Genomic DNA, 56,636 nt, shown 5'->3' on the forward strand with positions numbered 1-56,636 from the left:
CTGATGCTGGAGACGGGGTTATCAACATATCTGGCGTTGACTTTTGGCACGCTGTTGAGTTCTCAAGGAACGGACGCTTCCTTTGTACTCACCCTTGCGGGCTTTCCTCCGGGCGCTTCCCTTCGGTGTTTCTTTTTGTTCTTCGTTCTTGCGTTTCCGACTCTATCAGACTCTTTTGTGTCCGATTTCCTCGGTGCCTTTCCGGTTCCGGCTCCGGCCTTGCGGCTTTCGCGTTTCCCTTTCCGGCGGTTCCGACTCTATCAGATCCTTTCGGGCCTGACCCCCGGTCAGCGGGGTTTGCCTTCGCGGCTGTTGGGCCGTTCCGACGAGTGAGACTTTAGCGGAATCTCGGCTCCCGACCTAATCGGGGGCGTCCTTTCGAACGCCGATTCCTCATTTCGCAAATACGCATGAAAACAAACCGAAGGCGAGACCCAGAAGGGCGCACGACGTCGATCGTTTGAATGGTTCTTGCGGGATGGCCGCCCGGGGACCGACCAGCAAGTGGTCGACGCTCACGTCGGGCAACTCGGAGAACACTACGGAGGCACCCTCGGAGTGTCAACTCCGGACAGCGGGCCTCCGTCGGGTCTACTCTGGAGGGCGTGACTACACGTGCGTACGCCCAACTGTGGTGGGCCGCCTGAGGGCGGCCGTACATACGCATGTACTCAACGGCCGCCGCCTCGGCGGCCGTTCTTGTTTCTCCCCCCGGAGGACCTGGAGCCCGGCGGCCGGGCCGGCGGTCCTGACCAGGAGGCGGAGAGATGACAAGGATCTTCAGCGGGGTCAAGCCGACGGGACACCTGACCCTGGGCAACTACCTGGGAGCCGTTCGGCAGTGGGCCGAGGTCGACCAGTACCGGGCCGACTCCCTGTTCAGCATCGTCGACCTGCACGCATTGACGGTCGAACACGATCCGGGGCGGGTGCGCCGGCTCAGTCGGCAGGCGGCGACGCTGCTGCTCGCGTCCGGGATCGATCCCGAGCGGGCCACCGTCTTCGTCCAGAGCCATGTGGACGAGCACGCCCGCCTCTCGTATCTGCTGGAGTGCGTCGCGACGGACGGCGAGATGCGGCGGATGATCCAGTACAAGGAGAAGTCCGTGCTGGAGCGGGCCAGGGGCGGGAGCGTACGGCTCTCGCTGCTCACCTATCCCGTACTGATGGCGGCGGACATCCTCGCGTACGACGCGGACGAGGTGCCGGTCGGTGACGACCAGACCCAGCACGTCGAGCTGACGCGGGACCTGGCGGTGCGGTTCAACCAGCGGTACGGACAGACGTTCGTCGTCCCGCGGGCCACCCCGCCCAAGGTGGCGGCGCGGGTCATGGATCTGCAGGACCCCACGTCCAAGATGGGCAAGTCCCACGACGCCGGCGCCGGGATCGTCTACCTGCTCGACGAGCCGGACGTGATCCGCAAGAAGATCCTGCGGGCCGTCACGGACAGCGGGAGCGAGGTCGAGTTCGACCGCGAGTCGAAGCCGGGCGTCTCCAACCTCCTGGAGATCCTCGCGGCGTGCCAGGGCGGGACCCCCGAAGCCCTGAGCGGTGCGTACCAGTCGTACGGCGCACTGAAAAAGGACACCGCCGAGGCCGTGGTGGAACTGCTCAGGCCCGTACAAGAGCGCCACAAGGAGCTGATGGCGGACCCCTCGTACGTGGAGAAGGTATTGCGGCGGGGAGCCGAGCGGGCCAAGTCCATGGCCAAGCCCACGGTGGACGGCGCCTACCGAGCAATCGGCCTACTCCCCCCGACCAACGAGGCGCGCTAGCCAGCTAGCAGACGCCCCACAGCCCGGCACCCGCGTACGAGACGGGAGGGGACGTGGGGGTATGTGCGCACGGAGCACCGAGCACGCTGTAGCCCCGCCCTTCAAGAGGCGTGGCGAACAGTGGATAGCGAGTACGCACATACCCCCGCGGCCCCGCACCCACAAACGAACCCAAGGCGCAAACGCCCACGCCCCCGCACCGGAGGTTCAAGCGTTGTTACCGGAGGCCAGCTCGCGGCTGCGGTCGCGGGCCGCTTCCAGGGCGGCGATGAGCGCGGCCCGCACCCCGTGGTTCTCCAGTTCGCGGATCGCGTTGATCGTCGTGCCCGCGGGAGACGTGACGGCCTCGCGGAGCTTCACCGGGTGCTCGCCGCTGTCGCGGAGCATGACCGACGCGCCGATCGCCGCCTGGACGATCAGGTCGTGCGCCTTGTCGCGGGGCAGGCCAAGCAGGATGCCCGCGTCGGTCATGGCCTCGACGAGGAAGTAGAAGTAGGCGGGGCCGGACCCGGAGAGTGCCGTGCAGGCGTCCTGCTGGGTCTCGGGGACGCGGAGCGTCTTGCCGACCGCGCCGAAGATCGCCTCGGCGTGGGCGAGCGCGTCGCCCGAGGCGTGGCCGCCGGCGGAGATGACGGACATGCCCTCGTCGACGAGGACAGGGGTGTTGGGCATGACGCGGACGACGGGGGTGCGCGCGGGCAGGCGCTCCTCGATGAACGCGGTGGTGATGCCGGCGGCGGCGCTGATGACCAGGCGGTCGGGGGTGACGTGCGGGGCGAGTTCGTCGAGCAGCTTGGCCATGTCCTGCGGCTTGCAGGCGAGGATCAGGGTGTCGGCCTTCTCGGCGGCTTCCGCGTTGCTGACGGGGGTGACGCCGTAGCGGGTGCGGAGTTCGTCGGCGCGTTCCTGGCGGCGGGTGGTGACCAGGAGGTCGGCGGCCGCCCAGCCGCCGCGGATCATGCCGCTGAGCAGGGCCTCACCGATCTTTCCGGTGCCGAGGACTGCGACTTTCTGGCTCGTGCTGCTGCTCATGAACGGTGGCCTCCGGGGTTGCGTCGTCCGGGGACCATCCTCGCATTGGGGTGCCGGGGGCAGCGGTGGTGTCCGGTGGGCGGAACACGGGGTCGACACCGGGTCGCGGACGGGAGCCCAGGCGGTGGAGGGGGCCCGGAGGTGGGGTCAGGCCGTGCGGCGGCGCAACGTGGCCGCGCCGAGGGCGAGGACCAGGAGGGCACACGCGGCGACGATGACGACGTCGCGCAGGAAGTCGCCGGTGACGTCGGGGTGGCGGAGGACTTCGTTCATGCCGTCGACGGCGTACGACATGGGGAGGACGTCGGAGATGCCCTCCAGGACCGGCTGCATCTGGCCGCGCGGTGTGAAGAGACCGCAGAGCAGGAGCTGGGGGAAGATCACGGCCGGCATGAACTGGACGGCCTGGAACTCGGAGGCGGCGAAGGCCGAGACGAAGAGGCCGAGCGCGGTGCCGAGGAGGGCGTCGAGCAGGGCGATCAGGAGCAGGAGCCAGGCGGAGCCGGTGACGTCCAGGCCGAGGGCCCACAGGGCGAGCCCCGTGGCGAGGGTCGACTGGACGACGGCCACGGCGCCGAAGGCGAGGGCGTAACCGGCGATGAGGTCGCCCTTGCCGAGGGGGAGGGCGAGGAGGCGTTCGAGGGTGCCGGAGGTGCGTTCGCGGAGGGTGGCGATCGAGGTCACCAGGAACATCGTGATGAGGGGGAAGATCCCGAGGAGCGAGGCGCCGATGGAGTCGAAGGTGCGGGGGCTGCCGTCGAATACGTACCGCAGGAGCAGCAGCATCACGCAGGGGACGAGGATCATCAGCGCGATGGAGCGCACGTCGTGGCGGAGCTGGAGCAGGACGCGGGCTGCGGTGGCGAGGGTGCGGTAGCTGTTCATCGGGGGCTCCTGGACGCGGCCGGAGTGTCGGTGGGGGCGCCGGAGTCGGCGTCGGCGTCAGCCACGTGAGTGGCGTCGGCGTCGGCGTCCGTGTCCGCCGCGTCGACGAGGTGGAGGAACGCTGCCTCGACCGTGTCGGCGTGGGTGCGGGTGCGCAGGGCTTCGGGGGTGTCGTCGGCGAGGAGTTCGCCCTCGCGCATGAGGAGGAGGCGGTGGCAGCGTTCCGCCTCGTCCATGACGTGCGAGGAGACGAGGAGGGTGGCGCCGCGGTCGGCGATGGCGTGGAAGAGCTTCCAGAGGTCGCGGCGGAGGACGGGGTCGAGGCCGACGGTGGGTTCGTCGAGTACGAGGAGTTCGGGGGCGCCGAGGAGCGCGACCGCGAGGGAGACGCGGCTGCGCTGGCCGCCGGAGAGGTTGCCCGCGAGGGAGTCGGCGTGCGAGGTGAGGGCGACGTCGTCGAGGACGCGGCCGACCTGGTCGTGGCGGCGTGCGGCGGCGGCGCCGCGGCCCGGGTCGAGGACGGCGGCGAAGTAGTCGAGGTTCTGGCGGACGGTCAGGTCGTCGTATACGGACGGGTTCTGGGTGACGTAGCCGATGCGGGAGCGGAGGGCGGGGGATCCGGCGGGGTGGTCGAGGACGGTCAGGGTGCCGGTGACCTTGGCCTGCGTGCCGACGATCGCGCGCATGAGGGTGGACTTGCCGCAGCCCGACGGGCCGAGAAGACCGGTGACCTGGCCGCGGGGCACGGTGAAGTCGAGGCCGCGCAGGACGGTGCGGGGGCCTCGGGTGACGGTCAGGGCCTCGGCGCGGAGGGCGGGGTTTGCGGTGTGGGCGGCGGGGACTTCGGTTTGGGCGGTGGTCGGGCTTCGCTTGTTCATTTTATTCATCATGTGATGAATAATCCTCCCGAGGGCGGGGCGCGTCAAGCGGTCACGCGTGCGCCTCAGACGGCGGGCGGAGCGCCACCAGGAGGTCCACGACGTAGCTCTCCTCGACGACCCCGTCCGGGAAGACCTTGAGCAGTTCGGTGCGCTCGGCGGCGAGGAAGGCGGCCGCGCGTTCCTCACCGAGGACCAGGAAGGCCGAGTGGGTGCCGAGGTTGGCGAGGTGGGTGTCGACGGGGACCCGGCGGCTCCAGTGGAGGTGGTCGCGGCGGAAGTCGAGCTCGGTGGTGAGGTCGTCGGTGCGGCTGGCTCTGCGGCCGGCTGAGTGGTCGGCCGTGTGGCCAGCTGAGTGGCCGGCCTCGTCGCCCTGGCCCAGGAAGCGGGCGATGCGGGTGGACTGTTCGCCGAGCCAGGGCGTGTCGTGGTCCGTCTTGTTCCACCACAGGGCGAGCGCGCCGCCGGGGCGCAGCACGCGCAGGGCTTCCGGCACGGAGCGTTCCTGGTCGGTCCAGTGCCAGGCCTGGGCGTAGGTGATGAGGTCGGCGGAGGCGTCGGCGAGGGGGAGGGCGTTGCCGTCGCCGCGTACGAGGGGGACGTGCGGCAGGGTGCGGCGGAACTGTTCCGCCATGCCGTCGCCGGGCTCGACCGCGACGACGCGGGCGCCTCGTGCGGTCAGCAGGGCGGTGGCGATCCCGGTGCCGGCGCCGACGTCGACGACGCGGGCGCCCGCGAGGGGGCGGCCCGCCAGGCGCTCGACGGCGTCGAGGAGGGCGGGCGGATAGGAGGGGCGGTACGCGGCGTACTGGGCGGCGGCCCCGTCGAAGGAGCGGGCACGGACGCGGGCGCTGGCGCGGGCGTTGGCACTGGAGGCGGCGGACGTCATCCCGCCATGCTCGCGTGGGGCGGGACGGGTGGGCCAGAGCGGTGCGGTGGGCCCGCGGCGGTGAGGGTGGGCCTGGGCCGCGAGGGCGGGCCTGAGCCGCGAAGGTGGGGCCGAGCCACGAAGGTGGGCCTGAGCCTTGAAGGTGGGCCCGAGCTGTGAAGGTGAGCCGCCCCCGGACAGCGAGCCGGAACCGCGAGGGCGGACCGAAGCCGTGGAGGCGGGCCGGAGCCCCGTAAGGCCCCCTCAGCCCTTTCGGTTCCTCTTGCGTGAGGGGTTGCCCGTTCGCCGGGACGTGCGCTTTTCGTACTGGGCGCGTGCCTCCGCGTACTCCGCGCGGTGCAGTCGCTCGCCCGGGGCCTCCTTCAGGGAGCGGAAGAAGTACGCGAAGAGGCTGCCGATGAAGCCGATGGTCATCAGGCCGCGCGTCGAGGCCTGGGACGCCGCGTCGTGGCGACGGGAGAAGCCGTCCCAGGTGCGGCGGAAGGCGATGGCGCTGCAGATCGCGAACATCACCACGACGAGCAGGTTCACGAACTGCCCCACCGCCGCGATGACGAGGCCCTCGTAGGCGAAGCGCAGCACGAAGCAGCCGGCGGCCGCCGCGGCCAGCGAGCCGACGGCGACACCCGCGCGGCGTGCGCCGTAGCCGCCGTCGTGGTCCACCCAGGTCGTCCCGAAGAAGCGGAGGGGCTCGGGCCGCGGGCCGGGCACGGTGCCGGGGGCGGTACCGGAGGCGGTGCCTGCGGGGCCGGAGGGGCCTTGGGTGCCGGATTCTTCGCTCACCGTTTGATTATCGCCCGCCCCGGGCGGCCCGCCTCCTGCGACCCGCGCCCTGCGATGTCCAGCGCCGACACGCCGACGCGCAGGCGCGCCCTATTCGTCCCCCGCCTTGCCAGGCCGCACCGTCCGGCGGTTACTTTGGGCGGGATACGTCGTAGCCGGGGAACACGGGGGAGGTCGGTGGGCATGACGCTCCGTGGCGGTGACCCGGAGGAGATCGGCGGCTACCCGCTCGAGGCGCGCCTCGGTTCGGGCGGCATGGGCACGGTGTTCCTGGCGCGTACCGCGTCCGGGCGCCCCGTCGCGATCAAGCTGATCCACCGGCAGTTCGCGGACGACGAGGAGTTCCGGATCCGCTTCCGGCAGGAGGTGGCGGCGGCCCGCCGGGTCAGCGGCGCCTTCACCGCGGCCGTGATCGACGCCGACCCCGAGGCCGAACACCCGTGGATGGCCACGACGTTCATCGAGGGGCACACCCTCGCCCAGCACATCGCCCGGAAGGGCCCCATCGGCGGCCCCGCGCTGCGCACGCTGGCCATCGGCCTGACGGAGGCGTTGCGCGACATCCACCGCGCCGGGGTCGTGCACCGGGACCTCAAGCCGTCCAACGTGGTCCTCTCCCCCGAGGGCCCGCGGGTCATCGACTTCGGGATCTCGCGCGCCACGGACCAGCAGACGCTGACGATGACGGGCCGGGTGATCGGCACGCCGCCGTTCATGTCGCCCGAGCAGCTGCAGGCGCCGCGCGGCGTCGGACCGCGCTCCGACGTGTTCTCGCTGGGCACGCTGCTGGTGTACGCGGCGACGGGGCAGGGCCCCTTCGACGCGGACAGCCCGTACATGACGGCCTATCAAGTGGTGCACGAGCCGCCGTCGTTGGGCGCGGTGCCCGACACGCTGCGCGCGGTGGTCGAGCCGTGCCTCGACAAGGATCCCGAGGCGCGCCCCTCCGCGGACGAACTCCTCGTACGGCTGCGGGACCTGCCCGCCGACCTGGGCGGCGCGACGGGCCCCGCCGAAGGGCCGCGGCGCAGCACCCGCGAGACCGACACCCAGCACCACCTGTCGACGGACGACCACACGCCGGTGCCGGGTCCGGCCGAACCGTCCCGGAAGACCCCGTCCCCGGCCGCCGCTCCCACCCCCGACTCCGGCACCGACTCCGGCACCCTCATCGGCCGTCGGCTGCGCCGCCGCTGGCGTCCCGTGCTCGCCGCCGCCGTGGCCGTGGCCGCGATCGGCGGCGGCGTCGCGGTGGTGCGGGCCGTCGGATCGGACGGGGGCGGCGGTACGGAGGACAAGGGCACCGCCATCGCGGCGGCCGGGGCGAAGCTGCCGGGCGGGTTCCGGCCCTGGCACAAGACCGTGCCGGGCGGACGCGAGGACATCCCGGACGAGTTGCGCTGTGTCGCGCGCGGCGACGCGCTGTTCTGCGGGGGCGGCGGGGTCGTCGCGACCCGGCTGCGGATCTCCGACGGCTCCCGCGTCTGGACGCAGAAGAGCCCCGGCGTCCCGGTGCAGGGCATGCACCTGGTGGGCGTGACCGGCGACACCGTGCTCGGCTACCGCTTCGCGGCCGAGGACGAGCCGGGCGACCCGCCCACCGAGGTCGTCGCCGTCGACGCCGACAAGGGCAAGGAGCTGTGGTCGGTGCCGTCCGGCGCGCAGTCGGCGGCCGTGACCGGCGGCCGTACGAAGGACGCGGTGGTGGTCGGCTCCACGGTCGTGACGGTCGACGCGTCCAACAACCGCTTCGAGGCCCGGCGCGCGCACTCCGGCGACGTGCGCTGGAAGCAGCCGTTCCCCGCGGGCCGGGCATGTGCCCCGGTGCCCGCCGGCGGCACCCTGCTGTACGCGATGTGCGCGCCCCGCTCCGAGATCGAGGCCAGCATGGTGCGCCACCCCACCCTGCACGTCGTCGACATGGACTCGGGGAAGCTCGGCAAGGCCGTCTCCCTCCAGGGCCCCGTCCAGCCGGTCGGCACCACCGGCGACGGCCTCGTCCTGCTGCACACCCGGCGCAAGGGCTGGGAGACGTTCGGCTACGACGGGATCACGCGGGTCGACCGGAAGACGCACGAGGTCACGTACTCGCGGCTGTCGAAGGTGTACTACGGGACGCCCGGCCTCGCGAACAACACCGTCGTCGTGAGCGGGCAGACCGGCGTCGTCACCGCCTTCGACCCCGCGACCGGCTGGAAGAAGTGGGACCGGCAGACCGGCGTCGAGGGCCTGTCGGGGCCGGTGAGCGGGGACGCCGGGGGCGACGGCGCCCTGTACCTCAGCTCGGCCAGCGGCCGGGTCGTCACGCTCTCCACCCGCAAGGGCGAGGTGCTCGCGACCACGGATCCGCGCGCGGAGGGCCTGGCGGGCGAGCAGAACGCCAGCCCGCGCGCGACCGTCGCCGGCGGCGTGGTGGTCGTGGCCGCCGCCAAGAACACGGTGTTCGCGTACGACGCGTCGAAGCCGCCGCGGTCCGGCTGACGCGGGTCACTCCGCGCCGTCCGCCGGATGCCGCGGCCCCCGGCACGTCCCGACCGGCACGTCCCGTCCGGCCCGTCCCGCCCCCGCCCCGGGTCTCAGCAGCGAGGCGCCACGTACCCGCTGCTGCCCGTGCGGACGTACGTGTCCGAAACGTACCGGCCGCTGCCGATCCGGTCCCAGATCTTCGAGGTGCCGGTCGGTCCCGTGACCGTCTCGCCGGGCCGCTGGCAGGAGATGGTGACGCGGGCGCCGGCGCGGAGCCGGCCGACCGTGTCGTACGAGGTGCCGGGGCCGGAGCGGACGTTGACGTCCGCGACGACCGGGTAGCTCCGGGCGGTCAGGGCCTCGACGGTCTCCGCCACGGCGGCCACGTCGACCACGGCGGCCACATCGGCGGCACCCGTCCCGGCCGGCTCCTCGACGACTTCTGGTGTGATCACGTTCTCGCTCACGGTGCTCTCCCCCGTACATAAAGAACGGCGCGGGCGCGCCCTCGGCGTGTGTCTCACACCAAGGACGCGCCCGCGCCCCAAAAGGTTTCGAGCCGGTTCCGGGCCCGAACGACGGCTCAGCCGAGTCGCGACACGTCCCGCACCGCGCCCTTGTCGGCGCTGGTGGCCATCGCCGCGTACGCGCGCAGGGCGGCGGAGACTTTCCGCTCGCGGGACTTCGGCGCGTACACCCCGCCGAGCGCCGCGCGGCGGGCGGCCAGCTCCTCCTCGGGGACGAGGAGTTCGATGGTGCGTCCGGGGATGTCGATGCGGATCCGGTCGCCGTCCTCGACGAGCGCGATCGTGCCGCCGGAGGCCGCCTCGGGCGAGGCGTGGCCGATCGACAGGCCCGACGTGCCGCCCGAGAAGCGGCCGTCGGTGACGAGCGCGCACGCCTTGCCGAGGCCGCGGCCCTTCAGGTACGAGGTCGGGTAGAGCATCTCCTGCATGCCGGGGCCGCCCTTGGGGCCCTCGTAGCGGATGACGACGACGTCGCCCTCCTTCACCTGCTGCGTGAGGATCTTCTGGACGGCCTCCTCCTGCGACTCGCAGACGACGGCCGGGCCCTCGAAGGTCCAGATGGACTCGTCGACGCCGGCGGTCTTCACGACGCAGCCGTCCTCGGCCAGATTGCCCTTGAGGACCGCGAGGCCGCCGTCCGCGGAGTAGGCGTGGGCGACGTCGCGGATGCAGCCGTGCGCCGCGTCCGTGTCCAGGGTGTCCCAGCGCTTGGACTGCGAGAAGGCGGTGGCGGAGCGCTCGCAGCCGGGGCCCGCGTACCAGAGGTCGGTGGCCTCCTCGCTCGCGCTGCCGCTGCGCACGTCCCAGGTGTCGAGCCACTCCTTGATGGAGGGCGAGTGGACGGTGTGGACGTCCTCGTTCAGGAGGCCGCCGCGGTACAGCTCGCCGAGGATCGCGGGGATGCCGCCGGCGCGGTGCACGTCCTCCATGTAGTACGTCTTCGCGCCCGCCACGTTCGGCGCGACCTTGGCCAGGCACGGGACGCGGCGCGAGACGGCGTTGATGTGGTCGAGGTTGTAGTCGACCTCGGCCTCCTGGGCGGCGGCCAGCAGGTGCAGGATCGTGTTCGTGGAGCCGCCCATGGCGATGTCGAGCGCCATGGCGTTCTCGAAGGCGGCGTGCGTGGCGATGTTGCGCGGCAGGACCGAGGCGTCGTCCTCGCCGTAGTAGCGCTTGGTCAGCTCGACGACGGTCGAGCCCGCGCGCTCGTACAGCGCCTTGCGGGCGGTGTGGGTGGCGAGGACCGAGCCGTTGCCCGGCAGGGAGAGGCCGATGGCCTCGGTGAGGCAGTTCATCGAGTTGGCGGTGAACATGCCCGAACACGAGCCGCAGGTCGGGCAGGCGTTCTCCTCGATGCGGAGGATGTCCTCGTCGGAGATCTTGTCGTTGACGGCCTCCGACATGGCGTCGACCAGGTCGAGCGTGCGGACCGAGCCGTCGACCAGCGTGGCCCGGCCGGACTCCATCGGGCCGCCGGAGACGAACACCGTCGGGATGTTGAGGCGCAGGGCGGCCATCAGCATGCCGGGGGTGATCTTGTCGCAGTTGGAGATGCAGATCAGGGCGTCGGCGCAGTGCGCCTCCACCATGTACTCCACGGAGTCCGCGATCAGGTCGCGGGAGGGCAGCGAGTACAGCATGCCGCCGTGGCCCATCGCGATGCCGTCATCCACGGCGATCGTGTTGAACTCGCGCGGGATGCCGCCGGCCGCGCTGATCGCGTCGGAGACGATGCGGCCGACCGGCTGCAGGTGGGTGTGGCCGGGCACGAACTCCGTGAAGGAGTTGGCCACGGCGATGATCGGCTTCCGCCCGATGTCGGCCCCGGGTACACCGGAGGCGCGCATAAGGGCGCGAGCGCCCGCCATGTTGCGGCCGTGGGTGACGGTGCGGGACCTGAGCTCGGGCATTGTCGCTCGCTCCTTCGGTGGGCCCCGGGCGGGGCCTTCGCGGCAGGGTATGACTTGCTGCCGAGCGTACGCCGCCGCTCCACGATCTGGACAGGCTGTCCGGATGGCGGGACGAGTGTCTCGCTGAGCGACCACTTCGCCGGGGTGCGCCTCCGGTCGGCCGCCGGCCACGGCGCCCGGTCAGTCCCCGGTCAGATGCCCCTGCACCACCGGAGCCACCCGCGCCACGAGCTGCTCCACGTCCGCCGACGCCAGCGGCTCGACCTTGATCACGTACCGCAGCATGGCGATGCCCACCAGCTGCGCGGCCGCGAGCTCGGCGCGCAGCTCCGCGTCGGGCAGGTCGAGGCGTCCGGCGATACGGGAGAGGAGTTGGGCGGCGACCAGGCGGCGGAAGACCGCGGCGGCCGTGTCGTTGTTCATCGCGGACCGCACGATGGCGAGCAGCGGGGCGCGGGTGGCGGGGTTCTCCCAGACGCCGAGGATGAACCGGGCCAGCCGCTCGCCGACGCCGTCGAGGGGGCCGTCCTCGATCGCGGCGGGCGCCTCAAGGGCGGGCGCGAACGCGACGGTGACGGCCGCCTCGAAGACCTGTTCCTTCGTGCCGAAGTAGTGGTGCACGAGGGCCGGGTCGACCCCGGCGGCCTTGGCGATGCCGCGCACGGACGTCTTCTCGTAACCGCGTTCGGAGAACTCATCGCGGGCCGCGCCGAGGATCCGGTCGCGGGTCGCGGGCCCGGTCTCGGACTGCGTACGGGACGGGCGGCCCCGGCGGCGCGGGGCGGTGGCCTCCGACGGTTCGCCGCGGGTGAGCCCGCCGCGGGTCATGAGCGGGGCACCCGCACGGCCGACGCCAGGTGCAGCCGCGTGTAGGCGAGCGCCTCGGCGAGGTCGGCCTCACGTTCGGCGCTGGACATCGCGCGCCGGGTGTTGACCTCGATGACGACGTGCCCGTCGAAGCCGGTGGTCGCCAGGCGTTCCAGGAGCTCGGCGCACGGCTGGGTGCCGCGGCCCGGGACGAGGTGCTCGTCCTTGGCGGAGCCCTTGCCGTCGGCGAGGTGGACGTGGCCGAGCCGGTCGCCCATGCGGTCGACCATGTCCATGGCGTCCGCGCGGGCGGTCGCGGTGTGCGAGAGGTCGACGGTGAAGTGGCGGTAGTCGTCCTTGGTGACGTCCCAGTCGGGGGCGTAGGCGAGCATCTCGCGGTCGCGGTAGCGCCAGGGGTACATGTTCTCGACGGCGAACCGTACGTCCGTCTCGTCGGCCATCCGCCAGATCCCGTCGACGAAGTCGCGCGCGTACTGCCGCTGCCAGCGGAACGGCGGGTGCACGACGACGGTCGAGGCGTCCAGCTTCTCGGCGGCGGCCTTCGCGCGCTGCAGCTTGACCCACGGGTCGGTGGACCAGACGCGCTGGGTGATCAGGAGGCAGGGCGCGTGGACGGCCAGGATGGGGATCTGGTGGTAGTCGCTGAGCCGGCGCAGGGCCTCGATGTCCTGGCTGACCGGGTCGGTCCAGACCATGACCTCGACGCCGTCGTAGCCGAGGCGCGCGGCGATCTCGAAGGCCGTCGCCGTCGACTCCGGATAGACCGAGGCCGTCGACAGGGCGACCTTCGCATCCGGGATGCGCACCACTGGTTCTGCCACGAAGGACAGCGTACGGGCCGCGTCCGGGCGCCGGGGAGGTGGCCTCCTGGCGCCCTGGCCGGGGACGGTTCCGGTCCGGTCGGTGCTCCTTCCGCTCGGCTCGGGGGCGTTCCCGGTCCGGTCGGCGCTCCTTCCGCTCGGCTCGGGGGCGTTCCCGGTCCGGTCGGCGCTCCTTCCGCTCGGCTCGGGGACGGTTCCGCCGCTCCGGTCCCGCCTCACGGCGCGGGAAGGTGGTCGAGCCTGCGCAGGATCACGCCCTCGCGCAGCGCCCACGGGCAGATCTCCACCGTCTCGACCCCGAAGAGGTCCATCGCGCCCTCCGCGACGAGCGCCCCCGCGAGGAGCTGTCCCGCCCGCCCCTCGGAGACGCCGGGAAGCTCCGCGCGCTCCGCCGTGGTCATGGCGGCGAGCCGCGGCACCCAGTCCTCCAGGGACTTCCGCTTCAGCTCCCGCTGTACGTAGAGGCCTTCCGCCGAACGCGCGGCCCCGGCCAGCCGGGCGAGCTGCTTGAACGTCTTCGACGTCGCCACGATGTGGTCGGGGGCGCCGAGGCGGCTGAACTCCCCGACCGTCCGGGCGATCTGGGCCCGCACATGGCGCCGCAGCGCCTTCACGTCGGAGGGGTCCGGCGGGTCGGTGCCCAGCCAGGCGGCGGTGAGGCGGCCCGCGCCGAGCGGCAGGCTGGCCGCGGCGTCCGGCACCTCGTCCAGGCCGTACGCGATCTCCAGGGAGCCGCCGCCGATGTCGAGGACGAGCAGCTTGCCCGCGGACCAGCCGAACCAGCGCCGGGCGGCGAGGAAGGTCAGCCGGGCCTCCTCCTCGCCGGACAGGACCTGCAGGTCGACGCCGGTCTCGTCCTTGACGCGCCCGAGCACCGCGTCGGCGTTGGTCGCCTCGCGCACCGCGGAGGTGGCGAACGGCAGCACCTCCTCCACGCCCTTGTCCTCGGCGGCCTCCATCGCCTCGCGGACGACGGTCACCAGGCGGTCCACGCCGTCGGGGCCGATCGCCCCCGCGGGGTCGAGGAGTTGGGCCAGGCGCAGGTCGGCCTTGTGCGAGTGCGCGGGCAGCGGACGCGCACCGGGGTGGGCGTCGACCACGAGCAGATGCACCGTGTTCGACCCCACGTCGAGGACACCGAGTCTCATGTACGGAACGCTACGCCGCGCGGCGTGATCGTCTGGCCCCGGGCGGTCGGCCGCACGCATACCCTGGAGTTGTGCCAAAGACGAAAAAGGCGAAGACCGACAAATCGAAGTCGGGGAAGCCGTCGACCAAGCAGGCCGCGGCGGAGAAGCCGACGAAGCAGGGAAAGCCACAGAAGGCGGAGAAGCCGGGCAAGTCGGGAACACCGGCCAAGCTGCCCAAGCAGGGCAAGTCCGGCGCTCCGGAGCCGGACGAGAAGGGGCTCGACTTCGCCCGCGCCTGGGTGGAGTTCCCGGATCCGGCGGACGACGAGCAGGTCTTCCGCTGCGATCTGACATGGCTGACCTCTCGCTGGAACTGCATCTTCGGGAGCGGCTGCCAGGGCATCCAGGCGGGCCGCGCCGACGACGGCTGCTGCACCCTGGGTGCCCACTTCTCGGACGAGGACGACGAGAAGCGCGTCGCCGGGTACGTGGAGCGGCTGACGCCCGACATCTGGCAGCACCACGACGTGGGCCGGGAGACCGGCTGGGTCTCCACGGACGACGACGGCGACCGCCAGACGCGTCCGTACAAGGGCTCGTGCATCTTCCAGAACCGCCCCGGATTCGCGGGCGGCGCGGGCTGCTCGCTGCACATCCTGGCGCTCAAGGAGGGCCGCGAGCCGCTGGAGACGAAGCCGGACGTCTGCTGGCAGCTGCCGGTGCGGCGGACGTACGAGTGGATCGACCGGCCCGACGACACGCGCGTCCTGCAGGTGTCGATCGGTGAGTACGACCGGCGGGGCTGGGGCCCCGGCGGCCACGACCTGCACTGGTGGTGCACGTCGGCGACGTCGGCGCACGGCGCGGGCGATCCGGTCTACGTCTCCTACCGCCCCGAGCTGATCGAGCTGATGGGCAAGGAGGGGTACGACCGGCTGGTGGCGCTGTGCGAGGAGCGGCTCGCCGCGCAGCTCCCGATGCTGGCCCCGCATCCGGCGGACCCGTCGACGACGGGGCGTTAGCGTCCGCGCGGGCGGTGGCCATGGGTCCGGGCCGGCTGCGGTCAGCCCGGGCTCGGGCCCCCGCTGCCGGGTGGCGGGGTCGAGTCTCCGGGGCCCGGGTCCGACGGGGTGGGCGTCGGGTCGGTGGGCGTCGGGGTCGGGTCGGGATCGGAGGGCCCCGGGTCGGACGGGCCGGGGTCCGAGGGGCCCGGGTCGGACGGGTGGGGGTGCGAGGGGCCCGGGTCGGTGGGCCGGGGTGTCGGCCGCGGGCCCGGGTGGTTCGGCGGCCGCCCGTCCCCGTGCCCGTCGATCGAGATGACCGCCCCGGAGGGGGCGATCGCGACCCGCGCGTGCCAGCGCCCGGCGGGCTCGCGGGAGTGGTCCACGTACACCTGGAGGGTGATGGACTCGCCCGGTGCGAGCGTCCCCGAGGAGCGGCTCAGATAGAGCCAGTACGCGCCCTCGCTCGCCGACCAGCGCACCGGTGAACCCCCGGACGCGGTCAGCGTGATGAGGGTGGTGTCGCCGCTCGGCCGGGCCGCGACGGTGAGGCGCCCGGGGCCGGTCGAGGAGTGCGAGGGCGAGCCGCCGCTGATGACCTCCACGGAGACGTCGGGCGAGTGGCTACCCGCGGTGAAGCGCGGCTCGGGGCCCTTGCGGGCGTTGCCCGCGTTCTCGTAGTCGTCCCGCGCGTGGTCGCTGCCGCCCGGACCGTCCTCGCTCGCGGTGACCGAACGGCCGTCGTGGCCCTCGCCGGTGATCGGCGCGCCCCGGTAGGCGGACCAGAGAGCGAGCACCGGGGCGGCCACCACGGTGGCGACGACCGTGGTGGTGACGGTACGTGCGCGCAGCCGGTCGCGGCGGGCGGCGTGGTCCTTGGGGTCCATCGGGAAGCCGCGCCGGTCGTAGCGGGGACCGCCGCCCCGCGCGCGGGGGGCGTGCGCCATCGCCAGGTGCAGGGCGGTGCGGGGCGCCTCGACGACGGGGAGCGCGGCCGGGCTGACGGCGGTGCCGGGCCAGGCGCTGGAACCGGCGCGCTCGGCGGTGCGGCGGCAGTGCGGGCAGTCGTCGACGTGCCGGACGAGCTCGCGGCGCAGCGCCGTGCCGAGCAGCAGCTGGTTGTCGCCGGTGAGGCGGGCCACGATGGGGCAGCTGCCGGTCTCCACGACGGCGAGGGCGGCGCGGGTGCGCTCGACCTCGCAGGCGGCGGAGGCGAGCAGGCCGCGCGCCTTGGTGAGGTCCATGCCGAGCACGGCGGCGACCTCGGCCGGGGTGAGCTGGTGCCGCACGGCCAGTTCGAGGGCCTCGCGCTGTTCGGGGGTGGTTCCTGCGGCCTCCGGCCAGGCGAGCTGGGCGAGTTCGCGCCGCCGCTGCCGTTCCGTTTCTTCGGATGTCGGGGGGTGGGGGGTGGGGTCGTTGGCGCTTTTGGGGTCGCCGGTGCTCTTGGGGGCGCCGGTGCTCTTGGCGTCGTTGCCGGGGCCGCCCTGCGCGTGCCGGCCCTCCCGGCTGCGCTTGGCCTCGGCCAGCCGGCGCAGGCAGACCCAGCGGGCGAGGGCGTAGAGCCAGGCCTTGAGGTCCTTGGCGGCCTCGGGGCCGCGGGTGCCGCGGCGCTCGGCGAGGTGGAGCGCGTCCCCCAGGGCCGCGGTCGCCGCGTCGTGATCGCAGAGTACGGAGAGGCAGTACGTGAACAGGCCGTCCAGATACGGCTCGTAGCGCGCGGGCGGCGCGGTCCGGGGCGCCGGACGGGGCACCACGCGCTTGCGCGCGTCACGGTGCGCCCGGTGTGCGCCGGTTGCGTTCGTGGAAGTTTCCGGACTGCTGCTCATCACCCGTGCGAAGTTAGGCGGATGATGCAGCCGCGTTCCTCCCTCTTGCTCTCTTTTAATCCTTACGGGTGAACAGATCCCTCAAAAGGGGACAGGAACTCTCGATTCCGTGGCCTGTGCTCCTACGCGGGGCGAGCGCGGACCGGGTTGTCAGTGGGCTCGGTTACGGTTCGAGCATGGCTGCCCGTACGAAATCCACGAAGGACCGTCCGTCCTACCGCTGCACCGAATGCGGTTGGCAGACGGCCAAGTGGCTCGGCCGCTGCCCCGAGTGCCAGGCCTGGGGGACGGTCGAGGAGTACGGCGCGCCCGCGGTCCGCACCACCGCCCCCGGCCGGGTCACCTCGTCCGCCGTGCCGATCGGCGAGGTCGACGGCCGCCAGGCCACCGCGCGCACCACCTCCGTGCCCGAGCTCGACCGGGTGCTCGGCGGCGGGCTCGTGCCCGGCGCCGTCGTGCTCCTCGCGGGCGAGCCGGGCGTCGGCAAGTCCACGCTGCTCCTGGACGTCGCGGCCAAGGCGGCCAGCGAGACGCACCGCACGCTCTATGTGACCGGTGAGGAGTCGGCGAGCCAGGTCCGGCTGCGCGCGGACCGCATCGGTGCCATCGACGACCACCTGTATCTCGCGGCGGAGACCGATCTGTCCGCGGTCCTCGGGCACTTGGACGCGGTCAAGCCCTCCCTCCTGGTCCTCGACTCGGTCCAGACGGTCGCCTCACCCGAGATCGACGGAGCGCCCGGCGGCATGGCGCAGGTCCGCGAGGTGGCCGGCGCGCTGATCCGCGCCTCCAAGGAGCGCGGCATGGCCACCCTCCTGGTCGGTCACGTCACCAAGGACGGCGCGATCGCGGGCCCCCGCCTCCTGGAGCATCTCGTCGACGTGGTCCTCCAGTTCGAGGGCGACCGGCACGCGCGCCTGCGCCTGGTCCGCGGCGTCAAGAACCGGTACGGGACGACGGACGAGGTCGGCTGCTTCGAACTGCACGACGAGGGCATCACCGGACTCGCCGACCCCAGCGGCCTCTTCCTCACCCGCCGCGCCGAGCCCGTCCCCGGCACCTGTCTGACCGTCACCCTGGAGGGCCGTCGGCCGCTGGTCGCCGAAGTCCAGGCGCTGACCGTCGACTCGCAGATCCCGAGCCCGCGCCGCACCACCTCCGGCCTGGAGACCTCGCGCGTCTCGATGATGCTCGCCGTCCTGGAGCAGCGCGGCAGGATCACGGCGCTCGGCAAGCGCGACATCTACAGCGCGACGGTCGGCGGCGTGCGGCTGACCGAGCCCGCCGCGGACCTCGCCGTGGCCCTCGCGCTGGCCAGCGCGGCGAGCGACACCCCGCTGCCGAAGAATCTCGTGGCGATCGGCGAGGTGGGCCTGGCGGGCGAGGTCAGGCGGGTCACGGGCGTGCAGCGCAGACTGGCCGAGGCGCACCGCCTGGGCTTCACCCACGCCCTCGTACCGGCCGACCCCGGCAGGATCCCCGCCGGTATGAAGGTCATCGAAGTCGCCGACATGGGGGACGCCCTGCGTGTCCTTCCGAGGTCCCGTCGCCGAGAGGCCCCACGGGAGGCGGAAGAGCGCCGGTAGACTTTGCCCTGGTCTCGCCCATCCGTACGAAGCTCCGTACGCGGCACGGTGCGGCAGAGGCTCGGACAACCTGCGACCGAGGGAGTGCAGTGGCAGCCAACGACCGGGGAGCGGTTCCCGGCAAGCCGGGTTCCAGTTCCGGCGCCGATGTGCTGATGCGCGCCTCGCTGAGCGCCGTCGCACCCGGCCAGGCACTCCGTGACGGCCTCGAGCGCATCCTCCGCGGCAACACCGGCGGTCTGATCGTCCTCGGCTGGGACAAGACGGTCGAGTCGATGTGCACGGGCGGCTTCATCCTGGACGTGGAGTTCACGGCGACCCGCCTGCGTGAGCTGTGCAAGCTCGACGGCGGCATCGTCCTGGACAAGGACATCACCAAGATCCTGCGGGCCGGCGTGCAGCTGGTGCCGGATCCGACGATCCCCACGGAGGAGACCGGCACGCGGCACCGCACGGCGGACCGCGTGAGCAAGCAGGTCGGCTTCCCGGTCGTCTCCGTCTCCCAGTCGATGCGGCTGATCGCGTTGTACGTGGACGGGCAGCGCCGCGTCCTGGAGGACTCGGCGGCGATCCTGTCCCGCGCCAACCAGGCGCTGGCCACCCTGGAGCGGTACAAGCTGCGCCTCGACGAGGTCGCGGGCACGCTGTCCGCGCTGGAGATCGAGGACCTGGTGACGGTGCGGGACGTCACGGCGGTCGCGCAGCGCCTGGAGATGGTGCGGCGCATCGCCACGGAGATCGCCGAGTACGTGGTGGAGCTCGGCACGGACGGCCGGCTTCTCGCCCTGCAGCTGGACGAGTTGATCGCGGGCGTCGAGCCGGAGCGCGAGCTGGTCGTCAGGGACTACGTGCCCGAGCCGACGGCCAAGCGGTCGCGCACGGTCGACGAGGCGCTCGCGGAGCTGGACTCCCTCACGCACGCGGAGCTCCTCGAACTGCCCACCGTGGCGCGTGCGCTGGGCTACACGGGCTCGCCGGAGGCGCTGGACTCCGCGGTGTCCCCGCGGGGCTTCCGCCTCCTCGCCAAGGTCCCCCGGCTCCCCGGCGCGATCATCGACCGCCTGGTGGAACACTTCGGCGGCCTGCAGAAGCTGCTCGCCGCCAGCGTGGACGACCTCCAGACGGTGGACGGGGTCGGCGAGGCGCGGGCGCGGAGCGTGCGGGAGGGGCTTTCGCGGTTGGCGGAGTCTTCGATCTTGGAGCGGTACGTCTAGGCGCTGGGGCGGGGACGTTGGTGGGCCGGTGCCTTTTGGCGGTTGCCGGGGCCGCCCGGGGTTTTGCGGAGTGTGGCGGTTCCGGGCCGGCAGTAAAGGGCGCCCTTCGGGCGTCGGCTTCGCCGATTCCGCTGCGCTCCACCCTTGACTGCTGTCCCTCCACCGCGACCTGAACTTCGACCCGGACGGCCAGGGGTGGGGCCGACGGGGGCCGGGGGATGGGGCATCCCCTCGCGTGGCCGGGTGCGGCCCGTCTCAACGTACGCCGACGTCACCGTCGGGGCGGGGCGCGGCGGCTTCGCTGCTCGGGTCATCCCTATTCGCTGCCGGGTGCGGACCGGCCCAACGCGAGTGCACGCCACGGTTGAGGTGCTGTTGGGCTGGGTCCCTGGCACCTACTTTGGGAAAGTTGCGAATGGGTCCGCCGCGCGCCCCCCTCACATCACCCACGCGCCCCGTCCAAGCTCGGGAGTGGGGAGTTCTTCTGGGGGCGCTCGGGGAGTGGGAAGGGGGCGCGCGACCCCTCAATTCGCAACTTTCCCAAAGTAGGTGACGGGGAGGGGTGGGGGGGGGTGGAGAGTTACGCGTTCTGGAGCGCACCCGGCAGCGAAAGCCAGCGACCGGTAGGCGGTGGCCGCAGGCCGGTAGGCGGTGGGCGGTGGGCGGAGGCGGTGGCCGCAGGCCGGTAGGCGGTGGGCGGTGGGCGGAGGCGGTGGCCGCAGGCCGGTAGGCGGTGGGCGGTAGGCGGTGGGCGGAGGCGGGTGGCCGCAGGCCGGTAGGCGGTGGGCGGTAGGCGGTGGGCGGAGGCGGGTGGCCGCAGGCCGGTAGGCGGTAGCCGGAGGCGGGTGGCCGCAGGCCGGTAGGCGGTAGCCGGAGGCGGGTGGCGGGTGGCCACAGGCCGCAGGCGGGTGGCCACAGGCCGCAGGCCGGAAGCCGGTAGTCGAGCGGCGAGCGGCGAGCGGCGAGCGGCGAGCAACGAGCAACGAGCGGCGAGCGGCGAGCGGCGAGCGGCGAGCGGCGAGCAACGAGCGACGGGCGGCGAAGCAAGTCGATGGGCTCCGTCTCAACCGTGGGGTGCGCTCGCGTTGGGCCGGGTCGCACTCGGCAGCGAAAAGGGGATGACCCGAGGAGCGAAGCCGTCGCGCCCTGCCCCGACGGTGACGTCGGCGTACGTTGAGACGGGCCGCACCCGGCCACGCGAGGGGATGACCCGAGCAGAGGCCCCCGTCGGCCCCACCCCTGGCCGTCCGGGTCGAAGTTCAGGTCGCGGTGGAGGGGCGGGAGTCAAGGGTGGAGCGGAGCGGAATCGGCGGAGCCGACGCCCGTAGGGCGCCCTTTACTGCTGTCCCGGAACCGCCACACTCCGCAAAACCCCGGGCGGCCCCGGCAACCGCCAAAAGGCACCGGCCCACCAACGTCTCCGCCCCGTACCGCTCGGGTTCAGTCCTTCTCGAGGACGAACGACGCTCGGGCCGTCCCCAGCCCCGGCGCCTTCGCCTCGACCAAATACGTCCCCGGCTTCGCCGATCCCGCCGAAGGCGTCGCGCACTCCGGGGCGCTGGCCCGCCGGTCCCACCGCACCTCGTGCGTGATCCGGCTCTCCCCCGGCACGCGCAGCAGCAGGCTGCCGTTGCCGGACGGGCAGTCGGCCGAGGACCAGAACTTCTCGTCGCCGTCTGCCTGAGTGATCGTCAGGACCGTGCCCTTGCCGCCGAGATCGACCTTGCAGGCCTTGCCGCCGCTGTTCTCGGCGATCAGCTCGAACTTCGGCTTCTCGTCGACCGCGTACCGGTTCTCGATGCTGCGCACGGTCAACTTCACGGCGCCACTGGTGCAGTTGGGCAGCCGCGAACCGGCCGGCAGCCGGTCGGCCGAACCACCGCCGCCACCGCCCTTGCCGTCGTCGGAACCACCGGCACCACCGGATCCCGAACCCGCCGAGCCGCCGGAGCCACCGGAACCGCCCGAACCTCCGGAGCCCGAGCCACTGGAACCGCCCGAACCGGAGCCGGAGCCCTCGCTCGACTCGTCCCGCCCGCCCGGGTGTTGACTGATCGCGGGCCCGGACCCGGTGGGGCCGGGAGTGATGGACGTGGCGGGTCCGTTGCCGCCAGGACCGTCGGCGTTGTTCTTGCCGCCGCCGCCACCGGAGGTGACGACCCAGACGACAAGGAGCGCCAGCAGGCCGAATACGGACAGCAGAACGGCCCTCCGACGCCAGTAGATGGTGGAGGGAAGCGGCCCGACCGGATTGCGCAGAGATCCCACGCCCAAACCTTACGAGAGATCCGCTCCTTCTCCCGCCCCACCCGCCGCCTTGAGCAACAAAGTTTGCCGATCATCATCCCGGAATCGCGGTCCGCGCCATCCGAACCGTCCCCCACCCCTGTCCATCGTCAGGGGCTGTGACCGGACGAACGCCAGGTGTGACGATTGGGCCGCACTCCGTACCGTCCGCAATCATGGACACCATGAGCGACGACCTCTACCGCGACATCACCGACTTCGCCCACGACACACCGTCGTGGTTCCAGCACCTCGCGGAGGTGTGGACGGAGCTCGGCCTGCTGCTCTTCGGCGTGCTCTTCATCGTCGCCTGGTGGCGGGCCAGGCGCGGGGAGCCCCGCGCCCTGGCCATCGCGGTGCTCGCTCCGCTGACCACCGCGGTGGCGTACGTGTGCAGCGAGGTGGTCAAGTCCGCGATCGACGAGGAACGCCCCTGCCGGGCCGTGACCGGCGCGCTGAACCCCCTCGTCCAGTGCCCGCCGCACGGCGACTGGTCCTTCCCCAGCAACCACTCGACGATCGCGGGCGCCGCGGCCGTCGGCCTCGCGCTCGCCTGGCCGCGCATCGCGGCCCTGACGGTGCCGATGGCCGTGCTCATGGCCTTCTCACGGGTCTTCGTCGGCGTGCACTACCCGCACGACGTGGCGGTGGGTCTGGTCTTCGGAGCGCTGATCGTCTTCGTGCTCGTCCGGGTCATGACGCGTCCCGTGGCGCGGATCACTCTGGCCATGCGCGGGTCGTCGACGGGGGTCGTGAAGTGGTTCGCGGGCCCCGGTCCGCGGCGCGCCGCGGTGTCCCCCTCCGCCTCCGCTCCCTACGCGGCGCAGGGGCAGGGACACGCACAGGCGCAGGGGCAGGTTCCGCCTCGTGGTGCTGCGCCTTACGAGGCGTACGACCCGGCGGCGTACGACGCGCCGACCATGAGCTTCCGTCGCGACGACGTGCCCCGGCACTGAGGAGCCCGATCGCGGGTGGTCAGGCTCCGTCCGGGACGAGCCCCGCTTCGTACGCGACGATCGCCGCCTGGACGCGGTTCTTGACCCCCAGCCGGTCGAGGACCGCGCTCACGTACGCCTTGACCGTGCCTTCCACGAGGTGCAGCCGGGCCGCGATCTCCGGGTTGGACAGGCCCGCCCCGACCAGGCCGAGCACCTCGCGCTCGCGCGGGGTGAGGGCCTCGACGCGGGCGCGGGCGGTGGCGCCCCGGCCGAGCCGCCGGGCGCCGACGCCGTCGATGACGTGCCGGGCGACCCGGGGCGAGAGGAACGCGGCGCCGCCCGCCACCGCCCGTACGCCCGCGATGAGTTCGTGCGGGTCGCCGGACTTGAGCAGGAAGCCGGTGGCCCCGCCGCTCAGGGCCCGCGCGATGTAGGCGTCCTCGGAGAAGGTCGTCAGCATCGCGACACCGGTGCCGGGCAGCGTACGGACGATCTCCTCGCCGGCGGCGAGGCCGTCGAGGCGGGGCATACGGATGTCGAGCAGGGCGACGTCGGGCCGGTGGGCCTGCGCGAGCGCCACCGCCTCGCGACCGTCGCCGGCCTCCGCGACGACCTCGATGTCGCGGCCCGCGGAGAGGATGGCGCGCACGCCGGCGCGGATCATGGCCTCGTCGTCGGCGAGTAGGACGCGGATGGTGGATCTTCCCTGGTCGCTGTTCTCGTCATGCACCGTGCGCGCTCCTGTCTCTCTTGTTGTCTCACTTGTTGTCTCTTTTGTTCTTCTGGTTCTCGTCGGCCTCGCTCGCCGTGGGGATAACGGCCTTGTCCACGAGGCGGTCGGCTCCGGTGCCATGCTGGGTGAAGCAGAGCCTGAAGTGGGTGACCGCGGTGAACAGTTCGCCGCTCGCGCGGTAGTACGCGCAGTCGGCGCCCGTGGGTGGCGGCGTCGGCGCCCGCTCCAGTGGCGGGTCGGAGACGGTCCGCTCCGGGAGCACCCGCTCCACTTCGGCGCGGGTCTCGCCGACGCGCAGGCGCGCGTAGTCGGCGGGGTCCAGGACGGAGTGGGTGCGGGAGTACGCGTACCAGGCGAAGGTTCCGCCAATGAGCAGCGCACCCGTGGTGACCGCGGCGCCGAAGGCGAGGACCGTGCGGCGTCGGGCGTGGAGCGGGGGTGGGGTCGGGGATGGCGTGGGGGGTGGTCCGCCGGGTGGCAGGCGGGCGGTCACGCGGAAGCCGTGGTCGTGCGGGCCGGCTTCGAGGGTGCCGCCCAGGTCGGTGACGCGGGTACGCAGGGCGCGCAGGCCGGAGCCCCCGCCGGAGGGGGGCGGGGAACCGGGGTGGGCCGGGCGGCCGTTGGTGACGGTGACGGTTGTCGCGGGGGTGTCGTTTTCGGGGCTGCCGGGGTCGACGGGGTTGTTGTGTGTCAGTGCCACCGTGACGGGGGCGCCGGGCGCGTGTTTCGCCGCGTTGGTGAGGGCTTCCTGGACCACGCGGTGGGTGGTGGCGCGGGTCAACTCGGTGCGGGTGGGGCCGCCTTGTGAGGGGTGCGGGGCGCCCTCCTCGACGTACGTGATGTCCAGGCCCGATTCCGCGGCGCGGGCGACGAGTGCGGCGACGCTCTCGCCCGCGGGGGCCAGCGGGGCCTGTTCGTCGCCGTCCTCGCGGAGCAGGCCGATGATGGCGTGCAGGCGGTCCGTGGCCTGCGAGGCGGCGGCGCGGAGCTCCGCGGCGGCCTCGCGGTGCGGGTCCGGCAGGTCGGGGGCGACCTGGAGGGCGCCCGCCCGTACGGCGATCAGACTCAGTTCGTGGCCCAGGGAGTCGTGCATGTCCTGGGCGATACGGGCGCGTTCGCGCAGCCGGGCGCGGTCGGCGACGATGCGCTGTTCGCGCTCCAGCTGGTCGGCGCGGGCCCAGCCGGCGGCGGCCAGTTCACGGCCCTGCCGCCAGTAACGGCCCGCGAGCCAGGGGAAGACGGCACCGAAGAGCAGCGTCGCCATGAGGACGAGCCACTCCACGACCGGGTCGACGTCCCGTACGGCGATCTTGACGGTGCCGAGGAGGGCGATGCCCCCGAAGGCGAGGAGGGCGGGCCGTGCGTGGTCCGCGCGGCGGCCGAGGAGCAGGGCGAAGACGGCGAAGGCGGGGCCGTAGGCGAGCGTGAAGAGGGAGGGGGCGGTGGCGAGGCCGAGGGCGGCGGGGAGGAGGAAGGCGAGGAGGGGGCGGGTGCGGGAGAGGGCGGTGGCGGCGGCGAGGGCGGCCAGGCCGGCGAGTTGCCGGTCGAGGGGCCGGGGTTCGTTCAGACCGAGGCGGTTCACGGTCAGGACGGGGGTGGCGAGGGCGGCGAGGAGGAGGGCGGGGCGTGTGCGGTGGCCTTTTGTGCGGGGGGTTATGTGTCCGTCCTCGGTGCGGCGGGGTTCATCGCCTGTACGTCGTTCCACGGGGGCGACGTTACGTTTCGTGGGGTGGGGTGCGCCTCTGTCGATCGTCAGGTTCTCCGTACGGTCGACGTCTTCACCGTCTCCCCCGGCACCGTCCCGTTCCGGCCCACCGCTCCGCGGCGGTCTTCCCACCCACCCGCCCTTACGCCGACCACCCCGCCGGCGCGGCAAGCCCAGGCCGCACGAACCCACCGGGCGGGGCCCCATCCTCAGCCGCAGACGTCGACCTCCCACCGCACCCCGCCGCTCCGCGGCGGGCCCCACCTCCTCCTGCACCGTCTCGCCCCGCCCCGCCGCTCCGCGGCGGTTTCCCCACCCACCCGCCCTACTCAGCGGAATCGGCGCGGGGCAAACGGGCGGGTGGGTGGGGGAGGCCGTCGCGGAGCGACGGGGTGCGGTTCGTCACGGGCCGGGCCACCCGACGGAGGCAGGGACACACGGTGACGCCCCGCCGCGGAGCGGCGGCGTACGGCCACCCCCACCCACCCGCAGGGAACACCCCCACCCGGGGCCCGAGGCCGCCCCGGCCCACCCCCCACCCGTAAAACCGCAAAGGCCCCCGCGTGGGCGGACCCGCACCCCACCACCCCCGTGGCAGGATCGGAGATGCCATGACTGCTCCCACGAAGCCCATGCCGAACGGCCCCGCCCCCCGACACACCACCGGCGACGCCCACGCCGCCCCCGCCACTCCCGTCGCCCCCGCCGCCGGAGACGTCCCCGCATCCGTCGGCGAGGCCCTGCACACCCCCGTCATCGCGTGGTTCGAAACGCACGCCCGTGACCTGCCGTGGCGCCGCGAGGACGCCGGGCCGTGGGGCGTGATGGTCAGTGAGTTCATGCTCCAGCAGACGCCGGTGAGCCGCGTCCTGCCCGTCTACGAGCAGTGGCTCGCCCGCTGGCCCCGCCCCGCCGACCTCGCCAAGGAGGCCCCCGGGGAGGCCGTCCGCGCCTGGGGGCGGCTCGGCTATCCGCGCCGCGCCCTGCGGCTGCACGGCGCCGCCGTCGCCATAACGGAGCGGCACGGCGGTGACGTACCCACGCAGCACGCCCAGTTGCTCGCGCTGCCCGGCATCGGGGAGTACACCGCGGCGGCCGTGGCCTCGTTCGCGTACGGACAGCGGCACGCCGTCCTGGACACCAACGTCCGCCGCGTCTTCGCGCGGGCGGTGACCGGCGTGCAGTACCCGCCGAACGCGACGACCGCCGCCGAGCGCAAGCTCGCCCGCGCCCTGCTGCCCGAGGACGAGCGCACCGCGTCCCGGTGGGCGGCCGCCTCCATGGAGCTGGGCGCGCTGGTCTGCACCGCCAAGAACGAGAACTGCGCGCGGTGCCCGATCGCCGCGCAGTGCGCCTGGCAGACGGCGGGCAAGCCCGCGCACGAGGGCCCGGCCCGCCGCGGTCAGACGTACGCGGGGACGGACCGGCAGGTGCGCGGCAAGCTGCTCGCCGTGTTGCGCGAGGCCGTGACGCCGGTGCCGCAGGCCGCGCTCGACCGGGTGTGGGACGAGCCGGTGCAGCGGGCCCGCGCGCTGGACGGGCTGGTCGCGGACGGTCTCGTGGAGCCGCTGCCGGACGGCCTGTACCGCCTGCCCCTGACCTGACGCCCACGGCTGTTACACAACCTACGTACAGCCGTGCGTCCGCCGCTGGCTGCTCCGCACAACCTCGTGACAACGCCTCCGTACCTTCATATCCGTACCGCAGAGCAGGGACAGCGGTCGGCAATGGGGACGGAACGGAGGCGGTTTGGTATGGCGCACGGCGAGGTGCTCGAGTTCGAGGAGTACGTCCGCACACGGCAGGACGCTCTGCTGCGCAGTGCCCGACGCCTGGTCCCGGACCCCGTGGACGCCCAGGACCTGCTCCAGACCGCGCTCGTGCGGACGTACGGCCGCTGGGACGGCATAGCCGACAAGCGCCTCGCGGACGCCTATCTGCGCCGCGTCATGATCAATACGCGTACGGAGTGGTGGCGGGCCCGCAAGCTCGAAGAGGTGCCCACCGAGCAGCTGCCGGACGCGAGCGTGGAAGACTCCACCGAGCAGCACGCGGACCGCGCGCTGCTGATGGACATCATGAAGGTGCTCGCACCCAAGCAGCGCAGCGTGGTCGTGCTGCGACACTGGGAGCAGATGTCCACGGAGGAGACGGCCGCCGCCCTCGGCATGTCGGCCGGAACGGTCAAGAGCACGCTGCACCGGGCGCTCGCCCGGCTCCGCCAGGAGCTGGAGAGCCGCGACCTGGACGCCCGCGCGCTCGAACGTGAGGAGCGGGAGAGTTGCGCGGCCTAGGCCCCCGGGTCAGAAAGAGCGTCAAGGCGGTGACCGCGGCGATGGCCGGGGTCGCCGCCCTCGGCCTTTTGCTCTCCGCCTGTGCGACGGGCGGCTCCGGCGCGCGCGACGAGGGCCCCGCCCGCAGCGAGCCCGTGGTCTCCACGGCGCCGTCCCCGTCGTCCTCGGCCGCCGTGCCGACGAAGAAGATCGACGCGGTGCGGCTGGTGAAGAACGACCCGAAGGTCAGCCCGGTCATCAAGCGCGAGCTGAAGCCGTGCGTGGGGAAGGCCTACCCGGTCGACGTGTCGTACGGGAACCTGACCGGCGGATCGTCGTCCGATGTCGTGGTGAACGTGCTGACCTGCGGCGACGCGGTGGGCATCGGCAGCTACGTGTATCGCGCCCAGCGCGGCGAGTACGAGAATGTGTTCACGGCCGAGGAACCCGCCTCCGTCTACGCGGAGATCGACCGCGGCGACCTGGTCGTGACACAGCAGCTGTACGCGAAGGGTGACTCGGTGGCCTATCCATCCGGCGAGGAAGTGATCACGTACCGCTGGTCGTCCAACCGCTTCACCGAGCAGGGGCGCACGCGCAACGACTTCGGCAACGCGGTGGACGAACCGAGCGAACCGGCCGCGAACTGACCCCCTCCCCTCCCTGACCACGAGCCCCGCACACCGCACCGCCGCACCGCCGCACCGCCGCACCGACAAGGACTGAGAGCACCCGATGGCAGAGCAGACCCACGTCCTGTTCGTCGAGGACGACGACGTCATCCGCGAAGCGACCCAGCTGGCCCTGGAGCGCGACGGCTTCGCGGTGACCGCGATGCCCGACGGACTCTCGGGTCTGGAGGCGTTCCGCGCCGACCAGCCGGACATCGCGCTGCTCGACGTGATGGTGCCGGGCCTCGACGGCGTCTCGCTGTGCCGCCGCATCCGCGACGAGTCCACGGTCCCGGTCATCATGCTGTCGGCGCGTGCCGACTCCATCGACGTCGTGCTCGGCCTGGAGGCCGGCGCCGACGACTACGTGACCAAGCCGTTCGACGGTGCCGTCCTGGTCGCCCGGATCCGCGCCGTCCTGCGCCGCTTCGGCCACGCCAGCGGGCCGGGCTCGGCGGCGTCCGGCCAGGAGGAGGGCGACGCGGCGGACGGCGGCGTGCTGCACTTCGGCGACCTGGAGATCGACACGGTCGGCATGGAGGTGCACAAGGACGGCGCGCCGGTCGCGCTGACGCCGACCGAGATGCGCCTGCTGCTCGAGTTCTCGTCCGCGCCCGGCACGGTCCTCTCCCGCGACAAGCTCCTGGAGCGCGTGTGGGACTACGGCTGGGGCGGTGACACCCGCGTCGTCGACGTCCATGTGCAGCGGCTGCGTACGAAGGTGGGCCAGGACCGGATCGAGACGGTCCGCGGCTTCGGCTACAAGCTCAAGGCGTGAGCGGCGCGTGAGCGGGCGCGTGAGCGCAACCAACCAATTCGGCGTACTCAGGGGACGACACATATGAACGGGGGACGCAGGGCGGTCGAACGCGTCCGTGAGCGGTTCCGGGCCGGCCTGCACCTGCGTACGGGCGTGCGCTGGAAGATCGCCGCAGCCATCGCACTGGTCGGCGCGCTCGTCGCCATCGCGCTGAGCCTGGTCGTGCACAACGCCGCCCGCGTCTCGATGCTCGACAACGCCCGCGACGTGCAGGACGAGCGGATCCAGTTCGCCCTGCGGCTCTACTCCTCCGCCTCCCAGCGGCAGACCCTGCAGTTCGGCACGAAGGTCGACGACCCCGAGCTCCCGCAGGAGCTGCGGCAGAAGGTCCTCAGGGGCCGCCGCGCCACCTTCGTCGAGGAGAAGACCGACGGCGTGCCCGACATCTGGGCCGCCGTGCCGCTGGCGGACGGGCACGTCCTCTCGCTGCACTCCCGGTTCACCGACCGCAGCGCCACCGTCATGAAGGACCTCGACCAGGCGCTGGTCATCGGCTCGATCACGGTCGTCTTCGGCGGCTGCGCGCTGGGCGTGCTGATCGGCGGCCAACTGTCGCGCCGGCTGCGCAAGGCGGCGACGGCGGCGAGCGAGGTCGCCCAGGGGCAGACGGACGTGAGCGTCCGCGAGGCCATCGGCGGCGTCATGCGGGACGAGACCGACGACGTGGCCAGCGCCGTGGACGCCATGGCCGACGCCCTCAAGCAGCGCCTGGAGGCCGAGCGCCGGGTCACCGCGGACATCGCGCACGAGCTGCGCACGCCGGTGACCGGTCTGCTCACGGCGGCCGAGCTGCTGCCGCCCGGCCGTCCGACCGAGCTGGTCAGGGACCGCGCGCAGGCGATGCGCACGCTCGTCGAGGACGTACTGGAGGTGGCGCGGCTCGACTCCGCCGCCGAGCGGGCCGAGCTGCAGGACATCACCCTCGGCGAGTTCGTGTCCCGGCGGATGGCGGTCCTGACCACCGACGTGACGGTGACGGTCGTGCACGAGTCGGAGGTCACCACCGACCCGCGCCGCCTGGAACGCATCCTCGGCAACCTCGTCGCCAACGCCACCAAGCACGGCAAGCCGCCCATCGAGGTCAGCGTGGAGGGCCGGGTCGTCCGGGTCCGCGACCACGGCCCCGGTTTCCCCGAGGCGCTCCTGAACGAGGGGCCGAGCCGGTTCCGTACCGGCAGCGCCGACCGGGCGGGCCACGGGCACGGCCTCGGCCTGACGATCGCGGCGGGCCAGGCACGGGTGCTCGGCGCACGGCTCACCTTCCGCAACGTACGTCCGGCGGGGGCGTCGCCCGACGAGCCGGCCGAGGGCGCGGTGGCGGTGCTGTGGCTGCCGGAGCACGCGCCGACGAACACGGGGAGCTATCCGGTGCTGCAGCTGCCGGACAACTTCTGAGGCACTCCCCCACGATCACGACGACGGCCCCCGGCACCGAAGCGCCGGGGGCCGTCGTCCGCCGAGGCGGGGCAGGCAGGGGTCAGACGGGTTCCGCTACCGTCGTCCCGGACGGCCGCGCGGAGTCCCCACCCGCGTTCCCGGTCGTCTTGTCCGCACCGTCGGCCGTCTTGTGGGCGCCGTCGGCCGTGGCCTCGGCGCCGTCGACCATCTTCTCCGCACCGTCGAGGACCGCACCCTTGTCGAGGGCCGCACCCTTGTCGGCAGCCGCGGCGTGGTCCGAGGACGCCCCCTTGTCGGCAGCCGCGGCCTTCTCCGCCGGCCCCGACCCCCGCAGCGGCACCTCCTTCACGAAGAGCGCGGCGAGCAGCGCGGCGACGCTGATCGCGGCGCCCAGCAGGAAGGCCGAGTGCGTACCGGCCGACACCGCGTGCTGGTACGCGTCCCGCACGACCTCCGGCAGCGCCTCGAAGCGCGGTCCGGTCAGCTGCGACGTCTCCCCGGTGGCGTGGCCGCCCGCCGCACCGGCCCGCTCGGCCATCACGTCGGCGACGCGGTTGTTGAAGAGCGCGCCCATGATCGCGACACCGAAGGAGGAGCCGAGCGTACGGAAGAGGGTGGCCGAGGACGACGCCACACCCATGTCCTTCATCTCGACGCTGTTCTGCGCGACGAGCATCGTGATCTGCATCAGGAAGCCCATGCCGGCGCCGAGCACGGCCATGTAGAGGCCCGAGGTGAGGCGGGTCGTCTCGGTGTCCATCCGCGACAGCAGGAAGAAGCCGGTGATCATCAGGATGGTGCCGACGATCGGGAAGGCCCGGTACTTGCCGGTGGAGGTGGTGACCCGTCCCGCGACCATCGAGACGGCCATCATCGAGAGCAGCATGGGCAGCAGCAGCAGACCGGAGTTGGTCGCGGACGCGCCCTGCACGGTCTGCTGGTAGAGCGGCAGGAAGAGCATCGCGCCGAACATCACGAAGCCGGTGATGAAGCCGATCACGGCCATCAGCGAGAAGTTGCGGCTGGTGAAGATGTGCAGCGGCAGAATCGGTTCGGCGGCCTTCTTCTGTACGAAGAGGAAGCCGACGAGCGAGGCGACGCCGATGCCGATGAGCTCCATGATCACGGCGGAGCCCCAGGCGTACTCCGAACCGCCCCAGGTGGTGACCAGCACGAGCGCGCTGATGCCCACGGTGAGCAGGGCCGCGCCGAGGTAGTCGATGCGCCCCTGCGCCTTCTTCTTGGGCAGGTGCAGGACGGCGGTGACCATGGCGAGTGCGACGACGCCCAGCGGCAGGTTGATGTAGAAGGCCCAGCGCCAGCCGAGGTGGTCGGTGATGGAGCCGCCGACGAGCGGGCCGCCGATCATCGCGACCGCCATGACGCCGGTCATCATGCCCATGTACTTGCCGCGCTCCCGCGGCGGCACCAGGTCACCGATGATCGCCATGACGCCGACCATCAGTCCGCCCGCGCCGAGCCCCTGGATCGCGCGGAAGCCGATGAGCTGGTTCATGTCCTGCGCCATGCCGCTGAGCGCGGATCCGGCGAGGAAGATGACTATGGCGGTGAGGAACGAGCCCTTGCGCCCGTACATGTCACCGAGCTTGCCCCAGATGGGGGTGGAGGCGGCGGTCGCCAGGGTGTAGGCGGTGACCACCCACGACAGGTGCGCCATGCCGCCGAGGTCGCCGACGATGGTCGGCATCGCGGGGCTCACGATCATGTTGTCGAGCATCGCGAGCAGCATCGTGATCATCAGTGCCATCAGGACCACGCGCACGCTGCGCGGCTGTGGCTCCGCCTTCGCCACCGGCCCGGCCTCGGTTTTCTCTGCCATGTTCCCCACTCCCCGTACTCCCCGCCCTGTCCTGGAGCGATTTCCGACTGACCGGAACCCCGGCACTTACTTGCCGCCCGGCTAGTTGTCTACACTGAGGGAAGGTAGACCCCTAACTAGCCGGGCGTCAAGTAAGTTAAATCGAAGTTCAGTGGAGTCGAGGAGCACCCGGATGGGCACGCGCACAGGCACGAACAAGCAGCAGCGCCGCGGGAACACTCGCCAACGCATTCAGGACGTTGCCCTCGAACTCTTCGCCGAGCAGGGATACGAGAAGACGTCGCTCCGGGAGATCTCGGAGCGCCTCGACGTCACGAAGGCGGCGCTCTACTACCACTTCAAGACCAAGGAAGACATCCTGACCAGCATCTTCGATGACCTGACCAGGCCCATCGACGAGCTGATCGCCTGGGGCCACGAGCAGCCGCAGCCGGCCTCGCTGGAGATCAAGACCAAGGTCCTGACCCGCTACAGCGAGATCCTCATCGACGCGGCGCCGCTCTTCCGCTTCATGCAGGAGAACCAGGCCACGGTGCGCGACCTGAAGACCGGCGAAAGCTTCAAAGACCGCATGCTGGGGCTCTACGACCTCCTCAAGGACCCGGAGGCCGCCATGTCCGACCAGGTGCGCTGCTTCAGCGCGCTGTTCACCATGCACGGTGGGATGTTCGTGCTCAAGGACGTCGAAGGCGACCCCGAGGAGAAGCGCGAGGCCATCCTGGAGGTCGCCATCGATCTGGTGACGCGGGCGCACACGGGCGCGTGACCGCTTCCGCTCGGGGCTGCGGCGGTACGGGTCAGACCTTCACGTACGGGTCAGACCTTCACGCCCACCGAGTGGAGGAAGGCGACCGGGTCGACGGCCGAGCCGTAGTTCGGGTTGGTGCGGATCTCGAAGTGCAGGTGCGGACCGCTGGAGTTGCCGGTGTTGCCCGACTGGGCGATGTGCTGGCCGGTGCCGACGGTCTGGCCCACCCGGACGTCGATCCGGGAGAGGTGCGCGTACTGGGAGAACGTGCCGTTGCTGTGCTTGATCACGATGGCGTTGCCGTACGCGGGGCCGTCACCGGCGCCGACGGGGCCGGCCTTGACGACGGTGCCGCCGTGCACGGAGGCGACCGGGGTGCCGACCGGCACGGCGAAGTCCTGGCCGGAGTGCTTGTGCGACCACATGTTGCCGCCGAGGCCGAACTTCGCGGAGAGCGTGTAGTTGCTGACCGGGTCGACCCAGGCGGCGGCCTTGGCGGCGGCGGCCTTCTTGACGTCGGCGGCCTTCTTGGCCTGCGCCTCGGCCTTCTTGGCCTGGGCGTCGGCCTGCGCCTTGACCGAGTTCACGGTGACGCCGGGCAGCGCGCCGCCGCTCTTCGCGTCCCCCGCGGCGACCGAGACCCCGCCGCCGAGGACCGCCGACGCTCCGACGCCGAGGGCGAGGACGGCCACGCGGGTGCCGAGGAACGAGGGGCGGGGGGTCTGGGTGCGCTTGAGCATGAGGATGTCCTCCGGGGTGTACGACGGCGACGCCTGACGCGACGACCGAGGGGGGCATGAACGGACCCGGCGGGCGGAGGGGGCGGGTGAGTCACCCACGGCCCCGTGGACCGCGCTTCACCGGGTCGGCCATCCCTTGGTAACCCCCGTCCCCACGGATGCTCAAACACCCCTTCTACTACCCGGAGCCGTAGCGGCCCGGCAGCATTTAGTCCCCTTGAGCCCCCGAAATCCGGACAATTCCCCCTTGGGTGGAAAGGGGGTTGTTCGGCGGCGACGCAGGTTTACCCGCACGTCGGGCGCCCCCTCGACTCCCCACCCCACCGGGCGCGGACCGGCCGCACGGGGAGGCGACGGAGGTCCCGGAGGTTGCGGGCCGAAGGTCCCGGGCACGCGTCTCCCGGGGTCGACTATTCCGTGTAGTACGTGACGTAGGTCCTGTGCGCCATGTCACCGGGCCGCGGGTTTCCTCCCGCCTGCAGTGTGACGCCCGCTACTCTCGCGACCATGGACCCTGCGGTCATAGGCCCACGTCTGGCATCGAGTGTCGTCGCTCCCCTCATAAGAAAGCTGTTCGTGCACGAGGGGCCAGGCGCAGGCCTGGTGGACAAGCCCGTGCGGCTCTCCGGGCTCATCTCTTTCAGCGGCGAGAAGCGCACCTTGTCCCAGCAGGACCTGCACAAGCTCGTACGGCAGCTCGTCGAGCGGACCGCACGCGAGGCCCATGAGCGACCGGTCGACGGGATCGAGATCGGCGCCTTGACGGACGCGCTGAAGCGGACGCTTCACGCGTTGGCGGAGGTGGATCTCGACGACATCGAGGCTGTGCGTCTCGGCCACGGACGGCTCGCCGCCCGGCTGCACGAGCAGGCGGACGGATCTCGCCTCGTACGCCACCTCAACCAGGACACAGCGACCCTGTACTCGCGGCTCCTGGAGTGCGCCTGTCTGCACATCCTGCACTTCCTCACGCAGCGCTCGACGTTCGTCGCCCGCGCACTGGTCGAACAGAGTCGACAGCTCGACGAGCTGATCGTGCGAACGGACGCCCTCATCCGGCGGCTCGCCTCGCAGTCCGCGGAGGACGCGGGCTTCGAGACGCGTTACGAGGCATACGTCGCGAAGAAGTACAGCCGTCTCACGATCTACGGTGTCGATCTCAACGAGTCTCGCGACTGGCCCCTCGACACCGCCTACCTGAGCCTGCGAGCGTCCCGGGCTCCGAGCCACCCCACCGGATCCGACGGTGCCTTCTCCCCGGAAGGCCGCATCGGCCTGGACCCACCCGAGCCTTGCCCGCCCGCCCCCTCGGTGCCTGTGGAGGGGGTGTTCGCCGAGACGGAGCGGGTCCTGTTGCGTGGCGCCGCGGGGTCCGGCAAGACCACTCTCGTCCAGTGGCTCGCGGTCACTGCGGCCCGCCAGGATCGGCTCACGGGCGACTTTGCGCACCTCGTCGGACGCGTTCCTTTCGTGTTGCCGCTGCGTACCCTCACCCGTGGCGGTGCCTCCTTACCCGTCCCGGGTGACTTCCTCGGCGCGGGCGGCAACCCACTCGCCGGCGGCCAACCGCCCGGCTGGGCCGACCGCGTACTCTCGGCCGGCCGTGGGCTGCTGCTGGTCGACGGAATCGACGAGGTTCCCGAGGAGGAGCGCGAACGCACGCGGCGCTGGGTCTGCGACCTGCTCTCCGCCTACCCCGGAAACCTGTGGCTGGTCACGTCGCGCCCCTCCGCCGTCCGGGAGAACTGGTTGGGCGTTGAGGACTTCAGCGACTTGGAGCTCTCCCGCATGAGCCGGGAGAACATCCAGGTATTCATCCACCGTTGGCACGAGGCCGCTGCGGCTGACCCAGCTCTCGGTGACGCCTTGCTGGATGCCGTACGCACCAAGCAGGATCTCGGCCGACTTGCCACCAATCCCTTGATGTGCGCCCTGATTTGCGCCCTCCATCGCGAGCGCAGGGGGTTCCTTCCGCGTGGCAGGAAAGCGCTGTACGACGCGGCACTCTCCATGCTCTTGGAGCGCCGCGACCGCGAGCGCGAGATGACGGTGGAGTTGGACGCGGAGTCCCAGATCGAACTGCTTCAACGACTCGCGTACTGGCTCATTCGCAATGGGCGCTCCGAGATGGACCGTGTGGACGCCGTGAATCAGCTGGAGCGGCTCCTGCCCTCCATGCCGTACGTGACCGAGCAGGGCTCGGCCGAGGACATCCTGCGCCACCTTCTCGTACGGTCCGGCCTGTTGCGCGAACCGGGCGCCGGAGCGGTCGACTTCGTGCACCGTACCTTCCAGGATTACCTCGGTGCGCGAGCGGCTGTGGAGGAACGCGATTTCGACCTCCTCGTACGACATGCGCACCTGGACCAATGGGAGGACGTCATTCGTATGGCCGTCGCCCACGCCCGCCCCGACGAGCGAGTGCGACTGCTGCGAGGCCTGATGAAGCGGGGCGACAGGCAGCCGAAGCACCGAGTGCGACTGCATCTTCTGGCGATGGCCTGTCTGGAACATGCGGCCAAGCTCGATCCAGTGGTGCGCGAGGAGGTGGAGCGGAGGGCCGGGGATCTGATTCCGCCGCGGAACTACGCGGAGGCACGGAAGCTGTCCGAACTGGGACCCATCGTTCTGGAACTCTTGCCCGGTCCGGACGCGGTGTCGGACGAGCTGGAAGCGCAGTACGTAACGACTACAGCAGGGCTCATCGGCGGAGACGCGGCCCTCACGTATCTGACGAAGTATCGCGACTACGAGGGCATCGGGGCACGTAACCAACTCGGTGCGTTTTGGGCACGGTTCGACGCCGAGACATACGCCCGGGAAGTCATTCGACACTTGCGCACGGGGATCGCACCCCAGATCACCGTGCACTCTCCAGAGGAGTTGTCTCTTCTGAGCCGGATGGGCGGGCATTCCCGGGTGGAACTGGTCGGCGACTTCACCACGGAGCAAATCACGGAAGCCTTAGACGGCCGTCTGCTAGATCAACTGTCCATCGCCAACAACACGGTGGTCGGTGATCTCTCCTTCCTCACCCAGTTCCCACGTCTGCACCACCTCATCCTTAGAAGTTGTCCGCGTGTCTCGTCACTCGCGCCCGTGGTGCGGCTCCCACTGAAGCGGTTGCTCCTCCTGGAGCTCGCGCAGCTCGACGACCTGAGCCCGCTACAGGAGCTGGACCAACTGGAGTTACTGAGTACGCGCACCGAGAAGCCGTGGCCGGTCATCCCTCTCCTGCCGACCAGGGCACCGCTGACGTGTGTCTTTCCACCCCGGAACACAGCCGATCTCTCTGGTCTCGCGCGTTTCGCGTCCCTGCGTCAACTCGGACTGAACCTGTGTACTCCGCGAACCAACGAGGACTGGCTGACGATCGCGAGTCTGAAGAGCCTGCGCACCTTGTCCCTGAACGTCGACGAACTGTCGAGCCTGGCATGCTCCGAAGTCCGTCTGGATTGTGTCGAGCATGTGTCCCTCCTGGCCGATCGCAAGGCGTGCGACCTGCAGCAGGTCGTGACTGCATTTCCTTCCATTAGCCATTTGCAACTGTTGGAACCGCTGGCGCTTGATCTGGCTCCCCTCGCGGCACATGCCCGACTGAAACGGGTGTCGGTGCTGCTTCGCAGCGAGATCCTCAATGTGGACCAGCTACCCGCCTCTGTACTGCTAGACATCGACGGCCGCCCCGCCTCCCGAAGCTGACATCCTCACCGGTTGAGCTGGAACCACACGCCCTTGCCGGCACCGGCGGGGGTGACGCCGCACAGGTCCGACAGCGCGGTCACGAGGAAGAGCCCCCGCCCGCAGTCGTCCCCGGCGAGGGCCCGCCGGGGCGAGGGCAGCCGGTCGCTCCCGTCGTAGACGGCGATCCGTACGTGTGTCTCGGCGACGGCCGCCCGCAGGTGGACGTCACCTCTGGCGTGCCGGTGCACGTTGGTCACCAGCTCGGAGGTGCAGAGCGCGGCGGCCTCACCGAGGTGCCCGAGCCCGAGGGTCTCCAGGGTGCCGCGCACGAAGTCCCGGCACACCTTGGCGCATTGGGCTCCGCACGGGGTGAACAGGGTGTAGGTCTGCGGGAGTTCGGGTTCGCGCGGGACGACCGCGCAGGGATGTTCGGGTACGCCCATGAGACGCCTCCATGGCGATGGGTCGCTGCTTCGACGGATGGACCGCCCGCCACGGCCCGACCGCAGTGGCCTACCACCCCTCGCGGGCAACTCCACGTCCGGCACGGTGAGTTGGTACGGGCGGTGCGCTTCTGCGGGCGGGCATGACGGTGTTACTGCGTCGACAGCGAGGCTTCCGGCTTCGGTGCGTGAGCGTCGCCGGACTCAACGTAGCGATACGCTCAGCAATCGTGCAACCTGTTCGCTCCCACGAGTGGACCAACTACCCCTACCGGGGCACACTCTGACTCCAAACCCCCGGGAGGGATGGCGTGGCACTGAGAACGCAGATCACCGAGCGGCAGCGTCGCCTTGGTTCCGAGCTGCGCCGACTGCGGATACGTGCTGGCCTGTCGGTCGCGGAGGGGGCACGGCTGATCGATATGGGAGCACCTCAGCTGAGCCACATCGAAGCGGCACGCACGGCGATCCCCGCTCATCGCCTCCGAGACCTGGCAAGTGGGTACGGGTGCATGGATGCCCCCTATGTGGACGAGCTGGTTCGCATGGCCGAAAGCAGCGGCAAGGGCTGGTGGTCGGAGTACCGGAAGACGCGTCCGCAAACGTGGCTCGACCTCGCTGAGCTCGAAGACACCGCGACATCCATTCGCAGCCACGAGACGCTGCTTGTCCCGGGCCTGCTCCAGACCGAGGCGTACGTCCGTGCGCTTGTGGGAGCGGGTGTTCCCGACGCCTCAAGGGAGGCCGTGGAGACTGTCGTGCGGTATCGCATGGCCCGGCAGGCCGTACTCGACCCACCTCACGGCACTCCCCTGCATGCCGTCATCCATGAAGCCGCTCTCCATGTAGTCGTCGGCGACTCACGGGTCATGCGCACGCAACTGAGCCACCTGCTGCACATGGCGGCAAGACCCAATGTGACGATCCAGATCCTGCCGTTCGACGCAGGGCCCGGAGCCTGGCGCAGCGCCCCATTCCTACAAGTCGAGGCTGCCGTCGCCCAACTGGGATCGGTGGTGATCGAGCACCCGGGCGACAGTGTCGTACTGGATGACGAGGAGTCCCTGGGTCAGTACCGCGCTACGTTCGACGAACTGGCCCGTAGCGCCCTTCCCCCGGTCGTGCTGAACGAGCGGGCAGAAGCGCACGTCCATCGCGACTCATGGGGCCTGATCCAGCATCTGATCTACACCCACCAGGAGAAGCTCCGTGACTGAACTCCACTGGCAGAAGTCGTCCTTCAGCGAGGCGGCGGGCGCCAACTGCGTCAACGTAGCCACCGCCCCCACCGGTACCGCGCCGGCCCTCCACCTCCGAGAGAGCGACGACCCCACCACGGTCCTGACCACAACCCCAAAGGCCCTGGCGGCCCTCATACGCACGCTCACACCGAGCGCTGACCCCGAGGACACCCTGTGACCGAACCCCACTGGCAGAAGTCCTCGTTCAGCGAGGGCGCGGGCGCCAACTGCGTCTACGTAGCCGTCACCGACCCCGCCGACCGGGTCCACCTCCAAGAGAGCGACAACCCGGCCACCACCCTCACCACAACCCCCAAGGCCCTCGCGGCCCTCATCCGCGCAGTCACGCCCGCCCACACGTTCGGGTGACGTGACACCAACCAGCCCCCTGCGACCGGACGGGCCGATTGTCCAACAGCCCGTTGGACAATTGCCGGGGAGTGGTACGAGCGCACCGCACCGCCACCGCATCACAGCCTGAGACCGCCCCCGGCGATCGGTACGCAAAAGGGGGCTGCCCCGGACCATACGAAGTGGTCCGGGGCAGCCCCCTTGAAACGCGTACCCCGCGGGGCTACGCCTCCTTGCTCAGGTTCGGGCCCGCGCCGCCACCCGCGGCCGACTCGATCGGCGGCACGTCGGGGAGGGCCGCCTTCTCCTCGCCGCGGAAGGTGAACGTGGCGGTCTCGCCCTCGCCCTCCGTGTCGACGACCACGATGTGGCCGGGGCGCAGCTCGCCGAAGAGGATCTTCTCGGAGAGGCTGTCCTCGACCTCGCGCTGGATCGTGCGCCGCAGCGGACGCGCGCCGAGCACCGGGTCGTAGCCCTTCTTGGCGAGCAGCTCCTTCGCGGACTGGGAGAGCTCGATGCCCATGTCCCGGTCCTTCAGGCGCTCGTCCACCTTGGTGATCATCAGGTCGACGATCTGGAGGATGTCGTCCTGGCTGAGCTGCGGGAAGACGACGACGTCGTCCACGCGGTTCAGGAACTCCGGGCGGAAGTGCTGCTTCAGCTCGTCGCTGACCTTGTTCTTCATCCGCTCGTAATTGGACTTCGTGTCGCCCTGGGCGGCGAAGCCCAGGTTGAAGCCCTTCGAGATGTCACGGGTTCCAAGGTTGGTCGTCATGATGATGACCGTGTTCTTGAAGTCCACGACGCGGCCCTGGGAGTCGGTCAGGCGACCGTCCTCCAGGATCTGCAGGAGCGAGTTGAAGATGTCCGGGTGGGCCTTTTCGACCTCGTCGAACAGGACGACGGAGAACGGCTTGCGGCGGACCTTCTCGGTCAGCTGGCCGCCCTCTTCGTACCCCACGTAACCGGGGGGCGAACCGAAGAGGCGCGAGACCGTGTGCTTCTCGCTGAACTCCGACATGTCGAGGGAGATCAGCGCGTCCTCGTCGCCGAAGAGGAACTCGGCGAGCGCCTTGGAGAGCTCCGTCTTACCGACACCGGACGGGCCCGCGAAGATGAACGAGCCGCCGGGGCGCTTCGGGTCCTTGAGGCCCGCACGCGTACGCCGGATCGCCTTCGAGAGCGCCTTGACGGCGTCCTTCTGGCCGATGACGCGCTTGTGGAGCTCGTCCTCCATGCGCAGCAGGCGGGACGACTCCTCCTCGGTCAGCTTGAAGACCGGGATGCCCGTCGCCGTGGCGAGGACCTCGGCGATGAGCTCGCCGTCGACCTCGGCGACGACGTCCATGTCGCCGGCCTTCCACTCCTTCTCGCGCTTGGCCTTCGCGGCGAGCAGCTGCTTCTCCTTGTCGCGGAGGGAGGCTGCCTTCTCGAAGTCCTGGGAGTCGATGGCCGACTCCTTGTCGCGGCGCACGCCCGCGATCTTCTCGTCGAACTCGCGGAGGTCCGGCGGCGCGGTCATCCGGCGGATGCGCATCCGGGAACCGGCCTCGTCGATCAGGTCGATCGCCTTGTCCGGCAGGAAGCGGTCCGAGATGTACCGGTCGGCCAGGGTGGCGGCCTGGACCAGCGCCTCGTCCGTGATGGAGACCCGGTGGTGGGCCTCGTAACGGTCGCGCAGACCCTTGAGGATCTCGATGGTGTGCGGCAGCGACGGCTCCGCGACCTGGATGGGCTGGAAGCGGCGCTCGAGGGCCGCGTCCTTCTCCAGGTGCTTGCGGTACTCGTCGAGCGTGGTGGCGCCGATGGTCTGCAGCTCACCGCGGGCCAGCATCGGCTTCAGGATGGAAGCCGCGTCGATGGCGCCCTCGGCGGCACCCGCACCCACGAGCGTGTGCAGCTCGTCGATGAACAGGATGATGTCGCCGCGGGTGCGGATCTCCTTGAGGACCTTCTTCAGGCGCTCCTCGAAGTCACCGCGGTAGCGGGAACCGGCGACCAGGGCACCGAGGTCGAGGGTGTAGAGGTGCTTGTCCTTGAGGGTCTCGGGCACCTCGCCCTTGACGATGGCCTGGGCGAGGCCCTCGACGACGGCGGTCTTGCCGACGCCGGGCTCACCGATGAGGACCGGGTTGTTCTTCGTACGGCGGGACAGCACCTGCATGACCCGCTCGATCTCCTTCTCGCGCCCGATGACCGGGTCGAGCTTGGACTCACGAGCGGCCTGGGTGAGGTTCCGGCCGAACTGGTCGAGGACCAGGGACGTGGAGGGCGTGCCCTCGGCAGGACCGCCGGCGGTGGCGGTCTCCTTGCCCTGGTAGCCGGAGAGCAGCTGGATGACCTGCTGCCGCACCCGGTTGAGATCGGCGCCCAGCTTGACCAGGACCTGGGCGGCGACGCCCTCGCCCTCGCGGATCAGGCCGAGCAGGATGTGCTCCGTGCCGATGTAGTTGTGGCCCAGCTGAAGGGCCTCGCGGAGCGACAGCTCCAGGACCTTCTTGGCACGGGGGGTGAAGGGGATGTGGCCGGACGGAGCCTGCTGGCCCTGCCCGATGATCTCCTCCACCTGCTGGCGGACCGCCTCGAGCGAAATCCCGAGGCTCTCCAGGGCCTTAGCGGCGACACCCTCGCCCTCGTGGATCAAGCCCAGGAGGATGTGCTCGGTGCCGATGTAGTTGTGGTTGAGCATCCGGGCTTCTTCCTGAGCCAGGACGACAACCCGCCGCGCGCGGTCGGTGAACCTCTCGAACATCGTTAATCGCTCCTCAGAGCGGTCAGGCAGTAAGGGGTCGGTCCCCTCCCTGTCCTTCCGCAGCTTAGTCCCGCAAGCGGGGACCGCTCATTCCAACTGCCGACACCCGGCCCCCTTCACAGGGGAAGTCCTGACCTCGAACGCCGACAACTGCTCCAACCCGATGGTGCGAGACGATGTTCCCGCAGGCCAGGCAGTTACCCCCACCATCACTACGCCGATGGCGAACGTGAGGTGCCGCCGACCGCGTGTCGCCCCTTCCCACTAGGGATGTCTTACCCGCAAGGACGGACACTCCATGCGGCGCGCCCCGGTTCCCTCAGCTACGGGCGAACACCCTTGCGCCGCCGAGTGCCTCCTTGCGCCCCCTTTTCGGATGCGTAACGCATCCAGGCCGCTACCTTCCGTAACTCCGGCGCCTCGCGGGCTGTTGCTCCGACATGGCTCCCACAGTTCCTCAGCCCCGTATGCCGGCCGAGCGGAACGATCCGGTGCGGCGGTGGTACGAGAACGAGCTCGGCTGGGCGACCGCCCCCGGGCCCGGCCCGGTGCGCCTGGTGACGGGGCTGCGCTTCGACGTACTGCAGCTGCCGGCGGAGGCGGGCTTCGCGGCGCTGCGACACCTCGGGCCGAAGGCTCCGGTGGCGCTGCGCGGGGAAACGATGCGGCTCCTGGTCGGCGCGGGAAGCGCGGACGAGCTGCCGGGGCTGCTCGACTGGCTGGAGTGGGGCGGCATTCCGCTCGGCCTCACCGCGATCGGGGCGGGCGGGCGGATCGACGCGCCCACGCCTCCGGGGTGGTCCGGCTCGCGGGGGGCCGCCGTCTGGCTGCGACCCCCGGAGCCCGGCTGTGAGGTGGAGCCGACGCTGCCTGCGCTTGTCTCCCTGCCCGCCATGGCGGGAGGTGGGACTGCGCCGCACAGCGACCCCGCCGTGGGCTCCGGTCTCGTACGGCTGGTGGACACGGCGGCGACTCACTGCCACCGGGTCCGGCTGCGGCGTCGCAGCCGTCAGCCGTTGGCCTTCTCGTAGGCCTCGCGAATGGAGGCGGGGACGCGGCCGCGGTCGTTGACCTCGAAACCGTTCTCCTTCGCCCAGGCGCGGATCGCGGCGGTGTCCTGGCTGCCGCTGGACGCGGCGGCACGGGCCTTGCCGCGGCCGCCCGCACCACGGCCTCCGGTGCGCCGACCGGCCTTGACGAAGTCCTCGAGGGCGCCACGGAGCTTGTCCGCGTTGGCCGTGGTGAGGTCGATCTCGTAGGACTTGCCGTCCAGCGCGAACGTCACGGTCTCGTCTGCCTCGCCACCGTCGAGGTCGTCGACAAGAAGGACCTGAACCTTCTGTGCCACCGGATTTCCTTTCATCGATAACTGTGGGGCCGGGCCGCGCGGCGCACGCCGCCGATTCCTCGGCCCCTTGTTATATGCAGTACTGCAGTACGTCGGAAAGCAAACCGCTTTTGCCGGAAAAACACAAACCCCTGGGAGAGACCGGGGACCCCAGGAACCCTGGAAACGTGCGCGTTTCGGACATAGGGCACCCGGGCAGGCTGCCGCCAGGAATACGCGCGTTCCGTCGATGCCCCGTTCACTGTTCCGTCACGCTTCCCGCCGCGGCGATCACAGATGCAGAAGCATCCGGCTGTTGCCCAAGGTGTTCGGTTTCACTCGTTCGAGGCCGAGGAACTCCGCTACGCCCTCGTCATAGGAACGCAGGAGCTCGCTGTAGACATCTCCGTCGACCGGAGTCTCGCCGATCTCCACGAAGCCGTGCTTCGCGAAGAAGTCGACTTCGAAGGTGAGACAGAAAACCTTGCGGACGCCGAGCCAGCCCGCGGTCTGCAGCAACTTGCCCAACAGTTGGTGTCCCACTCCGGCCCCCTTGACGTCCGGGTTCACGGCGAGGGTGCGGACTTCCGCGAGGTCTTCCCACATCACGTGCAGTGCGCCGCAGCCGACCAACTCCGCGTTGTCGTCGCGTTCCGCCACCCAGAACTCCTGGATGTCCTCGTAAAGGGTCACCGTCGCTTTGTCCAGGAGGATGCGCTCGCGGACGTAGGAGTCGAGGAGCCGGCGCACGGCCGGCACATCGGAGGTTCGCGCCCTGCGGACGGAGACCGCTTTTGCGCTGAGTTCGCTGAGTTCGCTGACTTCGTTGCGTTCGTTGCGTTCGTTGCGTCCGGGGACCTCTGCTGGCATGAGCGGACGCTATCGCTCTGCGGCGCGCTCCGCCGAGCCGGGGTTCTCCGGGCCTTGGACGATACGCATCGCGTCGCTCAGCGCTTCGCGCTGTTCCTCCGACATCATGCCGAAGAACGCGACGAGAGCGGCCGCGGGGTTGTCGCTCCGGGACCAGGCTTCGTTCATCAGTGCGGCTGCGTAGGCGGCACGAGTGGAGACCGCCTCATATCGATAGGCGCGGCCTTCCGCTTCCCGACGCACCCAGCCCTTCTGATGGAGATTGTCCAAAACGGTCATCACGGTCGTGTACGCGATGGACCGTTCCTGCTGAAGGTCTTCCAGGACTTCTCGAACGGTCACGGGGCGGTTCCACTTCCACACCCGCGTCATGACAGAGTCTTCGAGTTCTCCCAATGGACGAGGCACAGCAGAACAATAGTGGGAGACGTCACTATTGGCGTGATGTATGAGGGACGTGGCGTACCCCTAATTCTGCAACAAAAAGGGCGTACGACTCGAAACGCATGAGTCGTACGCCGGTGAGGGGCAGGCCGGCCGGGGTGCGGCGCGGGTCAGGCGCCGTTGGTCTTCGGGCCCTGGTGGACGGCTTCGGCGCGGGAGATCGCGGCGTCGACGGCCGCGTCCTCCTTGGTCTTGTTGGCGCCGCCCTGGGACTTCACGATCGTCACGATGAGCCAGGTGAAGAACACGGCCATCACTACCGGGGGCACGAGCGCGGAGACGTAGTCCATGCCCCCCAGGGTAGCTAGCCGGCGACGAGCTGGTGCGGCGGGTCCGCCGGTGTCTCGGTGCGGCGCTTCGGCGGGAAGACCTCCGCGGGGGTGGGAACCGGGCGGGGCGGCTCGGACGCGGGGGCCGGACGGCGTTCGGCGGGCGCCTTGGGCCGGGGGGCCGCGGGGTCCGCCGCGTCGGCCTCGGGGGCGTGCAGGCCGCCGGGCAGGGCGAGGAGGCGGGTGCGGGTACGGGTACGGGAGGCGGGTGCGGGGATCGCGGCGCGCTCCGGTACGGGGACGGCGCGGCCCGCGAGACGGGCGCGGACGGACCGTTCGGCCAGGGCGCGGCAGCGGTCGAGGAGGGCGGCGGCGACCGGGTTGCCGCGCAGGGCGCGCAGCGCGGCGAGGTCATCGGCGCCGGGCTGGTAGCCGGTGGCGAGGACGTCGTCGAGGAGTCCGAGGTAGCCGGAGGCGGTTCCGGGCAGGGCCGCGCGGTACCGGGCGAGGTCGGCCACGAGGAAGGCGCGCAGCCGGGCGCCCTCGCGCACCGCTTCGTCGACCGATTCGGCGAGACGCAGACAGTCCTGGACGTCCTCGTCCGCGGCGGGGCTGGGGTGCAGGGCGAGGGCCAGGGCGCGACGGAGCACACGCAGCTCCTCCGCACTGAAGGCCATGCCGCCTCGGGATCCGTATGGCGTGGGCATGGACTGACGATACGCGCAGAACGGACAAAATCCGCTTAACGCCAGTGCGTGGCGTCTTCGCTTGGGCGGGGACTTGGTGGGCCTGCGTGTTATTTGCGGGGGCGTGGACTTGTGGGCCTCCGCGTTATCGCGGGGGGCGTTGACTTCTGGGCCTGCGCGTTATTCGCGCTGCGTGCCCGCTTCGCGGGCTTCTCCCCACCCGCCCGCCCTTTTCATGCCCCGGGGCGGCCGGGGTTTCGTGGCGTTCTAGTCCGCGCGGCGGCGTAGCAAGGCGTAGGTCACCGCTCCTATGCCCAACGCCGCGACCGCCGCGACCGCCAGCCAGGGCAGGATGCCTGCACCCGCCCCGGCCAGAGTCGGGGCGGGCGGCGTGGTCGCGGATGCCGCCGGGGCGGGGCCGGCCAGTACCGCCGCCCATGCGACCGCCGCCACAACACGTCTCTTGCGCCTCATCCGCCCCAGCCCGCCCTACACCCGCCCAAGCCCCGTCCCTGCGCAGACTCTTGCAGAAGGTGGAGAGTTATGCACACGAGGGCAACAGCAATCGGTCAGGAACGGGCAATGTTCCGTTCGTAGACGAGGCGGAGACCGATCAGCGTCAGCCATGGTTCGTGCTCGTCGATGACGGTCGCCTCACCGAGCACCATCGGCGCGAGACCACCCGTCGCGATCACCGTCACGTCGTCCGGATCGCCGCCCGCGCCCGCGAGTTCGCGCGCCATGCGGTTCACGACGCCGTCGACCTGGCCCGCGAAGCCGTACAGGATGCCCGCCTGCATGGCCTCCACGGTGTTCTTGCCGATGACGCTGCGCGGCCGGGCCAGCTCGATCTTGCGGAGCTGCGCGCCCCGTACGCCGAGGGCCTCCACGGAGATCTCGATGCCGGGAGCGATGACGCCACCCGCGTACTCCCCGCGCGCGGAGACCGCGTCGAAGGTCGTCGCGGTGCCGAAGTCGACGACGATCGCGGGCCCGCCGTAGAGCTCGACGGCCGCGACCGCGTTGATGATGCGGTCGGCGCCGACCTCCTTGGGGTTGTCCATGAGGATCGGGACGCCGGTCTTGATGCCCGGCTCGACCAGGACCGCGGGGACGTCCCCGTAGTACCTGCGGGTGACCTCGCGCAGCTCGTGCAGGACGGAGGGGACCGTCGAGCAGATCGCGATGCCGTCGATGCCGTCGCCCAGCTCGTCGCCGAGCAGTGGGTGCATGCCCATCAGGCCGTGCAGCAGGACGGCGAGTTCGTCGGCGGTGCGGCGGGCGTCGGTGGAGATGCGCCAGTGCTCGACGATGTCCTCGCCGTCGAAGAGGCCGAGGACGGTGTGGGTGTTGCCGACGTCGATGGTGAGGAGCATCAGTCCCGCACCGCTTCCCGCAGGTCGAGGCCGATGTCGAGGATCGGGGACGAGTGCGTGAGCGCGCCCACCGCGAGGTAGTCGACGCCCCGCTCCGCGTACGCGCGGGCGTTCTCCAGGGTGAGGCGGCCGGAGGATTCGAGGAACGCGCGGCCCGCCACGATGGCGACCGCCTCCTCGGTCTCGGCCGGCGTGAAGTTGTCCAGGAGGATCAGGTCCGCGCCCGCGTCGACGACCTCGCGCAGCTGGTGCAGCGTGTCGACCTCCACCTCGATGGCGAGGCCGGGGAACTGCTCCCGTACGGCCTTGAAGGCCTGGGCCACGCCGCCCGCGGCGACCACGTGGTTGTCCTTCACCAGGGCCGCGTCGGAGAGCGACATGCGGTGGTTGACGCCGCCGCCCATGCGCACCGCGTACTTCTCCAGGGCGCGGTAGCCGGGCGTCGTCTTGCGGGTGTCGCGGACCTTCGCCTTCGTGCCCTCCAGCGCGTCCGCCCACGCGCGCGTGGCGGTCGCGATGCCCGACAGGCGGCACAGCAGGTTCAGCGCGCTGCGCTCGGCGGTGAGCAGGTCGCGGGTGCGGGTGGTGACGCTCAGGAGGACGTCGCCGGGCTCGACGCGGTCGCCGTCCTCGACGTGCCGCTCGACCTCGAATTCCTCCTCGCAGACCACGGAGAGGACGGCCTCGGCGACGCGCAGGCCGGCCACCGTGCCGGCCTCGCGCGCGGCGAAGTCCGCGGTGGCGACGGCGTCTTCGGGGATGGTCGCGGCCGTGGTGACGTCCACGCCGCCGGCCAGGTCCTCCTCGATGGCCATGTGCGCGATGTCCTCGATCTGCAGCGGGTCGAGGCCCGCCTCGGTCAGGAGCAGCGCGAGAGCGGGGTCGAGGCCGCACTCCAGGGGGTCGAACGCTTCGCCGCCGCCGTCGCAGCCGCAGGCGTCGCCGCAGCCACCGCCCGCGGCTGGGGGGCTGGCGAGGGGGAGGTCGTCGGGGGTGCTCACGGTCACTGCTCCTGGAGGCTGGGACGGGTCGGAGGGAAGTCGTGGGTCTCGGTGGTGTGCGCCGCCAGCGTCCGGTCCGGATTCAGGCGTACGACGATGTGGCGCCGCCAGGCGGTGTCGTCGCGGTCGGCGTGGTCCTGGCGCCAGTGGCAGCCGCGCGTCTCCTCGCGGCGCTGGGCGGCGGCCACCAGGACCCGCGCGACGCAGAGGAGGTTGGTGGCCTCCCAGGTGTCGACGCCGGGCTCGGAGGTCTTGCCGTGTTCGGCGAGGGCGCCCGCGGCCTCGGCGTGGATGCGGGCCAGCCGGTCCGCGGCGCGGGCGAGGGAGTCGGCGGAACGCAGCACTCCGGCGCCCTCGGTCATGACGCGCTGGATGGTGAAGCGGGCCTCGGGCGGCAGCAGCGGGTGCGTGGGCGTCTCGGGCTGGACGACCGGGGCGGGCACGCGCGCGTGCAGGGTGTTCTCCGCGTGCTGTGCGGCGATGTCGTCGGCGATGCGCTCGGCGTAGACCAGGCCTTCGAGCAGGGAGTTGGAGGCGAGCCGGTTGGCGCCGTGGACGCCGGTGCAGGCGACCTCTCCGCAGGCGTACAGGCCGGGGACGGTGGTGCGGCCGTGCCGGTCGGTGCGGACGCCTCCGGAGGCGTAGTGCGCGGCGGGGGCGATCGGGACGGGCTCGGTGACGGGGTCGATGCCGTGGGCGCGGCAGGCGGCGAGGATCGTCGGGAAGCGGTTCTCCCACATCTGGGCGCCGAAGTGCCGGGCGTCCAGGTACATGTGCTGGGTGCCCTTTTCCAGCATGCGGCGCGTGATGCCCTTGGCGACGATGTCGCGCGGCGCGAGCTCGGCCAGCTCGTGCTGTCCGACCATGAAGCGCACGCCGTCGGCGTCCACCAGGTGCGCGCCCTCGCCCCTGACGGCCTCGGAGACCAGCGGCTGCTGGCCCTCCGCGTCCGCGCCGAGGAAGAGCACCGTCGGGTGGAACTGGACGAATTCGAGGTCGGAGACCTCGGCGCCCGCGCGCAGGGCGAGCGCGACGCCGTCGCCCGTGGAGACGGACGGGTTGGTGGTGGCCGCGAAGACCTGCCCCATGCCGCCGGTCGCGAGGACCACGGCGGGGGCGTGCACGGCGCCCACGCCGTCGTGCTGGCCCTCCCCCATCACGTGCAGGGAGACCCCGGCGGTGCGGCCGTCGGCGTCGGTGAGCAGGTCGAGGACCAGCGCGTTCTCGACGGTCGGTATGCCGCGCGCGCGGACCGCCTCGACGAGGGCACGGGAGATCTCCGCGCCGGTGGCGTCGCCGCCCGCGTGCGCGATGCGGCGGCGGTGGTGACCGCCCTCACGGGCCAGTTCGATGGCCCCTTCGGGGTCCCGGTCGAAGTGGGCGCCGGTCTCGATGAGGCGGCGTACGGCACCGGGGCCCTCGGTGACGAGGGTGCGGACGGCCGCCTCGTCGCAGAGGCCCGCGCCCGCCACCAGGGTGTCGTCCAGGTGCTGTTCGGGGGTGTCGCCCTCGCCGATCGCCGCCGCGACGCCGCCCTGCGCCCAGCGGGTGGAGCCGTCGTCGAGGCGGGCCTTGGTCACCACGACGGTCTTCAGGCCGGCCGCCGAGGCGCGCAGGGCGGCCGTCAGACCGGCCACTCCGGAGCCGACGACCACGATGTCGGCGTCGAGGGACCAGCCGGGGGCGGGTGCGTACAGCCGTATGCCGGTGGCGCTCATGCGGGGACTCCGTTCAACCGTACGGACGCTGTGCTCGGTCGCGGGTGGCGCGCGCTCATAGGGCGGCTCCGAACGTCAGCGGGATGTTGTCGATCAGTCGCGTCGAACCGACCCGGGCGGCGACGGCCAGGACGGCCTCGCCCTGGTGGCCGGGGCGCACCTCGGTGAAGTCGGCCGGGTCCACCAGCGCCACGTAGTCCAGCTCCAGCGGGGGGCGCAGACGGGCCGCCTCGTCCAGGACCAGGCGGGCGGCCGCGACGACGGCGGCCGGGCTGCCGGACGCTGAGGGCTCCGCGGAGTACGCCACGGCGTGCGCGTCGGCCGCCGCGCGGGACTCGCCGATCTCGCTGAGGGCGACGGCACGCGCGCGCGTGGCGGGGGCGCTCGCCGCACGCGCGCGCAGGGCCTCCTGTGCGGCGTGCCGGTCGCGGCCGGCGAAGAGGGCCTGGGAGAGGGCGAGAGCGGTGCGCCGCTCGTCCGGGGAGAGGTAGCGGTTGCGGCTGGAGAGGGCCAGGCCGTCGTCCTCGCGGACGGTGGGGATGCCGACGATCTCCGCGGGGAAGTTCAGGTCGCGCACCATGCGGCGGATCAGGGCGAGTTGCTGGGCGTCCTTCTGCCCGAACAGCGCCACGTCGGGCGCGGTGAGGTGCAGCAGCTTGGCGACGACGGTGAGCATGCCGTCGAAGTGGCCGGGCCGCGTGGCGCCCTCCAGGACGGTGCCCATGGGGCCCGCGGTGATGCGGACCTGGGGCTCGCCGCCGGGGTAGACCTCGTCCACGGCGGGGGCGAACACGACGTCCGCGCCCGCCTGTTCGGCGATCTTGACGTCGGCTTCGAGGGTGCGGGGGTAGCGGTCGAGGTCCTCGCCCGCCCCGAACTGCAGGGGGTTGACGAAGACGGTGACGACGACCTCGCCGTCGGGGCCTGCGGCGCGGCGGGCGGCGCGGATCAGCGAGGCGTGTCCGTCGTGCAGGGCGCCCATGGTCATGACGACGGCCCGGCGGCCCGCACGCGCGCGCGTGCGCAGGGCCGCGCCGGTGTGCAGCAGGTCGGCGCTCATCGGGCCGGTGCCCGTCGGGTCGGTGCTCATCGGTCTCCCCCTTCGGTGCCGCGGGTGCCGGTCGCGCCGTGGGCGAGGACGCCGAGGAGGTCCTCGGCGAGCTCCGGCTTGAGCAGGCCGTGGGCCAGCGCGCGGTCGGCGGTGGCGCGGGCCATCGCGAGATAGCCGGGGACGGTCTGCGGGGCGTGCTTGCGCAACTCCGCGACATGCGCCGCGACGGTGCCCGCGTCGCCGCGCGCGACGGGGCCGGTGAGCGCGGCGTCACCGGAGCGCAGGGCGTTGTCCAGGGCGGCGCCGAGCAGCGGGCCGAGCATCCGGTCCGGGGCGGTGACGCCGGCGTCCTTGAGCAGGTCCATGGATTCGGCGACCAGCGTGACCAGGTGGTTCGCGCCGAGGGCGAGGGCCGCGTGGTAGAGCGGGCGCTTCTCCTCGTCGATCCACTCGGGTTCGCCGCCCATCTCGATGACCAGGGCCTCGGCGGCGAGCCGCAGCTCCTCGGGGGCGGTGACGCCGAAGGAGCATCCGGCGAGGCGCTGTACGTCGACGGCGGTGCCGGTGAACGTCATGGCGGGGTGCAGCGCGAGCGGCAGGGCGCCGGCGCGCAGGGCGGGGTCGAGGACCTGGGTGCCGTACCGCCCGGAGGTGTGCACGAGGAGCTGGCCGGGGCGGACGGCGCCGGTCTCGGCGAGGCCCTCGACGAGGCCGGGCAGCGCGTCGTCGGGGACGGTCAGGAGGACCAGGTCGGCACGGTCGAGGACCTCCGCGGGCGGGACGAGGGGCACGTCGGGCAACAGGGCGGCGGCTCGTCGTACGGAGCTGTCGGAGACCCCGGACGCGGCCACCGGGCGGTGCCCGGCGAGCTGCAGCGCCGCGGCGAGGGCGGGGCCGACCCGGCCCGCTCCCACGACTCCCACGGTGAGCCTCGCGGGGCGGTCCCGCGGGTCTGGCTGATGCGATGCGTTCACGCTGCGGCGCCTTCCGTTCCAGTCCGCTCGGGGTACCGGACGATTTCTCGTCATGTTAACGCGATCGGTCGGCGCCGCGTCTGCCGCTGTCCACAGGCTGTGGCTGTTCGTATGACCGGCGACCGGTGGCTGTGGATATCCGTGTGCCCGGTGGCCGCGGGCGGTCCATGCTCTGAGAATGCCCTCTCACAGCACAGTCGAAGAGCGATCCGAGTCATCCGAGTCACCGGAACGGCTCGCGTCGGACCGACGCCGCGCCGCCCACCGGAGCGCGGCCCGCACCCTGCACCGCGCCGCCGTCCACATCCCGCTGACCGAGCGCCTCTCGGCCCTGGCGGCCGCCGCCCCCGAGGTCGTCGGCCCGGACGAGCCCGCCGACATATACGGCGACTCCGTCGTGGCCACCCTGGAGGCCGAGGTCGCGCGGCTGCTCGGCACCGAGGACGCGGCGTTCTTCCCGACCGGCACCATGGCGCAGCAGGTCGCACTGCGCTGCTGGGCGGGCCGTACGGGGAACGCCACCGTGGCGCTGCACCCGAAGGCGCACCCCGAACTCCACGAGGGCGGCGCCCTCTCCGTACTCAGCGGATTGCGGACGGTGCACCCGACGGCCGAGCCGCGGCTGCCGACGGCGGACGAGGTGCGCGACTTCGGCGAGCCCTTCGGGGCGCTGATGCTCGAACTGCCCCTCCGGGACGTCGGTTACGTCCTGCCGGAGTGGGAGGAGCTGGAGGCGGTCGTGGCGGCGGCCCGCGAGCGGGACGCCGTCGTGCACGTCGACGGCGCCCGCCTGTGGGAGTGCACGGCCCACTTCGGGCGCGGCCTCGACGAGATCGCCGGGCTCGCCGACTCGGTGTACGTGTCGTTCTACAAGTCCCTCGAAGGGCTGGGCGGCGCCGCGCTGGCCGGTCCGCGCACGCTCGTCGAGGAGGCCAGGGTGTGGCGCCACCGGTACGGGGGCCAGGTGTTCCAGCAGTTCCCCACGGCGGTCTCGGCGCTGCTCGGCCTGAAGCACAGGCTGCCCCGGCTGCCCGGGTACGTGGCCCACGCGCGCGTGGTCGCCGAGGCACTGCACGAGGGGTTCGCGGCGGCCGGGGTGCCCTTCTCGCGCATACATCCCGAGCGCCCGCACACCCATCAGTTCCAGGTGTGGCTGCCGTACGCGCCGGACGTGCTGGAAGAGGTCTGTGTGGCGCAGGCCGAGGAGACCGGCACGCTGCTGTTCGGACGCTGGTTCGCGGACGGGCCGCCCGGCCTCTCGGTCACGGAGGTCACCGTGACCGAGGAGGGCTTGGCCTGGACGGCCGACGACGTCAAGGAAGCGGTCGCGGAGTTCGTGCACCGGCTCCCCCGCTGAGCCGGCCGCCGTGCACGAGCCGGGCCAGGGCGGCGCGGAACCGGCCGTGGGCGGGGCGTTCCGCCACCACGGCACGGAAGCGTCCGTAGTCGCGGACCTCGCGGACGGCCTGCCAGTCGCCCTGGCCGGGGGCGGGCGGCGTGGGGGCGCCGTGCTGGGCGGCGCGGTAGGCGTCGAGGAGGTACTGCTGGGTGACGCTCATGACGGAAACCTCTCGTAATAAATGGTACTTAACAGACATCGGTGGGCTGGGGGTCTCGCGGAGGGATGAGGGGATGGGGATGAGATGAGTCGGATGAGATGGCCGGCCGGGGTGGCCGGTCAGGGGGCCGGCGTCGGTCGGGGTGGCCGGGCGTCGGTCACGGCGACGCTGCCGCGTTTCCCGATGACCACAGCTTGCTCCCGCCGCCCGGTCGGCGTCGCGTCGATTGACGGGCGCCGTCAATCGACGGCCGCGCTGTCGGTGGCACGGTGCACCATGGGGCCATGAGCGTGCGCATCGACATCACCGGGCTGACCCAGGAGCGCGTCCACGTCGTGCCCTCCCCCCTGGCCGAGCTCGGCATGGCGCTGCACGCGCTGTCCGAGCCGGGCCACCACCCCGGGCTCCAGGGGTGGGTGACGGCCGTCTCCGCCCGTCTGGACCCGTGCCTTGCGGACCGCATGTGCGAGGCCGACTTCCTGTGGCGGACGACGTTCTCGGACGTGTTCGCGCCGTTCGCCGGCATCCAGGGGCAGAACGCCCTGCCCGGTGCCACGCTCGCCGAGGAGCTCGACCAGCTGGACAAGCTGACCGACGAACAGTTCGTGGACGCCGCCCTGGAGTTCACCTGCCAGTCGACGTACTCGGAGCCGAACCGCGAGATCCTGACCGACCCGGCCGTGCAGCGCCGCGCGCTCGACCTGGCGGCGGCCCGCGGCCCCCAGCAGGTGCTGTTCACCAAGCGGTTGCTCACCGACCCGCCGGTTGTCCGCGCGTGGTTCCGCACCCTCCTGGAGGACTGCGAGGAGGCGTTCTTCGCCGACACCTGGGCCCGGCTGCACCACCAACTGGCCGCGGACGCCCGGCACAAGACCGACCTGCTGCGGCACAAGGGCCTCGCGGAGACCCTGAAGGCGGTCTCCGGGGCGCTCTCCCTCGACGAGAGCGGCCGGACCATCACCGTCGACAAGATCACCGAGGGCCAGACCCACACGGCCTCCGGAGGCCTCGTCCTCGTCCCGACCAGCCTCGGCTGGCCGCACCTCATGGTGCTGCACCGCAAGGGCTGGCAGGCGTCGATCACGTACCCCGTCAGCGCCCCCGGCCTCACCTCGCCGGCCACGGTCGAGCAGCTCACCCGCCGCATGTCCGCGCTGGCCCACCCGGTGCGGATGCGGCTGTGCCGGCACCTCGCGCGCGGGGCGTACACCACGAGCGAGCTGGCCGACTCGCACGGCATGACGGCGCCGGAGATATCCCGGCACCTGACCGTCCTCAAGAAGGCCGGCCTGATCACCACGCGCCGCCGCGGGCGCTATGTGCAGCACCAGCTGGACATCGGCGTGGTCGCACGCCTCGGCAGCGACTTCATCGAAGGCGTCCTGCGCTAGGCCGTCGTCGAGGGCGTCCTGCGCCGGCCCCTCGTCGAGGGCGGGCGGCGCTAGCCGCCGGCCCGCACCAGCCCCGTCTCGTACGCGAGGACGACGACCTGCACCCGGTCCCGCAGCTCCAGCTTGGTCAGGATGCGTCCGACGTGCGTCTTCACGGTCGCCTCCGACAGGACGAGGCGCGCCGCGATCTCGCCGTTCGACAGGCCCTGCGCGACCAGGATCATCACCTCGCGCTCCCGGTCGGTGAGGCGCTCAAGCCGCTTGTTCTGCGGCTGACCGCCGGTGTTCGGCAGCATCGGCGCGAAGCGGTCGAGGAGCCGGCGCGTGGTGGACGGCGCGACCACCGCGTCACCGCTGTGCACGGAGCGGATCGCGGCGAGCAGTTCGCCGGGCGGCACGTCCTTGAGCATGAAGCCGGACGCGCCCGCCTTCAGCCCCGAGAAGGCGTACTCGTCGAGGTCGAAGGTGGTCAGGATCAGCACCTTCGGGGGGTTCGCGTCCTGACAGATGCGCCGGGTCGCCTCCACGCCGTCCAGCTTCGGCATGCGGACGTCCATCAGCACCACGTCGACCGCGGTCGCGCGCAGCACCTCCAGGGCCTCGACGCCGTCGCCCGCCTCGGCGACGACATCCATGTCCGGCTGGGCGGCGAGCACCATCCGGAACCCGGTGCGCAGCAGCACCTGGTCGTCGACGAGCATCACGCGGATCGACATCAAGAGAGTCCCTTCGGGAAAGGTTCGGTGCGGATGTCCGAGGGTGTCAGTGTGCGGGCTTGAGCGGCAGCAGCGCGCTGATGCGGAATCCGCCGCCGGGGCGCGGCCCCGCGTCCAGGGTGCCGCCGACCATGCCGACGCGCTCCCGCATGCCGATCAGGCCGTGCCCGCTGCCGTCGGCCCCGCCGTCCTCGTACAGCTCGTGCGGCGCGCCCTTGCCGTCGTCCTCGACGAGCAGCCCCAGGCCGTCGTCGAAGTAGACCAGGCGCACGCTCGCCCCGGCGTTCTCCCCGCCGTGCTTGCGGGTGTTGGTGAGCGCCTCCTGCACGATGCGGTAGGCGGTCAGCTCGACGCCGCTGGGCAGCGGGCGCGGGGTGCCCTCCACCTTGAAGTCGACGGGCAGCCCCGCCGTACGGACCTGTTCGATGAGTTCGTCGAGCTGCTCGACGTCGGGCTGCGGGACGTACTCGCCGCTCTCCTCGGGCTCGCCGGTGCGCAGCACGCCGAGCAGCCTGCGCATCTCGGCCAGCGCCTGCCTGCCGGTGCCCGAGATGGTCTCCAGGGCCTTCCTCGCCTGGTCGGGCGCGGAGTCCAGGACGTACGCGGCGCCGTCGGCCTGGACCACCATCACGGAGACGTTGTGCGCGACGACGTCGTGCAGCTCGCGGGCGATCCTGGCCCGTTCGGCGGCCACCGCGACCTTCGACTGCGCCTCGCGCTCCTTCTCCAGGCGGTCGGCGCGCTCCTCCAGCTGGGCCAGGTAGGCGCGGCGGGTGCGGATGGAGTCGCCGAGCACCCAGGCGAGGGCGAACGGCACGATCTGGAAGATCGTGAAGAATACGTTGCCGACGACGCCGGAGTTCTCCGAGGGCCAGCGCATCATCGACAGCGGAGCCGCGCACAGGCCGCCGACCAGCGCGAACCGTGAGGCCCACTTCGCCCCGACGGCCGCCGCCGTATAGATGATCACCAGCATCGCGAAGTCCGAGGGCAACGTCTCCACGTCGAAGACGAGCTGGACGAAGCCGATGACCGCGGCGAGCACCAGCATCTTCTCGGGCGCCCGCCGGCGCAGCG

50 protein-coding genes and 1 pseudogene (1 of these 51 running past the window's edge) are annotated in these 56,636 nt (G+C 71.6%); 20 read left to right on the plus strand and 31 right to left on the minus strand.

Going from position 1 to position 56,636, the window contains the following annotated elements; translation table 11 throughout:
* Positions 1-333, plus strand: a 333-nt coding sequence (locus ACZ6CV_RS09525) for a hypothetical protein (RefSeq protein WP_469250324.1), incomplete at its 5' end; no start/stop codon positions are given.
* A gap of 434 nt (positions 334-767) precedes the next feature.
* Entirely contained in the window at positions 768-1,778 is a 1,011-nt protein-coding gene (gene trpS, locus ACZ6CV_RS09530) for a tryptophan--tRNA ligase (protein WP_362374885.1), read from the plus strand.
* A 207-nt stretch (positions 1,779-1,985) separates the two neighbouring features.
* Here trpS and proC read toward each other — a convergent pair whose 3' ends face one another.
* From proC to ACZ6CV_RS09555, 5 genes are all read right to left on the minus strand, one after another.
* A complete protein-coding gene (gene proC, locus ACZ6CV_RS09535) occupies positions 1,986-2,810 on the minus strand; it encodes a pyrroline-5-carboxylate reductase (RefSeq protein ID WP_469250325.1) in 825 nt (274 codons plus the stop codon).
* A 147-nt stretch (positions 2,811-2,957) separates the two neighbouring features.
* Positions 2,958-3,695, minus strand: a complete 738-nt coding sequence (locus ACZ6CV_RS09540; protein WP_362374881.1) for an ABC transporter permease — start codon at positions 3,693-3,695, stop codon at positions 2,958-2,960.
* Positions 3,692-4,573, minus strand: coding sequence for an ABC transporter ATP-binding protein (locus tag ACZ6CV_RS09545; RefSeq protein WP_469250326.1), 882 nt, complete (start codon positions 4,571-4,573; stop codon positions 3,692-3,694). The genes ACZ6CV_RS09540 and ACZ6CV_RS09545 overlap by 4 nt, the downstream gene beginning before the upstream one ends.
* 52 nt (positions 4,574-4,625) lie before the next feature.
* Complete coding sequence (locus ACZ6CV_RS09550) at positions 4,626-5,462, minus strand: class I SAM-dependent methyltransferase (protein ID WP_469250327.1); 837 nt, start codon at positions 5,460-5,462, stop codon at positions 4,626-4,628.
* Positions 5,463-5,705: 243 nt separating this feature from the next.
* Positions 5,706-6,245 (minus strand): EamA/RhaT family transporter, encoded by a 540-nt coding sequence (locus tag ACZ6CV_RS09555; protein WP_469250328.1) that lies wholly within the window; start codon positions 6,243-6,245, stop codon positions 5,706-5,708.
* Between the two features lie 183 nt (positions 6,246-6,428).
* On the opposite strand from ACZ6CV_RS09555, the gene ACZ6CV_RS09560 reads away from it, so the two are divergent.
* On the plus strand, positions 6,429-8,726 hold the full coding sequence (locus tag ACZ6CV_RS09560) for a protein kinase domain-containing protein (protein WP_469250329.1): 2,298 nt from the start codon (positions 6,429-6,431) through the stop codon (positions 8,724-8,726).
* Positions 8,727-8,821: 95 nt separating this feature from the next.
* Here ACZ6CV_RS09560 and ACZ6CV_RS09565 read toward each other — a convergent pair whose 3' ends face one another.
* The 5 genes from ACZ6CV_RS09565 to ACZ6CV_RS09585 form a co-directional block, all read right to left on the minus strand.
* Entirely contained in the window at positions 8,822-9,178 is a 357-nt protein-coding gene (locus tag ACZ6CV_RS09565) for an SH3 domain-containing protein (RefSeq protein WP_469250330.1), read from the minus strand.
* Positions 9,179-9,294: 116 nt separating this feature from the next.
* Positions 9,295-11,148, minus strand: a complete 1,854-nt coding sequence (ilvD, locus tag ACZ6CV_RS09570; protein ID WP_362374868.1) for a dihydroxy-acid dehydratase — start codon at positions 11,146-11,148, stop codon at positions 9,295-9,297.
* Positions 11,149-11,328: 180 nt separating this feature from the next.
* Entirely contained in the window at positions 11,329-11,976 is a 648-nt protein-coding gene (locus ACZ6CV_RS09575) for a TetR/AcrR family transcriptional regulator (RefSeq protein ID WP_469250332.1), read from the minus strand.
* Entirely contained in the window at positions 11,973-12,797 is an 825-nt protein-coding gene (locus ACZ6CV_RS09580) for a sugar phosphate isomerase/epimerase family protein (protein WP_355811253.1), read from the minus strand. Before ACZ6CV_RS09580 ends, ACZ6CV_RS09575 begins: the two co-directional genes overlap by 4 nt.
* Before the next feature lie 215 nt (positions 12,798-13,012).
* Entirely contained in the window at positions 13,013-13,945 is a 933-nt protein-coding gene (locus ACZ6CV_RS09585; protein ID WP_469250333.1) for a Ppx/GppA family phosphatase, read from the minus strand.
* Between the two features lie 71 nt (positions 13,946-14,016).
* On the opposite strand from ACZ6CV_RS09585, the gene ACZ6CV_RS09590 reads away from it, so the two are divergent.
* Positions 14,017-14,949 carry a DUF3109 family protein gene (locus ACZ6CV_RS09590; protein ID WP_469250334.1) on the plus strand — a complete coding sequence of 311 codons (933 nt, stop codon included), beginning with the start codon at positions 14,017-14,019 and terminating at the stop codon, positions 14,947-14,949.
* A gap of 41 nt (positions 14,950-14,990) precedes the next feature.
* Here ACZ6CV_RS09590 and ACZ6CV_RS09595 read toward each other — a convergent pair whose 3' ends face one another.
* Complete coding sequence (locus ACZ6CV_RS09595) at positions 14,991-16,754, minus strand: BACON domain-containing protein (protein WP_469250335.1); 1,764 nt, start codon at positions 16,752-16,754, stop codon at positions 14,991-14,993.
* 176 nt (positions 16,755-16,930) lie between these two features.
* On the opposite strand from ACZ6CV_RS09595, the gene radA reads away from it, so the two are divergent.
* Together radA and disA are read left to right on the plus strand one after the other, a co-directional pair.
* Complete coding sequence (gene radA, locus ACZ6CV_RS09600; protein ID WP_469250336.1) at positions 16,931-18,340, plus strand: DNA repair protein RadA; 1,410 nt, start codon at positions 16,931-16,933, stop codon at positions 18,338-18,340.
* 89 nt (positions 18,341-18,429) lie between these two features.
* The gene (disA, locus tag ACZ6CV_RS09605; protein WP_355811238.1) at positions 18,430-19,554 is read left to right on the plus strand and encodes a DNA integrity scanning diadenylate cyclase DisA; all 1,125 of its coding nucleotides are present in this window, start codon (positions 18,430-18,432) and stop codon (positions 19,552-19,554) included.
* A 1,440-nt stretch (positions 19,555-20,994) separates the two neighbouring features.
* Here the strand turns inward: disA and ACZ6CV_RS09610 are convergent.
* Positions 20,995-21,822, minus strand: coding sequence for a hypothetical protein (locus tag ACZ6CV_RS09610; RefSeq protein WP_469250337.1), 828 nt, complete (start codon positions 21,820-21,822; stop codon positions 20,995-20,997).
* Positions 21,823-22,016: 194 nt separating this feature from the next.
* Here ACZ6CV_RS09610 and ACZ6CV_RS09615 point away from each other — a divergent pair.
* Positions 22,017-22,631, plus strand: a pseudogene (locus ACZ6CV_RS09615) (phosphatase PAP2 family protein); the annotation flags it as partial.
* Between the two features lie 184 nt (positions 22,632-22,815).
* Here the strand turns inward: ACZ6CV_RS09615 and ACZ6CV_RS09620 are convergent.
* Positions 22,816-23,442 (minus strand): response regulator, encoded by a 627-nt coding sequence (locus ACZ6CV_RS09620; protein WP_469250877.1) that lies wholly within the window; start codon positions 23,440-23,442, stop codon positions 22,816-22,818.
* Positions 23,443-23,536: 94 nt separating this feature from the next.
* Positions 23,537-25,216 (minus strand): sensor histidine kinase, encoded by a 1,680-nt coding sequence (locus ACZ6CV_RS09625; RefSeq protein ID WP_469250338.1) that lies wholly within the window; start codon positions 25,214-25,216, stop codon positions 23,537-23,539.
* Positions 25,217-25,827: 611 nt separating this feature from the next.
* Between ACZ6CV_RS09625 and ACZ6CV_RS09630 the strand changes: the two genes are divergently transcribed.
* From ACZ6CV_RS09630 to cseC, 5 genes are all read left to right on the plus strand, one after another.
* A complete protein-coding gene (locus ACZ6CV_RS09630) occupies positions 25,828-26,820 on the plus strand; it encodes an HhH-GPD family protein (RefSeq protein ID WP_469250339.1) in 993 nt (330 codons plus the stop codon).
* A gap of 150 nt (positions 26,821-26,970) precedes the next feature.
* The gene (locus ACZ6CV_RS09635; protein WP_055567865.1) at positions 26,971-27,510 is read left to right on the plus strand and encodes a SigE family RNA polymerase sigma factor; all 540 of its coding nucleotides are present in this window, start codon (positions 26,971-26,973) and stop codon (positions 27,508-27,510) included.
* 41 nt (positions 27,511-27,551) lie between these two features.
* Positions 27,552-28,139 (plus strand): hypothetical protein, encoded by a 588-nt coding sequence (locus ACZ6CV_RS09640; protein ID WP_469250878.1) that lies wholly within the window; start codon positions 27,552-27,554, stop codon positions 28,137-28,139.
* 85 nt (positions 28,140-28,224) lie between these two features.
* Positions 28,225-28,938 carry a two-component system response regulator CseB gene (cseB, locus tag ACZ6CV_RS09645; RefSeq protein WP_469250340.1) on the plus strand — a complete coding sequence of 238 codons (714 nt, stop codon included), beginning with the start codon at positions 28,225-28,227 and terminating at the stop codon, positions 28,936-28,938.
* A 63-nt stretch (positions 28,939-29,001) separates the two neighbouring features.
* Complete coding sequence (gene cseC, locus ACZ6CV_RS09650) at positions 29,002-30,375, plus strand: two-component system sensor histidine kinase CseC (protein ID WP_362374841.1); 1,374 nt, start codon at positions 29,002-29,004, stop codon at positions 30,373-30,375.
* Between the two features lie 82 nt (positions 30,376-30,457).
* Here cseC and ACZ6CV_RS09655 read toward each other — a convergent pair whose 3' ends face one another.
* Complete coding sequence (locus ACZ6CV_RS09655) at positions 30,458-32,218, minus strand: MDR family MFS transporter (protein WP_469250342.1); 1,761 nt, start codon at positions 32,216-32,218, stop codon at positions 30,458-30,460.
* Positions 32,219-32,390: 172 nt separating this feature from the next.
* Here ACZ6CV_RS09655 and ACZ6CV_RS09660 point away from each other — a divergent pair, with 172 nt between their 5' ends.
* A complete protein-coding gene (locus tag ACZ6CV_RS09660; RefSeq protein WP_362374837.1) occupies positions 32,391-32,984 on the plus strand; it encodes a TetR/AcrR family transcriptional regulator in 594 nt (197 codons plus the stop codon).
* Positions 32,985-33,034: 50 nt separating this feature from the next.
* Here the strand turns inward: ACZ6CV_RS09660 and ACZ6CV_RS09665 are convergent, their stop codons facing one another.
* Entirely contained in the window at positions 33,035-33,706 is a 672-nt protein-coding gene (locus ACZ6CV_RS09665; RefSeq protein WP_469250343.1) for a M23 family metallopeptidase, read from the minus strand.
* Between the two features lie 507 nt (positions 33,707-34,213).
* On the opposite strand from ACZ6CV_RS09665, the gene ACZ6CV_RS09670 reads away from it, so the two are divergent.
* Positions 34,214-37,408: an NACHT domain-containing protein gene (locus tag ACZ6CV_RS09670; RefSeq protein ID WP_469250344.1), complete on the plus strand. Its 3,195-nt coding sequence runs from the start codon at positions 34,214-34,216 to the stop codon at positions 37,406-37,408.
* 5 nt (positions 37,409-37,413) lie between these two features.
* Here ACZ6CV_RS09670 and ACZ6CV_RS09675 read toward each other — a convergent pair whose 3' ends face one another.
* Positions 37,414-37,833 (minus strand): ATP-binding protein, encoded by a 420-nt coding sequence (locus ACZ6CV_RS09675; protein WP_469250345.1) that lies wholly within the window; start codon positions 37,831-37,833, stop codon positions 37,414-37,416.
* 311 nt (positions 37,834-38,144) lie between these two features.
* Here ACZ6CV_RS09675 and ACZ6CV_RS09680 point away from each other — a divergent pair, with 311 nt between their 5' ends.
* From ACZ6CV_RS09680 to ACZ6CV_RS09690, 3 genes are read left to right on the plus strand one after another with little or no spacing between them, the layout of a single operon-like run.
* The gene (locus ACZ6CV_RS09680; protein WP_469250346.1) at positions 38,145-39,050 is read left to right on the plus strand and encodes a helix-turn-helix domain-containing protein; all 906 of its coding nucleotides are present in this window, start codon (positions 38,145-38,147) and stop codon (positions 39,048-39,050) included.
* The gene (locus ACZ6CV_RS09685) at positions 39,043-39,252 is read left to right on the plus strand and encodes a DUF397 domain-containing protein (RefSeq protein WP_469250347.1); all 210 of its coding nucleotides are present in this window, start codon (positions 39,043-39,045) and stop codon (positions 39,250-39,252) included. Before ACZ6CV_RS09680 ends, ACZ6CV_RS09685 begins: the two co-directional genes overlap by 8 nt.
* A complete protein-coding gene (locus ACZ6CV_RS09690) occupies positions 39,249-39,443 on the plus strand; it encodes a DUF397 domain-containing protein (protein ID WP_469250348.1) in 195 nt (64 codons plus the stop codon). The genes ACZ6CV_RS09685 and ACZ6CV_RS09690 overlap by 4 nt, the downstream gene beginning before the upstream one ends.
* A gap of 205 nt (positions 39,444-39,648) precedes the next feature.
* Here the strand turns inward: ACZ6CV_RS09690 and ACZ6CV_RS09695 are convergent, their stop codons facing one another.
* On the minus strand, positions 39,649-42,177 hold the full coding sequence (locus tag ACZ6CV_RS09695; protein ID WP_355811190.1) for an ATP-dependent Clp protease ATP-binding subunit: 2,529 nt from the start codon (positions 42,175-42,177) through the stop codon (positions 39,649-39,651).
* A 440-nt stretch (positions 42,178-42,617) separates the two neighbouring features.
* Here ACZ6CV_RS09695 and ACZ6CV_RS09700 point away from each other — a divergent pair, with 440 nt between their 5' ends.
* Positions 42,618-43,208 carry an SCO3374 family protein gene (locus ACZ6CV_RS09700; RefSeq protein ID WP_469250349.1) on the plus strand — a complete coding sequence of 197 codons (591 nt, stop codon included), beginning with the start codon at positions 42,618-42,620 and terminating at the stop codon, positions 43,206-43,208.
* Here ACZ6CV_RS09700 and ACZ6CV_RS09705 read toward each other — a convergent pair.
* From ACZ6CV_RS09705 to ACZ6CV_RS09750, 10 genes are all read right to left on the minus strand, one after another.
* Positions 43,187-43,525, minus strand: coding sequence for a histone-like nucleoid-structuring protein Lsr2 (locus ACZ6CV_RS09705; protein WP_469250350.1), 339 nt, complete (start codon positions 43,523-43,525; stop codon positions 43,187-43,189). The genes ACZ6CV_RS09700 and ACZ6CV_RS09705 overlap by 22 nt on opposite strands.
* Before the next feature lie 270 nt (positions 43,526-43,795).
* Positions 43,796-44,374, minus strand: a complete 579-nt coding sequence (locus tag ACZ6CV_RS09710; RefSeq protein WP_362374823.1) for an amino-acid N-acetyltransferase — start codon at positions 44,372-44,374, stop codon at positions 43,796-43,798.
* Between the two features lie 9 nt (positions 44,375-44,383).
* Positions 44,384-44,782: a BlaI/MecI/CopY family transcriptional regulator gene (locus ACZ6CV_RS09715; protein WP_355811180.1), complete on the minus strand. Its 399-nt coding sequence runs from the start codon at positions 44,780-44,782 to the stop codon at positions 44,384-44,386.
* A gap of 146 nt (positions 44,783-44,928) precedes the next feature.
* Positions 44,929-45,108, minus strand: a complete 180-nt coding sequence (locus ACZ6CV_RS09720) for a hypothetical protein (protein WP_355811178.1) — start codon at positions 45,106-45,108, stop codon at positions 44,929-44,931.
* Positions 45,109-45,122: 14 nt separating this feature from the next.
* A complete protein-coding gene (locus ACZ6CV_RS09725) occupies positions 45,123-45,794 on the minus strand; it encodes a hypothetical protein (protein ID WP_469250351.1) in 672 nt (223 codons plus the stop codon).
* A gap of 548 nt (positions 45,795-46,342) precedes the next feature.
* Positions 46,343-47,149 carry a type III pantothenate kinase gene (locus ACZ6CV_RS09730; RefSeq protein WP_355811169.1) on the minus strand — a complete coding sequence of 269 codons (807 nt, stop codon included), beginning with the start codon at positions 47,147-47,149 and terminating at the stop codon, positions 46,343-46,345.
* The gene (gene nadC, locus ACZ6CV_RS09735; protein ID WP_469250352.1) at positions 47,149-48,150 is read right to left on the minus strand and encodes a carboxylating nicotinate-nucleotide diphosphorylase; all 1,002 of its coding nucleotides are present in this window, start codon (positions 48,148-48,150) and stop codon (positions 47,149-47,151) included. Before nadC ends, ACZ6CV_RS09730 begins: the two co-directional genes overlap by 1 nt.
* A 2-nt stretch (positions 48,151-48,152) precedes the next feature.
* Complete coding sequence (locus ACZ6CV_RS09740; protein WP_469250353.1) at positions 48,153-49,868, minus strand: L-aspartate oxidase; 1,716 nt, start codon at positions 49,866-49,868, stop codon at positions 48,153-48,155.
* Positions 49,869-49,923: 55 nt separating this feature from the next.
* Positions 49,924-50,928 carry a pantoate--beta-alanine ligase gene (panC, locus tag ACZ6CV_RS09745; protein WP_469250879.1) on the minus strand — a complete coding sequence of 335 codons (1,005 nt, stop codon included), beginning with the start codon at positions 50,926-50,928 and terminating at the stop codon, positions 49,924-49,926.
* 26 nt (positions 50,929-50,954) lie between these two features.
* On the minus strand, positions 50,955-51,893 hold the full coding sequence (locus ACZ6CV_RS09750; RefSeq protein ID WP_362374812.1) for a Rossmann-like and DUF2520 domain-containing protein: 939 nt from the start codon (positions 51,891-51,893) through the stop codon (positions 50,955-50,957).
* 178 nt (positions 51,894-52,071) lie between these two features.
* On the opposite strand from ACZ6CV_RS09750, the gene ACZ6CV_RS09755 reads away from it, so the two are divergent.
* Positions 52,072-53,250: a threonine aldolase family protein gene (locus ACZ6CV_RS09755; RefSeq protein ID WP_469250354.1), complete on the plus strand. Its 1,179-nt coding sequence runs from the start codon at positions 52,072-52,074 to the stop codon at positions 53,248-53,250.
* Here the strand turns inward: ACZ6CV_RS09755 and ACZ6CV_RS09760 are convergent.
* On the minus strand, positions 53,207-53,452 hold the full coding sequence (locus tag ACZ6CV_RS09760) for a hypothetical protein (RefSeq protein WP_362374806.1): 246 nt from the start codon (positions 53,450-53,452) through the stop codon (positions 53,207-53,209). The genes ACZ6CV_RS09755 and ACZ6CV_RS09760 overlap by 44 nt on opposite strands.
* A gap of 284 nt (positions 53,453-53,736) precedes the next feature.
* On the opposite strand from ACZ6CV_RS09760, the gene ACZ6CV_RS09765 reads away from it, so the two are divergent.
* On the plus strand, positions 53,737-54,843 hold the full coding sequence (locus tag ACZ6CV_RS09765; RefSeq protein WP_362374803.1) for a DUF5937 family protein: 1,107 nt from the start codon (positions 53,737-53,739) through the stop codon (positions 54,841-54,843).
* A 50-nt stretch (positions 54,844-54,893) separates the two neighbouring features.
* Here ACZ6CV_RS09765 and ACZ6CV_RS09770 read toward each other — a convergent pair whose 3' ends face one another.
* Both ACZ6CV_RS09770 and ACZ6CV_RS09775 read right to left on the minus strand, forming a co-directional pair.
* Entirely contained in the window at positions 54,894-55,559 is a 666-nt protein-coding gene (locus ACZ6CV_RS09770) for a response regulator transcription factor (RefSeq protein ID WP_469250355.1), read from the minus strand.
* 46 nt (positions 55,560-55,605) lie between these two features.
* Positions 55,606-56,636, minus strand: the 3' portion of a protein-coding gene (locus tag ACZ6CV_RS09775) for a sensor histidine kinase (protein WP_469250356.1). 172 nt of this gene lie beyond the right edge of the window; 1,031 of the gene's 1,203 nt are visible here — the last part of the coding sequence; its start codon lies beyond the right edge, outside the window — the gene reads right to left on this strand; its stop codon occupies positions 55,606-55,608.

The sequence above is a fragment of the Streptomyces sp. NPDC041713 genome (assembly GCF_055591085.1).

Coding starts and splice junctions, on each gene's coding strand:
- trpS (WP_362374885.1), top strand. CDS start 768: ATGACAAGGATCTTCAGCGGGGTCAAGCCGACGGGACACCTGACCCTG.
- proC (WP_469250325.1), bottom strand. CDS start 2,810: ATGAGCAGCAGCACGAGCCAGAAAGTCGCAGTCCTCGGCACCGGAAAG.
- ACZ6CV_RS09540 (WP_362374881.1), bottom strand. CDS start 3,695: ATGAACAGCTACCGCACCCTCGCCACCGCAGCCCGCGTCCTGCTCCAG.
- ACZ6CV_RS09545 (WP_469250326.1), bottom strand. CDS start 4,573: ATGAACAAGCGAAGCCCGACCACCGCCCAAACCGAAGTCCCCGCCGCC.
- ACZ6CV_RS09550 (WP_469250327.1), bottom strand. CDS start 5,462: ATGACGTCCGCCGCCTCCAGTGCCAACGCCCGCGCCAGCGCCCGCGTC.
- ACZ6CV_RS09560 (WP_469250329.1), top strand. CDS start 6,429: ATGACGCTCCGTGGCGGTGACCCGGAGGAGATCGGCGGCTACCCGCTC.
- ilvD (WP_362374868.1), bottom strand. CDS start 11,148: ATGCCCGAGCTCAGGTCCCGCACCGTCACCCACGGCCGCAACATGGCG.
- ACZ6CV_RS09575 (WP_469250332.1), bottom strand. CDS start 11,976: ATGACCCGCGGCGGGCTCACCCGCGGCGAACCGTCGGAGGCCACCGCC.
- ACZ6CV_RS09585 (WP_469250333.1), bottom strand. CDS start 13,945: ATGAGACTCGGTGTCCTCGACGTGGGGTCGAACACGGTGCATCTGCTC.
- ACZ6CV_RS09595 (WP_469250335.1), bottom strand. CDS start 16,754: ATGAGCAGCAGTCCGGAAACTTCCACGAACGCAACCGGCGCACACCGG.
- radA (WP_469250336.1), top strand. CDS start 16,931: ATGGCTGCCCGTACGAAATCCACGAAGGACCGTCCGTCCTACCGCTGC.
- ACZ6CV_RS09620 (WP_469250877.1), bottom strand. CDS start 23,442: ATGATCCGCGCCGGCGTGCGCGCCATCCTCTCCGCGGGCCGCGACATC.
- ACZ6CV_RS09630 (WP_469250339.1), top strand. CDS start 25,828: ATGACTGCTCCCACGAAGCCCATGCCGAACGGCCCCGCCCCCCGACAC.
- ACZ6CV_RS09635 (WP_055567865.1), top strand. CDS start 26,971: ATGGCGCACGGCGAGGTGCTCGAGTTCGAGGAGTACGTCCGCACACGG.
- ACZ6CV_RS09640 (WP_469250878.1), top strand. CDS start 27,552: ATGGCCGGGGTCGCCGCCCTCGGCCTTTTGCTCTCCGCCTGTGCGACG.
- cseB (WP_469250340.1), top strand. CDS start 28,225: ATGGCAGAGCAGACCCACGTCCTGTTCGTCGAGGACGACGACGTCATC.
- cseC (WP_362374841.1), top strand. CDS start 29,002: ATGAACGGGGGACGCAGGGCGGTCGAACGCGTCCGTGAGCGGTTCCGG.
- ACZ6CV_RS09655 (WP_469250342.1), bottom strand. CDS start 32,218: ATGGCAGAGAAAACCGAGGCCGGGCCGGTGGCGAAGGCGGAGCCACAG.
- ACZ6CV_RS09660 (WP_362374837.1), top strand. CDS start 32,391: ATGGGCACGCGCACAGGCACGAACAAGCAGCAGCGCCGCGGGAACACT.
- ACZ6CV_RS09665 (WP_469250343.1), bottom strand. CDS start 33,706: ATGCTCAAGCGCACCCAGACCCCCCGCCCCTCGTTCCTCGGCACCCGC.
- ACZ6CV_RS09670 (WP_469250344.1), top strand. CDS start 34,214: ATGGACCCTGCGGTCATAGGCCCACGTCTGGCATCGAGTGTCGTCGCT.
- ACZ6CV_RS09675 (WP_469250345.1), bottom strand. CDS start 37,833: ATGGGCGTACCCGAACATCCCTGCGCGGTCGTCCCGCGCGAACCCGAA.
- ACZ6CV_RS09695 (WP_355811190.1), bottom strand. CDS start 42,177: ATGTTCGAGAGGTTCACCGACCGCGCGCGGCGGGTTGTCGTCCTGGCT.
- ACZ6CV_RS09700 (WP_469250349.1), top strand. CDS start 42,618: ATGGCTCCCACAGTTCCTCAGCCCCGTATGCCGGCCGAGCGGAACGAT.
- ACZ6CV_RS09710 (WP_362374823.1), bottom strand. CDS start 44,374: ATGCCAGCAGAGGTCCCCGGACGCAACGAACGCAACGAACGCAACGAA.
- ACZ6CV_RS09720 (WP_355811178.1), bottom strand. CDS start 45,108: ATGGACTACGTCTCCGCGCTCGTGCCCCCGGTAGTGATGGCCGTGTTC.
- ACZ6CV_RS09725 (WP_469250351.1), bottom strand. CDS start 45,794: ATGCCCACGCCATACGGATCCCGAGGCGGCATGGCCTTCAGTGCGGAG.
- ACZ6CV_RS09730 (WP_355811169.1), bottom strand. CDS start 47,149: ATGCTCCTCACCATCGACGTCGGCAACACCCACACCGTCCTCGGCCTC.
- ACZ6CV_RS09740 (WP_469250353.1), bottom strand. CDS start 49,868: ATGAGCGCCACCGGCATACGGCTGTACGCACCCGCCCCCGGCTGGTCC.
- panC (WP_469250879.1), bottom strand. CDS start 50,928: ATGAGCGCCGACCTGCTGCACACCGGCGCGGCCCTGCGCACGCGCGCG.
- ACZ6CV_RS09755 (WP_469250354.1), top strand. CDS start 52,072: ATGCCCTCTCACAGCACAGTCGAAGAGCGATCCGAGTCATCCGAGTCA.
- ACZ6CV_RS09760 (WP_362374806.1), bottom strand. CDS start 53,452: ATGAGCGTCACCCAGCAGTACCTCCTCGACGCCTACCGCGCCGCCCAG.
- ACZ6CV_RS09765 (WP_362374803.1), top strand. CDS start 53,737: ATGAGCGTGCGCATCGACATCACCGGGCTGACCCAGGAGCGCGTCCAC.
- ACZ6CV_RS09770 (WP_469250355.1), bottom strand. CDS start 55,559: ATGTCGATCCGCGTGATGCTCGTCGACGACCAGGTGCTGCTGCGCACC.